Annotated in this window: 42 protein-coding genes (2 of these 42 only partly in view); 32 read left to right on the plus strand and 10 right to left on the minus strand. The window is 71.8% G+C overall.

The window, feature by feature from the left end; translation table 11 throughout:
* Window positions 1-1,139: the start of a DUF4073 domain-containing protein gene (locus EVS81_RS11425; RefSeq protein ID WP_130110500.1), read on the minus strand. Its footprint begins 1,321 nt before the window's first position; 1,139 of the gene's 2,460 nt are visible here — the first part of the coding sequence; it begins with the start codon at window positions 1,137-1,139; its stop codon lies off the left edge, out of view.
* A 327-nt stretch (window positions 1,140-1,466) separates the two neighbouring features.
* Between EVS81_RS11425 and EVS81_RS11430 the strand changes: the two genes are divergently transcribed.
* The 7 genes from EVS81_RS11430 to EVS81_RS11460 all read left to right on the plus strand — a co-directional run bounded on the left by EVS81_RS11430 (window position 1,467) and on the right by EVS81_RS11460 (window position 15,135).
* Window positions 1,467-2,603, plus strand: coding sequence for a serine/threonine-protein kinase (locus tag EVS81_RS11430; protein ID WP_130110501.1), 1,137 nt, complete (start codon window positions 1,467-1,469; stop codon window positions 2,601-2,603).
* The gene (locus EVS81_RS11435; RefSeq protein ID WP_240739825.1) at window positions 2,600-8,695 is read left to right on the plus strand and encodes an Ig-like domain-containing protein; all 6,096 of its coding nucleotides are present in this window, start codon (window positions 2,600-2,602) and stop codon (window positions 8,693-8,695) included. The genes EVS81_RS11430 and EVS81_RS11435 overlap by 4 nt, the downstream gene beginning before the upstream one ends.
* Before the next feature lie 102 nt (window positions 8,696-8,797).
* Window positions 8,798-9,790: an AAA family ATPase gene (locus EVS81_RS11440; protein WP_130110502.1), complete on the plus strand. Its 993-nt coding sequence runs from the start codon at window positions 8,798-8,800 to the stop codon at window positions 9,788-9,790.
* Window positions 9,787-11,151, plus strand: a complete 1,365-nt coding sequence (locus EVS81_RS11445; protein ID WP_130110503.1) for a DUF58 domain-containing protein — start codon at window positions 9,787-9,789, stop codon at window positions 11,149-11,151. The genes EVS81_RS11440 and EVS81_RS11445 overlap by 4 nt, the downstream gene beginning before the upstream one ends.
* Window positions 11,148-13,616 carry a transglutaminase domain-containing protein gene (locus tag EVS81_RS11450; protein ID WP_130110504.1) on the plus strand — a complete coding sequence of 823 codons (2,469 nt, stop codon included), beginning with the start codon at window positions 11,148-11,150 and terminating at the stop codon, window positions 13,614-13,616. Before EVS81_RS11445 ends, EVS81_RS11450 begins: the two co-directional genes overlap by 4 nt.
* Complete coding sequence (locus EVS81_RS11455) at window positions 13,613-14,431, plus strand: PP2C family protein-serine/threonine phosphatase (protein ID WP_240739826.1); 819 nt, start codon at window positions 13,613-13,615, stop codon at window positions 14,429-14,431. Before EVS81_RS11450 ends, EVS81_RS11455 begins: the two co-directional genes overlap by 4 nt.
* Window positions 14,428-15,135 (plus strand): hypothetical protein, encoded by a 708-nt coding sequence (locus tag EVS81_RS11460; RefSeq protein ID WP_130110505.1) that lies wholly within the window; start codon window positions 14,428-14,430, stop codon window positions 15,133-15,135. Before EVS81_RS11455 ends, EVS81_RS11460 begins: the two co-directional genes overlap by 4 nt.
* Before the next feature lie 179 nt (window positions 15,136-15,314).
* On the opposite strand, the gene EVS81_RS11465 is transcribed toward EVS81_RS11460, so the two are convergent.
* From EVS81_RS11465 to EVS81_RS11475, 3 genes are read right to left on the minus strand one after another with little or no spacing between them, the layout of a single operon-like run.
* The gene (locus EVS81_RS11465; RefSeq protein WP_130110506.1) at window positions 15,315-16,547 is read right to left on the minus strand and encodes a S8 family serine peptidase; all 1,233 of its coding nucleotides are present in this window, start codon (window positions 16,545-16,547) and stop codon (window positions 15,315-15,317) included.
* Window positions 16,544-17,866, minus strand: coding sequence for a type VII secretion protein EccB (eccB, locus tag EVS81_RS11470; RefSeq protein ID WP_165384254.1), 1,323 nt, complete (start codon window positions 17,864-17,866; stop codon window positions 16,544-16,546). The genes EVS81_RS11465 and eccB overlap by 4 nt, the downstream gene beginning before the upstream one ends.
* A gap of 2 nt (window positions 17,867-17,868) precedes the next feature.
* Entirely contained in the window at window positions 17,869-19,206 is a 1,338-nt protein-coding gene (locus EVS81_RS11475; RefSeq protein WP_130110508.1) for an EsaB/YukD family protein, read from the minus strand.
* Between the two features lie 125 nt (window positions 19,207-19,331).
* Here EVS81_RS11475 and EVS81_RS11480 point away from each other — a divergent pair, with 125 nt between their 5' ends.
* From EVS81_RS11480 to EVS81_RS11545, 15 genes are all read left to right on the plus strand, one after another.
* Window positions 19,332-20,675 (plus strand): hypothetical protein, encoded by a 1,344-nt coding sequence (locus EVS81_RS11480; protein ID WP_130110509.1) that lies wholly within the window; start codon window positions 19,332-19,334, stop codon window positions 20,673-20,675.
* Entirely contained in the window at window positions 20,672-21,856 is a 1,185-nt protein-coding gene (locus tag EVS81_RS11485) for an FHA domain-containing protein (RefSeq protein ID WP_130110510.1), read from the plus strand. Before EVS81_RS11480 ends, EVS81_RS11485 begins: the two co-directional genes overlap by 4 nt.
* 280 nt (window positions 21,857-22,136) lie before the next feature.
* Window positions 22,137-22,454 carry a WXG100 family type VII secretion target gene (locus EVS81_RS11490; protein ID WP_130110511.1) on the plus strand — a complete coding sequence of 106 codons (318 nt, stop codon included), beginning with the start codon at window positions 22,137-22,139 and terminating at the stop codon, window positions 22,452-22,454.
* Window positions 22,455-22,497: 43 nt separating this feature from the next.
* Entirely contained in the window at window positions 22,498-22,788 is a 291-nt protein-coding gene (locus tag EVS81_RS11495; protein ID WP_130110512.1) for a WXG100 family type VII secretion target, read from the plus strand.
* Between the two features lie 44 nt (window positions 22,789-22,832).
* Complete coding sequence (locus EVS81_RS11500; protein WP_130110513.1) at window positions 22,833-24,140, plus strand: hypothetical protein; 1,308 nt, start codon at window positions 22,833-22,835, stop codon at window positions 24,138-24,140.
* The gene (locus tag EVS81_RS11505; RefSeq protein WP_130110514.1) at window positions 24,137-24,646 is read left to right on the plus strand and encodes a hypothetical protein; all 510 of its coding nucleotides are present in this window, start codon (window positions 24,137-24,139) and stop codon (window positions 24,644-24,646) included. The genes EVS81_RS11500 and EVS81_RS11505 overlap by 4 nt, the downstream gene beginning before the upstream one ends.
* Window positions 24,647-24,683: 37 nt before the next feature.
* Entirely contained in the window at window positions 24,684-25,328 is a 645-nt protein-coding gene (locus tag EVS81_RS11510) for a hypothetical protein (RefSeq protein ID WP_130110515.1), read from the plus strand.
* A 28-nt stretch (window positions 25,329-25,356) separates the two neighbouring features.
* Entirely contained in the window at window positions 25,357-25,485 is a 129-nt protein-coding gene (locus EVS81_RS16185) for a hypothetical protein (RefSeq protein WP_276319063.1), read from the plus strand.
* Between the two features lie 198 nt (window positions 25,486-25,683).
* Complete coding sequence (locus EVS81_RS11515) at window positions 25,684-26,001, plus strand: WXG100 family type VII secretion target (RefSeq protein WP_130110511.1); 318 nt, start codon at window positions 25,684-25,686, stop codon at window positions 25,999-26,001.
* Window positions 26,002-26,044: 43 nt separating this feature from the next.
* Window positions 26,045-26,335, plus strand: a complete 291-nt coding sequence (locus tag EVS81_RS11520) for a WXG100 family type VII secretion target (RefSeq protein WP_130110512.1) — start codon at window positions 26,045-26,047, stop codon at window positions 26,333-26,335.
* Window positions 26,336-26,484: 149 nt separating this feature from the next.
* Window positions 26,485-26,853, plus strand: a complete 369-nt coding sequence (locus EVS81_RS11525; RefSeq protein ID WP_130110516.1) for a hypothetical protein — start codon at window positions 26,485-26,487, stop codon at window positions 26,851-26,853.
* Entirely contained in the window at window positions 26,847-28,316 is a 1,470-nt protein-coding gene (locus EVS81_RS11530) for a S8 family serine peptidase (protein WP_130110517.1), read from the plus strand. The genes EVS81_RS11525 and EVS81_RS11530 overlap by 7 nt, the downstream gene beginning before the upstream one ends.
* A gap of 14 nt (window positions 28,317-28,330) precedes the next feature.
* Window positions 28,331-29,659, plus strand: coding sequence for a hypothetical protein (locus EVS81_RS11535; RefSeq protein WP_130110518.1), 1,329 nt, complete (start codon window positions 28,331-28,333; stop codon window positions 29,657-29,659).
* On the plus strand, window positions 29,656-33,648 hold the full coding sequence (gene eccCa, locus EVS81_RS11540; RefSeq protein ID WP_130110519.1) for a type VII secretion protein EccCa: 3,993 nt from the start codon (window positions 29,656-29,658) through the stop codon (window positions 33,646-33,648). Before EVS81_RS11535 ends, eccCa begins: the two co-directional genes overlap by 4 nt.
* A 115-nt stretch (window positions 33,649-33,763) precedes the next feature.
* Window positions 33,764-35,620, plus strand: a complete 1,857-nt coding sequence (locus EVS81_RS11545; RefSeq protein ID WP_130110520.1) for a DUF5684 domain-containing protein — start codon at window positions 33,764-33,766, stop codon at window positions 35,618-35,620.
* Between the two features lie 388 nt (window positions 35,621-36,008).
* Here the strand turns inward: EVS81_RS11545 and putP are convergent, their stop codons facing one another.
* On the minus strand, window positions 36,009-37,499 hold the full coding sequence (gene putP / locus EVS81_RS11550) for a sodium/proline symporter PutP (protein WP_130110521.1): 1,491 nt from the start codon (window positions 37,497-37,499) through the stop codon (window positions 36,009-36,011).
* Window positions 37,500-37,617: 118 nt separating this feature from the next.
* Window positions 37,618-41,187 carry a proline dehydrogenase family protein gene (locus EVS81_RS11555; RefSeq protein WP_130110522.1) on the minus strand — a complete coding sequence of 1,190 codons (3,570 nt, stop codon included), beginning with the start codon at window positions 41,185-41,187 and terminating at the stop codon, window positions 37,618-37,620.
* 137 nt (window positions 41,188-41,324) lie between these two features.
* On the opposite strand from EVS81_RS11555, the gene EVS81_RS11560 reads away from it, so the two are divergent.
* The 3 genes from EVS81_RS11560 (at window position 41,325) to EVS81_RS11575 (ending at window position 44,349) form a co-directional block, all read left to right on the plus strand.
* Complete coding sequence (locus EVS81_RS11560) at window positions 41,325-42,239, plus strand: LysR family transcriptional regulator (RefSeq protein ID WP_130110523.1); 915 nt, start codon at window positions 41,325-41,327, stop codon at window positions 42,237-42,239.
* Between the two features lie 68 nt (window positions 42,240-42,307).
* The gene (locus tag EVS81_RS11565; protein WP_130110524.1) at window positions 42,308-43,003 is read left to right on the plus strand and encodes an endonuclease/exonuclease/phosphatase family protein; all 696 of its coding nucleotides are present in this window, start codon (window positions 42,308-42,310) and stop codon (window positions 43,001-43,003) included.
* A gap of 347 nt (window positions 43,004-43,350) precedes the next feature.
* Window positions 43,351-44,349 (plus strand): hypothetical protein, encoded by a 999-nt coding sequence (locus EVS81_RS11575; RefSeq protein ID WP_165384255.1) that lies wholly within the window; start codon window positions 43,351-43,353, stop codon window positions 44,347-44,349.
* A 146-nt stretch (window positions 44,350-44,495) separates the two neighbouring features.
* Here EVS81_RS11575 and EVS81_RS11580 read toward each other — a convergent pair whose 3' ends face one another.
* A complete protein-coding gene (locus tag EVS81_RS11580; protein WP_130110526.1) occupies window positions 44,496-45,209 on the minus strand; it encodes a phosphonatase-like hydrolase in 714 nt (237 codons plus the stop codon).
* Between the two features lie 58 nt (window positions 45,210-45,267).
* Window positions 45,268-46,047 carry a GntR family transcriptional regulator gene (locus EVS81_RS11585; protein WP_130110527.1) on the minus strand — a complete coding sequence of 260 codons (780 nt, stop codon included), beginning with the start codon at window positions 46,045-46,047 and terminating at the stop codon, window positions 45,268-45,270.
* 164 nt (window positions 46,048-46,211) lie between these two features.
* Here EVS81_RS11585 and EVS81_RS11590 point away from each other — a divergent pair, with 164 nt between their 5' ends.
* The 5 genes from EVS81_RS11590 (at window position 46,212) to EVS81_RS11610 (ending at window position 53,057) form a co-directional block, all read left to right on the plus strand.
* Window positions 46,212-47,345, plus strand: coding sequence for a TIGR03364 family FAD-dependent oxidoreductase (locus tag EVS81_RS11590; protein ID WP_130110528.1), 1,134 nt, complete (start codon window positions 46,212-46,214; stop codon window positions 47,343-47,345).
* Between the two features lie 89 nt (window positions 47,346-47,434).
* A complete protein-coding gene (locus tag EVS81_RS11595; RefSeq protein WP_130110529.1) occupies window positions 47,435-48,361 on the plus strand; it encodes a phosphate/phosphite/phosphonate ABC transporter substrate-binding protein in 927 nt (308 codons plus the stop codon).
* On the plus strand, window positions 48,361-49,158 hold the full coding sequence (locus tag EVS81_RS11600; RefSeq protein ID WP_240739827.1) for a phosphonate ABC transporter ATP-binding protein: 798 nt from the start codon (window positions 48,361-48,363) through the stop codon (window positions 49,156-49,158). Before EVS81_RS11595 ends, EVS81_RS11600 begins: the two co-directional genes overlap by 1 nt.
* Window positions 49,159-49,168: 10 nt before the next feature.
* Entirely contained in the window at window positions 49,169-50,017 is an 849-nt protein-coding gene (gene phnE, locus EVS81_RS11605; protein WP_130110530.1) for a phosphonate ABC transporter, permease protein PhnE, read from the plus strand.
* Between the two features lie 127 nt (window positions 50,018-50,144).
* Window positions 50,145-53,057, plus strand: coding sequence for a metallophosphoesterase (locus EVS81_RS11610; protein ID WP_130110531.1), 2,913 nt, complete (start codon window positions 50,145-50,147; stop codon window positions 53,055-53,057).
* Between the two features lie 128 nt (window positions 53,058-53,185).
* On the opposite strand, the gene EVS81_RS11615 is transcribed toward EVS81_RS11610, so the two are convergent.
* Both EVS81_RS11615 and EVS81_RS11620 read right to left on the minus strand, forming a co-directional pair.
* The gene (locus EVS81_RS11615; protein ID WP_130110532.1) at window positions 53,186-53,746 is read right to left on the minus strand and encodes a MarR family winged helix-turn-helix transcriptional regulator; all 561 of its coding nucleotides are present in this window, start codon (window positions 53,744-53,746) and stop codon (window positions 53,186-53,188) included.
* Between the two features lie 10 nt (window positions 53,747-53,756).
* Window positions 53,757-55,496 (minus strand): MDR family MFS transporter, encoded by a 1,740-nt coding sequence (locus EVS81_RS11620; RefSeq protein ID WP_130110533.1) that lies wholly within the window; start codon window positions 55,494-55,496, stop codon window positions 53,757-53,759.
* Between the two features lie 309 nt (window positions 55,497-55,805).
* Here EVS81_RS11620 and EVS81_RS11625 point away from each other — a divergent pair, with 309 nt between their 5' ends.
* Together EVS81_RS11625 and purE are read left to right on the plus strand one after the other, a co-directional pair.
* On the plus strand, window positions 55,806-56,954 hold the full coding sequence (locus tag EVS81_RS11625; protein ID WP_205879327.1) for a 5-(carboxyamino)imidazole ribonucleotide synthase: 1,149 nt from the start codon (window positions 55,806-55,808) through the stop codon (window positions 56,952-56,954).
* A gap of 354 nt (window positions 56,955-57,308) precedes the next feature.
* Window positions 57,309-57,671: the 5' portion of a 5-(carboxyamino)imidazole ribonucleotide mutase gene (gene purE, locus EVS81_RS11630; protein WP_130110534.1), read on the plus strand. The gene runs 156 nt beyond the window's last position; the window shows 363 of its 519 coding nt (coding positions 1-363); the start codon lies at window positions 57,309-57,311; its stop codon lies beyond the right edge, outside the window.

Raw genomic sequence — 57,671 nt, forward strand, 5'->3', positions numbered from 1 at the left:
GCCTGCGTCGGCTCCGCGTCGGTCGCCGCCTGCGCCTGGTGCACCGCGACGGAGTCGATGCCCCAGTACTGCGCTCCGTCGCCACCCGTGAACTCCCACGAGAACACCACGGACTTCGCTCGTGCCGGGGTGTCGATGGTGACGTCCTGGGCCGCATTCAGCTGCATGCCGTCGTAGTCGTCGGTCACGCTCGTCGAGTCGAGCCGCAGCACCTCGATCGGGGCCGCTCCGTCGAAGCTCGCCAGTACCACGCCGCTCTGGCCGGCAGCCCCGCGGTAGTGGCTGTCGAAGGTGAGGCGCACGGCATCGAGCTGCGAGACGTCGACCGGCGCGCTGGTGAGTGCGGCGGCGAACGGCGCGTCGCCGAACTGGGCGGCGTCGGCCACGAGGAATCCGCGGTCGGTGCGCCCGAAGCGGTCGCGCATCCGGTCCGTCGTCGCCGACCAGTCGGCGCGCGTCGTGGGCTGCCAGCCGGCGTAGCGGTCGGCTCCCGAGCCCGACGCCTCGAAGGTCGTGGACCAGCCCTCGGGGAGCGAGCCGTCCGCGAAGCCGGCACGCAGCAGGACACCGTCCGTGGAGAGGTCCGTCGCGACCGGGTCGATGTCGACCGGCGCATTCGGGTCGCCCGGCTCGAGCGGCTCCGGCGCATTCGGATCGGCCGTCACCGTGAGCGTCAGGCGATCGGCGAGCGGGGTGTACCCGCCCTCGGCGAGGTACCACACATCGTACGTGCCGGGTTCGAGATCGAGGGTGAACGCCGCCTCGCCGCTCGCATCCGGCGTGTACTGCCAGATCACCGAGGGGGAATCCCCCGGGGTCACGTTCTCGCGGTAGATGCCGATCCAGTTCTGAGCGTCCGGCTGATCGGTCGCGTAGGCCACCGTCAACGGCCCGCCCGCGATGGCGCTGTCGGCGGAGAGCGTGATCGCGGATCCCGCTGCGGCGGCGGAACCCGCTTCGGGCGTCGCGGCCGGCGCAGACGCGTCGGGCTCGGTCACCGCCGGGGCGGTCGCGGGCGGGTCCGTCTCCGGTGCGGTGGCTGACGCCGCCGAGACCGGAGGCAGCACGAGCGCAGCGGAGAGCAGCGCACCGGCGACGGCGCAGTGCCGGCGCGAGAACGCGGACGAGGACGTGGTCATGGGAGTTCCTTTCTGCGGGGCCCGCGGAACCGGGCCAGACAGCAGCGTTCCGGGCGCAGGCGAACGCCCGCTGGAACGCAGGTAAACGCTCGGTGTCGCGCGGCTCGGAATCGGGTCCCGCGCCCGAACAGCTGTGCAAACCTGTCCAGGCCCCGCGGCTCGCCACGCCCGAGGCGGCAGGCCCGGATCGTCACGTCCCTGGGGCGGCTGGGCTGAGGGGGGGACGTCCTGTGGAGAAGTGCCGCCTCCCGCCTCGCCGGTCTAGGATAATTGGGTGATGGCCCCAGTATCTGATCGCCGCGACGCAGGCCGCCCTGGACGGCCGGCATGAGTTCGCGCGCTGCGACCGGTGCCCCGGCGATCCCGGGATTCAGCTATGTCCGTCCGCTGGGTTCGGGTGGATTCGCGCAGGTCTTCCTCTACGAGCAGGACATGCCGCGGCGGATGGTCGCGATCAAGGTGCTCAACGGCGCGGTGATCGGCAAGGTCGACACCGACAAGCTGCGGGAGGTGTTCGAGAGCGAGGCCGACATCATGGCCCGGCTCAGCAGCCACCCGTCGGTGGTCTCGATCTACGAGGCGGGCATCTCACTCGAGGGGTACCCCTACCTGGCCATGGAGTTCTGCCCGGCATCGATGGGGTCGCTCACCAAGGGGCGGCCCGCGAAGCTGCGCGACGTGCTCGACGCCGGCGTGCGGATGGCCGGGGCGCTCGAGACGGCGCACCGGGCGGGGGTGCTGCACCGTGATATCAAACCGTCGAACGTGCTGCTCACGACGCTCGGGCGCCCCGCGCTCTCGGACTTCGGCATCGCGCAGGTGCTCGGGCGGCAGCGGGTCGAGGAAGAGCTCGCGATGTCGATCCCCTGGTCGGCGCCGGAGGTCATCGGCCTGCGCAGCAGCGGCAGCGTGGCGACCGAGGTGTGGTCGCTCGGGGCGACGCTGTACTCCTTCGCCGCAGGCCGCTCCCCGTTCGAGCTGCCCGATCGCGCGCAGAATTCCCGGACCAAGCTCGCGGAGCGCATCTCGAAGGCCGTCTATCAGGGCATCCCGGGGGCGCAGGGCTACGAGCACTTCGACGAGCTCGTCGCCCGGGCGCTGCGCAAGCAGCCGGGCGACCGCTTCGCGTCGATGCGCGAGTTCGGCGAGGCGCTGCAGGAGCTGCAGCGCGCCTACGGCTTCGACGTCACCCCGATCGAGGTGGTGGCCGAAGCCTGGCTGCCGCGTGCCGAGTCGGTGCAGACCGGATCGCGCGGGCCCGTGGTGAGCTCCGTTCCGCGGGCCACTCGCGCGCGGGCCAGAGCGGAGCTGCTCGCGCAGAAGCGCGGTACCGACGGCGACGGGCTGCTGCTCGACCGCCCGACCTCTCCGCTGCGCGCCGGCCTCATCGGCGCGGGTGCGGCGCTGGTGGGCGTGGCCGGCATCGGGGCGATCATCTGGACGCTCGCGGGGCGCGGCGGATGACGGGCCGGGCGCGCATGCTGCGTCGCGCGCAGTGGTGGGTCGCGGGCACGGTGATCTTCGCGCTGGTCGCGACGGTCGCGGTCATCTCGAACGGCTATGACGCGCGGGAGACCCCGCGCGAAGAACCGGGCGTCTGGGTGGCGCGCGAGGCGGGCCAGTACGCCCGGGTGAATACGGACACGGGCGAGCTCGACCTCGTGAGGAAGGTCTCCGACCCGAGCGAGGTGGTGCAGAGCGGCGCGCGCGGTGCGGTGCTCGCGGGTGGAAACGGGCGCGCGTGGGCGCTGGATCCCGCGGATCCCGTCGACCTCGGCGATGCCGAGCCCGCTGCTGCGGGCGCCGACGCGTCGGAGCAGGCCGCGGCGGGGAGCTCCTCGGAGACCGACGCGGTTGACTCCGCCGGCGCTGATCCTGCGGCGGACACGGCCGCGGGCGGCCCCGCAGAGGTGCGCCTGCCCGAGGGCACGCGCGAGGTGCTGAGCGCGGGCCGGTTCGTGGCGCTGCGCACCGAGGCCGGGGAGGTGTACGCCGGCGACCTCGCCCCGGAGTCGGGGTCGGGGCCGGTTCGATCCTTCGATCTCGGGGACGCGTCGACCGAGGATCTCGAGGCGCGGCTCGCGTCGCTCGTGCGCATCGACCCGAGCGGAGGCGAGGCCGAGCGCGGCGACGCTGACGAATCCGGCGCAGACGCGCAGGCGGCGGACGCGCGCGCCGCGGCCATCGCGCTCACCGAGACCGGCGTGCTCGCGGTGCTCACGGAGGGCGACGGCGTCCTGAGCCGATACGACCTCGACAGCCGCAGCGCACTCGGAGAGACCCGGGTGCCGCAGGAGGCCCGGGCGGCCGGATCGCCGCAGCTGTCCATCGTGGGCGACGACTGGGTGCTGCTCGACGGGGAGAGCGGGGAGCTCTGGCGCGAGGGGGGCGCGCGGGTGGCGCTCGACCTGCAGGGCGAGCCCCGACTGCAGGCCGGCGACTCGGGCCGCGGCGCCGGGGGCGCGCCGCGCGCGGACCGCGACGTGCTGATCGCCGATGCCGCGGGTCTCGTGCGGGTCGCGCAGGACGGCGGGCAGACCCGAGCCGTCGAGGCGAACGGTGTTCCGGCGCAGCCCGTCACGGTCGACGGCGAGCGGTACGCGGCCTGGCTCGGGCAGAACGCGGGGGTGCTCTGGAGCGACTCCGGCGGCGAGCGTGCGCTGCGCCTCGACGAGGCCGTGCAAGACGCGGGGGAGTTGCGCCCGGTATTCCGATCGAACGGCTCGCGGGCGGTGCTCAACGAGATGCGCACAGGAATGCTGTGGACGCTCCCCGACGGCGCGCTGATCCCGCTCTCGCAGTGGAGCCTCTCCGACCCTCCGCAGGAGGATCGCGGGGTCGTCGTGGTCGAAGAGGTCGCCGAGCAGGTGGCGCCCACCGCCGTCGACGATGCGTTCGGAGTGCGGCGGGGCGAGAGCGCGCCGGTGCCAGTGCTGCTCAACGACTTCGATGCCAACAAACGGGATGTGCTGACGATCGTGCCGGAATCGCTCGGCGACCATCCGCTGCCCGAGTCCTTCGGCACCCTGCAGCTCATGCCGGACGGGCAGTCGTTCACGGTGCACCCCGCGGCCGATGCGAGCGGAACGGCGACGTTCGGATACCGGGTCACCGACGGCGCGCTCCAGTCCGAGACGGCGACCGTGACGCTCACCGTGGTGGGAGACGAGACGAATACCGCCCCGGCGTGGTGCCCGGTGGAGGGGTGCCAGCGCGAGTGGCGGGTCCCGGGCATCGCACCGGGCGGCACCCTGGTCTACCCGGTGCTCGAGGGCTGGGTCGATCCCGAGGGCGACGTCATGATGCTCGCGGGCGCCGAACCGGTGCGCACCGATGATCCGGTGCGCGCGATCGTCACGGCCGACGGCCGTCTCGCGGTGCGGCACACCGATCCGAACGCCGGCGCATCCGACGTGTCCCTGCGCCTCTCGGTGCGCGACGGGCGCGGAGCCGAGGCGCAGCGCGAGCTGACGATCGCGGTCGATCCAGGTGCGACACCGGAGTTCACGCCGATGGCGACCACAGTGAAGACGGGCGCCGCCGCGACGATCGAGCCGCTGGAGCGGGTGTCTGGCGGATCCGGTTCGTACGCCCTGCTCGACGCCGTCGACCCGAGCGGTGCGCTGCGGGTCAGCACGAGGACCGCGACCGGAGCCGTCGAGATCGAGGCCGCCGAGGCGGGCTCCGCCACGGTGACGGTCACGATCCGCGACACCGTGACGTCGGCGGAGACCACGGGGCAGCTGCGCGTGACGGCGACCCCGGCCGGACCGTCGCTCGCGCTACCCGCGCTGCGGGCGTTCGTGCGGCCGCTCGCCGACTCGACCGTCGATATCCTCGACGCGATTCCCGGCGCGTCATCGCGCGCGCTGTCGGTCGAGAGCGCGGTGGTGCTCGACGGCGAGCTGCGCGCCGACGTCATCGAGCACGCGCAGGTGCGCGTCGCGGGCGGCACCCCGGATGGAACCGCCGGCCGGATCGGTGCGGTCGACGTCACGGTGGCCGAGGGAGACGCGCGTGCGCGCGGGCGGCTCACCGTATTCCAGGTCCCCGAAACCGGCTCCACCGGGGCGATCGCCGTCGCCGACACCGCCGTGGTGCGCGCGGGCTCGGTGGTCGACATCCGCGTGCTCGACAACGACGTGGCGGCCCCCGGGGAGCGCCTCGTGCTGCATCCCGACATCGTCGGCTCGGGCGCCGCGGGCGAGCTCGCCTTCGCCTCCGGGCGGGTGCTGCGGTACCTCGCGCCGGAGGAGCCCGGCACGTACCGGCTCAGCTACACCGCGTTCGGTGCCAGCGACCCGGCTGCGGGCGACCTGGGCTCGGTGATCGTGACGGTGCTCCCCGCGGGATCGAACCGCGACCCGCAGCCCGAGACGCTCACGGTGCGCGTGAGCCCGGGCCAGACCTCCTCTGCAATCGCGCCGCTCTCCGGTGTCGATCCCGACGGCGATCGCGTGCGTCTCGTGAGCGTCGACGAGGATGCGGGCGGCGGGGTCTCCGCCACCCTCGACGAGACGGGAACCGGCTTCCGGGTGAGCGCGGCGGGCGACGTCGCGACGGGAGAGACCCGTCTGTCCTACGCCGTGCGCGATTCGGAGGGCGCCACCGGCATCGGCACGCTGCGGGTGATCGTGGTGCCGGGATCCGACGCCGGCGCGATCATCGCCTCCACCGACTACGTGCGCCTGACACCGGAGAGCGAACCGGCGGTCGTGCGCCCGCTCGACAACGACATCGATCAGTCCGGGGGCAGGCTGACGATCGAGTCAGTCGTGCCGAACGTTGCCGGCGGCGCGAGCGGCGGCGAGGCGGCGCGCCTCGCTGCGCGGATCGATCTCTCCGAGATCGCGCAGGGACGCGTGACGGTGCGCCCGGGGGTGGATCTCGGCACCGTGTCGTATCGCTACACGATCCGCTCGGAGACGACCCGCAGCACGGCCGACGGGCTCATCGTGGTGCAGACGTCCGAGCGCGTCGGTGCGCAGGCGCCGTCGATCTCCGACACCGTGCTCAACGTGCGGGATCGCGCCGAGCTCGCGGCGGGCGGGGTCGACGTCGTGACCGACAAGGTGCGGTGGGCCACCGGCGACGTCTCCACGCTGCAGCTCTCGCTCTGGACGGGCTCGGGCGACGACTACCGCGTCTCGGGATCGCGGATCTCGGGCGAGTACCGACCCGCCGGAGACACGGTCGTGTTCCGGCTCACGGGGGTCGACGCCTCGGGCGATCGCGTCTCGTCGTACGGGCTGTTGATCATCCCTCCGCTCGACGAACTGCGGCTCACGCTGCGACCGGGGGCGCCGCCCATCACGGTCGACGAGAATGCGCAGGAGGAAGTCGCCGTCGGCGATCTCGTCGACGCCGGAGCTGGGGACCGGGTGGAGCTGCGGCGGGGCGACTTCGCCGTCGGACGCCCGCAGGCCGCGTGCGAGGCGATCTCGGCGGATCGACTGCGCTACACCGCCGGGCGCGAGGCGCCGTGGAGCGACACCTGCCTCATGCAGGTCCGTCTCGTCGGCCAGCGGGCCTGGACCACGCTGCCGGTGGCCGTCGTCATCGTGCCCAGAGAACCGTCCGTGCAGGCCTCCCCGCTGACCCGCACCGTCGATCCCGGGGCGCGCGCGGAGATCGCGCTCGCCGACATGGTGGCCTGGCAGGGCGGCCGGGAGGGCGAGCTGTCGCGCCTGCGGTTCGAGGTCTCGGGCGCCACGTCGCTCTTCACGGTCGTGCGCAACGGCGCGACCCTCGAGGTCGAGGCCCGAGCCGACGCGGTGCCGGGCAGCCAGGAGGCGCTCTCGGTGTCGATCACCGGTGCCGGGGAGTCCCGCGCGCCGCTCACGCTGCGCGTGGGCCAGGCGCCCAGGGACCTGCCGCGGGGCGGCACGGTCGCGCTCCAGTGCACGGTCGGCGGCGCTTGCGAGACGCAGCTCGTCGGCGTCGCGGGAGAACACGATCCGTTCGCGGGAAAGAGCGGGGGAGGGCTCCGCCTCGCCGCGGTGAACGGCGCCGGCTGCGCCTACGGCGACTTCACCCGGGTCGGGGAGTCCGGCGTGTCGGTCTCCTGGCCCGGCGGGCCGGAGGTGGGCGGCACGTGCCGGGTGGGCTTCACGGTGATCGACGCGCAGGGACGCACCGGCGACGGCACCATCGAGTTCGACGCGCAGGGCATCCCGAGCCGCCCGAGCATCCAGCAGACCGGCTACACGAGCGACAGTGCGAGCTTCACGGTGACCCTCGGCGGCCGTCAGGCGCACCCCGAGGTGTCGGGCGTCTCGCTCGCAGGCGGCGGTTCGACGAGCTGCACGGCCGCGGGCGCGGCGGTCTTCCAGTGCGTGGCCTCCGGACTCGCCAACGGCGAGAAGCACCAGTTCACCGCTCAGGCGGTCAACTCCGTGGGATCGTCGGCGGCGTCGACCGCGGTGACGGCGTGGGCGTACGAGGCACCGGAAGCGCCGACAGTGACGGTTGTGCCACTCAAAGATGAGAGCAACACGGACAAGAAGACCGGCGGTGTGAGAGTGACCGTGACCGGATCCGACGATACGAGTCAGTTCGCGATCGCCTATGGGAGCAATGATGGCGGAACGATCGACGGACCGAGTGGCTCGAGAGAGTATCGCGGGGTTCCCGTGGGCAGTGTCACATTCACCGCGACTCCAACGACGCGGTTCGAGGTGCCGGAGATCGGAGGCGGCAGTGCGACCGGTGCATCTGGCAGCGGGACCGCTACCGTGATCGGAGCTCCGAAACTCTCGAACGTCGCTCTGGTCAGCACTGGCGAGTCCTCCGCTCGAGCCATCGCGAATTCGCCGCTGGCCCACGGTACCGAGAACGTGACGGTACGATACGGGATCGGACGCCCATTCGAGTCGCTCGACTGCTCGGACGCCTCCAATTCGACGGGCGATTTCACTGGAGTGAACGGCTGGTCTCGCCGTTACAAATCGGTTGCCTGTGCGACGAGCGACTACGGCAGAAGCGGCCCCGTCGTGTCGGATCCCGTGCGAATCGGGGATCCGCCGAAGGCGCCCCTCGGTGCCCGTCAGTACACGGTGGCGACCGTTCCGACCCAGGATGCGGGATTGACGACCGCCAGCTATCTTGAGAGCCCTCCTGCGCTGACGCCGAACGGAAGCGGAACCGTGCAGTACCGGCTGGGCAGCACGACATTCACCGATCCCGGCGAGTTCGTCTTGAACGGTGCTGAGATTCCAGCGGCGGCGGTTCGGCAGTGCGTTGACACCGGAGACCCGGACACGTGCTCTGAATGGGAGGGGCTGAGCCCGGCGACAGCTCCTACCCGGGTGAGTGCGAGTGTCGTCGCGGGAGCGTGCTACGACTCGGCCTCTGCGCCCGCAGACCTCAGGACGTTCTTCACTATTTCGGGTGCCGCCGCGGCTTCGGCCTCGATCGCGCTCGTGGCGCCGCCCGCGCCCGACGCGACGACCGTCCAGATGCGGATGACGTGGGGCGGCGATTTCTCTTCCTTGCAGCCCGCAGTCTTCACGGTGTGCAACACCCCGGCTCCGCCTCCCGACGCGAGCGAGCCCTGATGCGGCCGAGATTCGTCCACCCAGTGGCGGCGCTCCCGGGGCCTTGATCCGCCGCGCCTCACACCGACCCGTCCTCCCCTCCACTCGCCGAAGGAACTGCGCATGAACGCTCCCGACCAGACCGCCACTCAGGCCATCACCCCGGAACAGGCGCAGTGGGTCGCGCAGCTCTTCGCCACCACCGCAGACGCCGTCGAGCAGGCGATCCACGGCAAGCGCCGCGTGGTCGAGCTCGTCATCGCCTGCGCTCTGGCCGGGGGCCACGTGCTGCTCGAGGACGTGCCAGGCACGGGCAAGACCGCCCTGGCCAGAGCGCTGGGCCAGGTCGTCCAGGGTACCTCGTCCCGCATCCAGTTCACCCCGGACCTGCTGCCGGGAGACATCACCGGGATCACGGTCTTCGACCAGCGCGCGGGTGCGTTCGAGTTCCATCCCGGCCCGATTTTCGCCAACATCGTGCTGGCCGACGAGATCAACCGCGCCAGTCCGAAAACGCAATCGGCGCTGCTCGAGGTGATGGAGGAGGCGCGGGTGACGGTCGACGGCACGTCGCATGACGTGGGCAGCCCGTTCCTGGTCATCGCGACGCAGAACCCCGTCGAGCAGGCGGGCACCTACCGGCTTCCCGAGGCGCAGCTCGACCGCTTCATGGTCAAGACCTCGATCGGGTATCCCGATCAGGCGGCGATGGCCCGCATCCTCCAGGGTGACCGCTCGGCGCAGCATCCGCTCGCGCCGGTCGTCACCACGGGCATGGTGACCCAGGCGCAGGATCTCATCACCCGGGTGCACGTCAGCCCGCTCGTCGCCGACTACGCGGTGCGCCTGGTCGAGGCCACCCGCCGGGCGAGCGAGGTGCGCCTCGGAGCGAGCGTGCGCGGCGCCCTCGCGCTGGTGCGCCTCGCGTCGGCCTGGGCCGCCGCCAGCGGCAGGCACTACGTCACGCCCGACGACATCCGCGATCTCGCGATGCCCGTGCTCACCCACCGGTTGGTCCTGGAGCCCGAGGCCGAGTTCGACGGCGTCACCGCTGCGCAGGTGCTCGGCCAGGTGCTGCTCGACATCTCGGCGCCGCAGGAGAACGGAACCGCGTGAGACTCGACACCTCACGCGCTCCGGTCTCGGACACCGGGACCGGCACCCGGGGGAGCACGACCACCAGATTCGGCCGGACCCAGCAGGCACCTGGCACCATCGGGGCCGGGCGGCGGCGGGTGCGCCGCTGGTGGCGCAGAAACCGGCGCAAGATGCGCCGCACCTGGCGGCGCATCCGCGAGACGGTGACGCCGACGGGGTACTTCGTGGCAGGCATCGCCGCGCTCTCCGCCGTGCTCGGCGCGGTCTTCGGCTGGGTGGAGGCCTGGTTCGTCGCGGTCGTGTTCGCGGTGATGCTCCTCATCGGGCTCCCGTTCCTGCTCGGTTCGCGGGCCTATCTGGTGCGGATCGCGGTGGATCGGACGCGCGTGACCGCCGGTGGATCCGTGCACCTCACCGTCGAGATCGAGAATGCCGGCGCGCGGCCGGCCCTGCCGGCCACCGCGGAGCTGCCGATCGGCGAAGCGTTGCGCGAGATCGCGGTTCCGTTCATCGGGCCGCGCGGATCGGCCGACGTGCCGGTCGAGATCCCGACCGCGTCGCGCGGCGTGATCGAGGTGGGACCGATGACGCTCGCGCGGCGCGATCCCCTCGGTCTCGTGCGCCGCGAGATCACCTGGCGCGACCGCCACCTGATCCACGTGCACCCGCGCACCGCGCTCCTGCCGCGCGGAACGTCTGGTCTGGTGCGGGATCTCGAGGGGGCGTCGAGCCGGCGACTCACCGATTCCGACCTGTCGTTCCACGCGGTGCGCGACTACGCGCGCGGCGACGCGCTGCGGCACGTGCACTGGAAGTCGACCGCCAAGACCGGCAGCCTGATGGTGCGGCAGTACGAGGAGTCCCAGACGGCCCGTGCGGCGGTGCTCTTCGACGCGAGCCGGGCCGAGTACGCGAGCGACGAGGAGTTCGAACTGGGCGTGAGCGTCGCTGCATCGCTCGGGCTGCAGGCGGTGCGGGAGGGCCGCGAGCGCTTCATCGCCTCGCAGTGGGCGCCGGGGCGCATCCGACCGAGCGTCGACGGGCTCGAGGAGCTGCCGTCGCAGACGCCGACGCAGCTGCTCGACTCGTGGGCCGAGCTCGAAGCGGCAGAGGAGGCGCCGCCCATCGAGCGCCTCGCGAGAAATCTCGCCGAATCGCGGCGGCCGCTGTCGGTCGTGGCCGTGGTGACCGGGTCGGTGCCGACGCCGACACGGCTGCGGCGCGCGGGCGTGTCGTTCTCGGAGGACGTGCGCGTGATCGTGCTGCGCTGCGAGCTGCTCGCCGATCCCGAGGCTCGACTGGTCGATGCGGCCACCTTCTGCACGATCGGCGCCGTGGGTGATCTCCCGCAGTTGATGATGCGCGGAGGCCTCGGGTGACGGCGGCGCGGCGCGGAACCCGCGGCGCGCCTCGCGCCGACGCGGGGAGGTCGTGGGCGACGGCGGCACTGAGCGCGTTCGCGGCGGTGCTCGGCGTGCTCTCGGCGATGCCGATCTACCGCACACCGTGGGTGTGGGTGGTCGCGGGGGCAGGATGGCTTCTGGCGTTCGCGGTGGTCTGGCTGGGCCGACGATTCCGCTGGGGGCCGCTCACCCCGGCCGTTCTGCTGATCGGGTGCGCGATCGTCATCGTTCCGCTCGCCGTGCCGACCGCACTCGGAGCCGGGCCGGAAGCGCTGGTGCGCGGGTTGGGCGACGGGCTCGCCGCGGTGGCGCTGGGGTGGAAGCAGCTGCTCACCCTCGCGCTGCCGGTGGGCACGTACCAGACGGTGCTCGTGCCGCTGCTCGTCGTCGTCACGGGGTCGACCGCGCTCATCGCTTGGCTGGGCCTGAGCAGCGGTCGGGCGGCACCGTTCGCGGCGCTGCCCGCGCTGCTCCCCGTCGCCTTCGGCGTGGTGTTCGGCGCGTCGCAGGTGAGCGCTCCGCTCGTGGTGGGGCCGGTCTCGATCCCGGCGCCGAGGGAGATCGCGCTGTGGGCCGCCGCGTGCGCAGCCGGTGCGGTGTGGGTGGCCTGGACCTCGGGCGTCGAGCGCCGGGCCGCACTGCGACTGGGCCGCGCCGCGCAGCCTGAGCCACGGGCCGGAGGGCTGCGCCCGGGCGCAGCGACGCGCGGCCTCAGCGCGCTCGCGATCGTCGTGGTCGCGCTGCTCGTCGGGGGTGCGGTCGTACCGCTCGTGGACGACGGCCGGCGAGTGCCCCGCGACCGGGTCGATCCCGAACTCGTGGTGCGCGAGCAGACGAGCCCGCTCGCAGGATACCGGTCGGCGAAGCGGGACGACCGCTTCGGGCAGCCCATGTTCGCCGTCGAGGCGCGGGGCGCGATTCCGGAGCGGTTGCGCCTCGCGGTGCTCGACGCCTACGACGGCGTCGACTTCTTCGTATCGCCGGGCGCCGCGGGCCGCTTCACGCGCTTTCCGAGCGGCGAGGCGGTCCCGGATGAGACCGAGCTGCGCGTGCGCATCGCCGAGGGATACGACGGGATCTGGCTGCCGCTCGCACCACCGCTCGCCGCGCCGCCGCAGTTCAGCGGTTCGCGCGCCGGCGAACTCGCGGACGCGTTCTACGTGAATCGGGAGAGCTGGGCCGCGATCGCCGTACCCGAGGGGGCCGGCCTGCGCGACGGAGACGCCTTCGCGGCGCGGATGAGCGCCGCCGGCGCGCCGGAACTCGCCGGCCCGCCCGCGAGCGCCGACCCACTCATCGACCCCGATGCGCTGCCGCAGCTCATGCGCTGGCTCGACGCGCAGCAGCTGCCTCCCGGCGCGGCCGGCCTGCTCGAGGCGGTCGAGCGACTGCGCGAGCGCGGATACCTCAGCCACTCGCTCACCGACGGCGCCGGCGAGCGCGAGTGGCTCGACGCGGTCGCGGAGGAGTACGGCACGACGTTCGTTCCGAGCCCGGGCGGGCACTCGATCGCGCGGATCGAGCAGCTCTTCACCGAGCTGAACGAGCAGCAGGCCGCCGCCGGCGACGGAGCCGACGAGCGCGCGCTGGTCGCCGCGATCGGAGACGACGAGCAGTTCGCCGCGGCGGCGGCGCTGCTCGCGCGAGCCATGGGCTTCGACTCCCGGGTGGTGCTCGGCGTGCGCCTCGGCGACGGCGCGCGCGGCGTGCCCGGCGTGCCCGCATGCAGTGACGTCTGCACGGGCGAACACCTCGCGGCCTGGATCGAGGTGCGCGGCGACGAGGGCGGTTGGACGCCCATCGACGTGAGCCCGCAGCTCGAGCATCGGCCGACCGCGCTCGACCGGGGCGAGCAGCTGCCTGAGTTCCCGACGGTGCCCGAGGAGGTCGATGCGAGCGAGTCGGATCCGCCGAGGGGCACGGGGGGAGAGTCCGCCGACGAGGCCGAGGAGCCGGAGCGGGACGGCTTCGCCGAGCTCTGGCCGATCCTGCGGGCCATCGGCCTCTCGCTGCTCGCGCTCCTGCTGCTCGCGCTGCCGCTGCTGTTCCTGCCTGTGGCGAAGCGCATCCGGCGGGCGAGCCGGCGGCGCGCGGCAACGCCGGAGGAACGCGCCCTGGCCGCGTGGCAGGAGCTCGTGGACGGGTACGCCGACACCGGGGTCGAGCCGGTGCGGTCGCTCGGGCGCCGCGAGATCGCCGAACAGCTCGAAGTGCCGGGCGGCGACTGGATCGCGTGGACGGTCGACCGCGCCGTGTACGCCAGGGAGAGCATCTCCGAGGCCGACGCCGAGCGCGTACAGGAGCTCGTCGACGAGGCGCTGGCGGCGCGGCGGGCGGACATCGGATTCTGGGGGAGACTGGGAGCGGCGTACTCGGTGCGATCGCTCGCCCCGAGACCGCGCAGGAACCGGCGACGGTGGAGAGAGAGGAACGGCCGATGATGCGGTTGCAGAGCGAACCCGAACTCGGCAGCGCGATGCGCACGGACCCGGGACAGCGGCGCCCCGTCAACGAGGACTGGGGGATCGCCGAGTACCCGTGCTTCCTCGTGGCCGATGGGATGGGCGGGCACGACGCCGGCGATGAGGCGAGCCGCGCGGCGATCGAGGCCTTCATCGCGACCGTGCGCCAGGGCGAGCCGTCCTCGGTGCGCGAGGTGGCCCTCGCAATCGACGCCGCGCGGCGCGCGGTCGAGGAGATTGCCGCGGTGAGCGAGCGGGGCGCCGGGTGCACGCTGACCGGTGCGATCCTCGTCACACATGAGCGGCGGCCGCACTGGCTGGTGATCAACATCGGCGATTCCCGGGTCTACCTGCATCGCGGGGCCGCGCTGCAGCAGCTGACCACGGATCACTCGCTGCGCGAGGAGATGATCGCGAGCGGCGAGCAGGACGAGACCCGTCTCCCAGGGCGCAACGTGATCACGCGGGCGCTCGGATCGATCGACAGCACGGCGGACAGCTGGCTGCTGCCGGTCGAGGAGGGCTCGCGACTCCTCATCTGCTCGGACGGGCTGACCACGGAACTCGACGATGAGCAGCTGCGCGCCACGCTCACCATGGGAGGCGGTGCGGCGGCGGTGGTCGATGAGCTCGTCGCGCGGGCGAACGAGTCGGGGGGCCGCGACAACGTGACGGTCGTGGTGGTCGACGTGCTCGTGGGCGGTGAGAGCTGGCACCTCGGCGCCCCGTGGGGAGACGACGCCACCGACGATGCGACCCTGACCGCCACGCTGCCGCGGCGGGTGCTGCAGTGAGTCGCGACGACGATCCCGCCGAGGACACCGTGGTCGCGGGATCGGTCGAGGAGGCCGAGGAGGCCGACGCGTTCGACGCGTTGGACGCGACCGTGGTGGCCGATGCCGCCGATGCCGCCGACGCGGTCGTCGTGGCCGTCGAGGGCGACGCCGCCGATGCCGCCGACGCGGTCGTCGTGGCCGTCGAGGGCGACGCGGCCGACGAGGTCGACGCGACCGTGGTGGCCCCGTTCGGCACTGCGCCGGGCACTGCGCCGGGCGCTGCGCCCCGATCGCCCGAGCGGTCACGGGGCGCCACCGGAAACCCCGCACCGCCCGTTCCGGAGCCGGAGCGCGCCGGTCTGCCGCCCGCGCTCGCGGCGCGCATGTTCAAGTCGCCGCTCGATCCGCGCTACCGCGTGCCCGCGGCGCCCACGGGCGCGCCGGAGCACGCCCTGCCGCGGCGGGGAGTCTCGCCCGGGTTGCCGGTGGTCAGCGCGACACGGACCGAGCTGCGGCCGACGACGAGCGATGCGCCGCTCGAGCAGCGTGTGGGGCCCATCCCCGATTCCACGCCGCAGCCCCCCGCGGCCCCGCGCGACGGGCTGCGGTCGATCGCCCGCGCGGATCGGCGCTTCGGCGCGGTCGCGCTCGCCGGTTTCGCGGCCGCCGTGCTGTGCTCGGCGCTCGGGCTCTGGGGCGTCGCCGTGCTCGCCTTCGGCTAGCCTGCCCGGCGGGCCGAGCGAGCGTGTCTCGGGGAGGCGAAGCGCGATCTCGCCCCGATCCGGTGCCGGCGGGCGCAGAACCCCACTGAGATCCCGATTCTTGTCGCTGCTCCTCCTGGGGTGCGACAAGAATCGGGATCTCGGCCCCGTGAGCACTCCGCGCCATCGGGGTGGAGCGGTCAGCCGCGCTTCCGACGCGACCGCAGCACGGCGCCGAGCCCGCACAGCGCCACGAGGCCCGCGGCGACGACCGCGACCGCCGTGACGGGGGCGGAGTCTCCGTCGTCCGACGGCGTCGCGGTCACCCGGGTGCTCGGTGTCGACCGCGCGGCGTCGCTCGTGTCGGCGAAGGGGCTCAGCGGGCCGCGGGTGGTCGCGTCGGGGCGCAGGTCGAGGGCCGCTGCCGGGCGGATCGCGCCCCACCCCGTGAGGTCGTTGCGGGCATCGGGATCGGGCCGGTCCCCGGTGGCCTCGAGCCGGTAGGCCCAGCCCTCGGGGCCCTCATCGGGGTAGGCCTCGGCGAGCAGCGCGGCGGCACCGGCGGCGTAGGCGGTGGCGAAGCTGGAGGAGGGGGCATCGGCCGCGTAGACGCAGTCGCCGCCGCCCGTCGACGTGGTGAGCACGTTCTGCCCGGGCGCGGCGACGTCGACGTGGGGGCCGTGGATCGAGGCATCCGTCGCGATGCCGGCGGTGTCGACTGCGGTCACCGCGAGCGCCCCGGGGTACGCGGCCGGGTAGCGCGGGCTGTCCGAGGTGTTCTCGGTCGTGCTGCGGTTGCCGGCGCTCGCGACGACGAGCGCGCCCCGGGCAGTCGCCTCGGCCGTGGCCTCGCGCAGCGCCGGGGTGTCGACGTCGTCGCTCAGCGCGACCGTGATGACGCGCGCCCCCAGGTCGGTCGCGGTGCGGATCGCGGCGGCGATGCGCCCGGCATCCGGTCCGAAGCCGCGGCGCACGCTCTCCTCGTCGTCGCCGCGGAAGACGCGGAGAGAGATGATCCGCGCATCCGGCGCGATCCCCACCGCACCGGAGCCGCCGTCGGCCCTGGCTGCGATGATCCCGGCGAGCGCGGTGCCGTGGCCTTGCGGGTCGCCGAGCCCGTCGGCGCGTTCGCCGTCGTCGATCAACGACCTGCTGCCGGGCGCGAATGCGTCGATGAGCTGCGGTCGCGTGCCGTCGACGCCCGAATCGATGATGGCGACGGTGACGCCCGCTCCGGTCGCGCGCAGTCCGGGCTCGGGAATGCCCATCGCGGCGAAGGCGGTCGGCGGGCCCGGGATCTGCGCCATCACCCCCGGGGTGCACGCGTCGGCGGCGACGGCCGGCGCCGCCGACTGCGGCAACGCCACGACGCCCAGTGAGGCGATCAGCAGCGGTGCGACGAGGACCGGGATCGCGATCCGCCGCCGCTTCACACGCCCTCCGGGGTCGCCCCGGCGGCCTCTGCGGTGAGCGCCGGCCCCGCGGGCAGCAGCTGCAGCCAGGGAGCGGGCACCACCGCGACGTCCGACCCGGTGTAGCCGAGACGAGCGGTTCCCTCGCGCACGCCGCCGGGAACCGCGTAGGCGGTCCCGCTGCCGTCGACGAGCGTCAGCGTGCCGGCGGTGCCGCCGCGTACGAGTGCGCCCCCGTTCTCCGCAACAGCGATGCGCACGGCCCCCGCCGATGCGGAGGTCGGCCGTTCGCCGCCGGTCGCGGCGAGCACCGTGCGCTGATCGCCGCGCTCGCCCTCGAGCACGGCGCACGGGACCTCGAGCCCGCTCAGCGGCGCGAGCGGTCCCCTCGGCCAGTCCGATGCGCCCGCGGGATCCGTGGTCGGCAGCTCGGCGATCTCGGCCGGGCTGAGCTCGATCTCCTCGCCGAGGGCGCCCGATCCGCCGCCCAGCAGGTACAGGCGGTGCGCGAGCCCGCTCAGGGGTGCGAGGGCGCCGTCTGGCGTGAGTAGGTAGCGCTCGGCGTCGCCGCCGCCGACCGGTCGGATTACCGAGCCCGCCGGCAGCTCCAGCTCGGAGATCTCACCGCCGCCGACCGCCTCGATCGGCGCGAGATCGGCACCGCGCGCGAACAGCGCGAGCCACTCGCCGCGCACTGCGACGGGGGCGACGGCGTCGAGCCCGACCGCGCGCAGAACGGCGGTCCGGTGCTGCTCGGGAACGGCGTGGCTCCGCCCGTCGGCGATGACGAAGGTCTCGCCGTCCCGCTCGACGACGATGCCCCCGTCGGCGGGGGCGGCGGCCCGCGCCGCGCCGCCGAGCTGCACGTCTGTGGCGGCGCCGGCGGCGCACGCACGCCATGCCGCGCCGTCGAGGTCGTCCGCCCTCGGCAGCGTGTCCGGGGCCCCGAGGATCCCGATCGTGCCGCCGATCGGAACGCCGTCGAGCGCGCTCTGATCGACGCTGACCACCTCGAACTCCTCCGCGGGGATGAGCATGCGCGCGCTGACGGTGTTGATGACGGGGTGGAGCGTGCCGTCGACGCTCACGTAGCGCGCGCCGGTGTCGCGGGCCACGATGAGCCGGTTGTTCTCCCAGCCGCCGGGCAGCGCGGGCTGCATGAGCCCGATGAAGATCCCGGCCAGCAGCACCATGCCGGTCAGCGCGATTCCGGCGAACACGGCTCGCAGCGGCTTGGCCGGCTCGAGCTCTTTGCCCCCCGGCGCTCCGCCCATGAACGCCGAGAGCAGCCGGGCCCTGCTGAAGTTCTGCGCTTCGAGCAGGTCTTTCTTCGTGGCCACGACTATGCGATCCCTGCGGCGAGTGCACCGAGCGGCAGCAGCGCGGCGAGCAGCACGACCTCGACGGTGTCGCCGAGGGTGCTCAGTCGCATGCGCGCCCGGGCGCTCAGCAGCGTGAGTCCGGTGACGAGGCCCGTGGCGATGAGCAGCGCGGCGAGCAGCACCGGCGCCTGCTCGCGGTGCGCGAGGATCGCCGTGAGGCCGCTGACGCCGAGGATCGCGGTGCCGCCCGCGAGCAGCACCAGCACCGACGCGCGGCGCACCGACTGACGCGACTGGAACATGAGCACGGTGCCGCAGGTGATGGTCAGGGCGGTGCCGATCCAGCTCGACGCCGCGACCACCGGGGTCGCCGTGAGCACCGCGATCGCGCACGCGATGCGCAGGGCGACGAGGAGACGGTGCCCGGAGTCGACGCGAGCGGCCACCGCATCGGGGTCGATCGGCGGCGGCGGGTCGAACATCTCAGCCTCGGTCGAGGGCGAGACCACGCGGATCCGCGTGCTGCTGAGCGTGAGCCAGGGGAGCGCGCCCGCCAGCAGTCCGGCGCAGGCCACCATGACCGAGAACGGACCCTCGGGCGCCACTCCGGTGATCCCGACGACGCTCGCGGGCAGCGCGATCGCCACGCCGAGCGCGATCGGCAGCGCGAGCAGCTCGACCGGGCGCGCAGCGAGCAGCATGGCGGCGGCGCCGCCGATCGCCAGCCCGGCTCCCGCAGCGGCCAGTGTGAAGCCCCAGAGCGGCTGATCCCGCACGAGCAGCGCGCCGGTGAGGCCCGCGAATCCCGCAGCGGCGATCCCGAACGCGATCCCGGCCTCCCGCTGCCGGATGCGGCCGAGCGTCGCGGTGAGTGCGAGCAGCACCAGCAGGCCGGTGCCGGCGACGACGGCCGGTATGAATGAGTCGGCCGGCTGGAGTGCGAGCAGAATCGCGCTGAGCGCGACGAGCGTGAGGCTGACCGCGGTGGCGGTGCGCGCCGCGTCCTCCGGCCGCCAGGCCGCGTGATGGGCCGACGTGGCGTCGATGACGGCCTCGACGACGTCGTCGTAGCGTCGAGGGACGGCGATCAGCTGTCCGCGCGTCAGCGTCAGGATCTCCCCGTGCCCGATGCCCTGGGCGATCGCGCCGCGCGCAGGATCGAGCTCCGTGCCGTCGGCGCGGGTCAGACGGTAGCCGCCGTGCAGCAGTGTGGCGTCGAGCACGCCCAGCCCGCGGGCGACACCGGGGAGCACCTCGAGCAGCGGCAGACGGCCGGGCACGGCGAGGTCGATGCGGCGCTCGGCATGCACGACCGAGAGCCGCACGACCGCACTCTGGTCGGCTGCTTCTGGGCTCACGCATACCTCCTGGTGCGAGTGATGGGATCTCGGCCGGCTCCAGCAAGAATCCTAGTGCGCATTCCCCGCCGGCACCGCCGAAAGTGATTTTCGGAGCCGGAAACGGGCGACGCTACACTGTCAGCGTGAGTCAACCGTCGCCGCAGCTGCGCCGAATCGCGCTCGACGCGGGCGGTCGGCGCCACGACCTCGCGGTGCCGGCGGGCGATGCGCTCGCCGCGGCGCTCGCCGCGGTCGGCGTGCATCTCGGCGACGGGCAACGGGTGCTGGGGCCGGATGGGACCGTCGTCGATACCGGCACGCCGATGACTGAGCTGCGCGAGGGCGGCCTGTACGCCGTCGCGGGCGGTGCGGCGGCGGCGCCTCGGGGCGGCGGCGCGGGCGCGGGCGGGGCGGTGGCCGTGCTGCCCTGGGCGCTCGGCGGCCTCGCGCTCGTCTCGGGAATCCTGGCGCTCGGGGCTGACGGGTGGCGTTGGCCCGCAGCCGCGGTCCTCGGGCTTGCCGCCGTGGCGGCGCTCCTGGCCGCAGGCCGTGCCCGGCCCGGCCGCGTTGTCGTCGTCGCGGCGTTCGGGCTGGGAGGTCTGGCGGCAGCCCTCGCGACGACGGCGGGCGCCGGGGCCGGGGCCGATCCCGGGGCCGATCCCGGTCTCCTGCTCGCGGTCGCGGCGGTCGCCGTGACCGTGACCGCAGGGGTGCTCATGGTGGTCGCGGAAGACGACGCGCTGCGCGCGGCAGCGACGCCGATCGTGGTGATCTCGGCCCTGTTCTCTGTGCTGGCGCTCCTGAGTCCCGCGCTGCGCTGGACGCCGCCGCAGCTGCTCATCGCCGCCTCGGCCGCTGCGGTGATCGGGATCCGCGCAGCGCCGAGCCTGCTGGTGGGGGTCGACCCCGGCTACCACCTCGACTACGGCCGCTACATGGTGCTGCGCTGGACGGTGCGGGGCCGGGTGCCCGAGTTCATCGAGCGGGTCGACGAGGATCGGGTGCGGAGCATCGTCGCCGCCTCGGAGGCTCGGCTCCGGTCGGCGATCGTGCTGCTCTCGGTGATCGCGGCAGCGGGCCTGCCGTCTGCCGCGCAGCCGCTCGGCAGTGGGGATCCGGTCGCCGCGATCGCGGCGGCGGTGTACGTCGCGACCGCGGTGCTCGCCCTGCTGCTCACCTCGCGGCGCACGTCGTCGCCGGCGCTGCGGCTCCCTCCCCGGCTGGCCGTGCTGACGGGTCTGCTCGGGCTGGCGGCCCTGCTCGCACCGCGCACGCCCGCGCTCGCCGCCACAGTCGCGGCCGCCGCGCTCCTCCTGGCGGCCCTGGTCGCGGCCGGCATGATCGCGCCGCTCGCGCGCGGAGACCGATCGCTGGGCTGGTCGCGCGCGGGAGATATCGTGGACAGCATCGCGATCGCCGTGGTGCTGCCGGCCGGGCTCCTCGCGGCGGGCACCTTGCATCTACTCCGAGGAGTGCTCTCCGCATGACCCACTCGCCTCCGCCTCCGCCGCCGCTTCCGCGCGCGGTGCCCCGTCGCGGGCACGCGCACGCGCACGCGCCCGGGCCCGCGCCCGGGCCCGCACCCGCTCCGGAGAGGCACGGATCGTCCGCGTCGATCGGCGTGCACGAGCGGGGCGCATCGGGTCGCTCGCGCTCCGGCGCCGCCGGTGCGCGTTCGGCTCGGCTCACAGCGGCCCTCGCCCGGTCGCGCGCCTGGGCCCGCCCCGCGGGCACGGGCGCGCGCCTCGCCGCGTACACCATCGATGTCGTCGCGTGCGTCCTGGTCGCGGTGGCCGCGGGGCTGCTCACCCGCAGTGCGGTGATCGGCGTCCTCGTGCTGCTCGAGGCCGCCGTCATCCTGCTGATCCTTGAGGCGCGCACCGGCGCGACGCTCGGCAATCTGCTGCTGCGGCTGCGAACGGCGCGCGATGATGCTCCGTTCTCGCCCGGTGTCGCCCGCGGCGCGGTGCGCGGTCTGGTGCAGGGGCTCGGCAGCGCCGTCGCGCTCATCGGGGGATGGGCGGTGGTGGCCACGAGCGCCGCCGACCCGAGCCGCATGGGTCGCAGCTGGGCCGATCGTGCGGGGCGCACGCTCGTGGTGCGCGTGCCCACCGCGGCCGAGCGCGAGTCGTGGGATCGGGACGCGCGGGCCTGGGCGCAAGGGGCCCCGTCCCCCGCGTCGCCGGGACCCACCGGAGCGGTGCTCGGGGCTTCGATCCCGGCCGGCCCCGCCGCGCCGCTGCCGCCGGGGGTCGTCGCCGTCGACGCGCCGATCGCCGCCGCGCCACGGCCCCGCGAGGTCGGCGAGTTCCTCCTGCTGAGCTTCGACACCGGGCAGCGCGAGCGGCTGCGAATTCCCACGACGGCGCATCTCGGGCGCCAGCCCGCTCCCAGCGCTGAGGGGGAGCAGCTCGTGGCCGTCTACGATCCCGACAGCTCGGTCTCCAAGACCCACCTCCGGCTCGAGTACCGCGGAGGCAGCGTCTGGGTCACCGATCTCGGCTCCACCAACGGCTCCGTACTGGTCGACGACACGGGCGAGTCGACGTCGCTCGAGCGGGGCGCACGGATCCGCCTCGACGACGGCGCGAGCGTGCGGATGGGAGAGCGCGGCTTCACGGTCGCCGTCGTGACGGGGGAGATCGAGCGGGACGGCGACGTCGGGTAGCGCCGGATCGGCACCGCGACCGGCGCCGGATCGGCACCGCGACCGGCGCCGGATCGGCATTCGAACGGCCACGACGGTGAGCGCGATGATCGCGAACCCCGGCGGCGATCCGCGCGAGCGCGATTGCGGCACATCTCGGCGTGGATCTGCCGGCGGGTGGCGCGGCTCTCCTGCGTGCCGGGTGTTTTGTTGTCTGGTGTTGGTGTCTGGGTTTGGTTTGGCGTAGCGTCGTGGGTGGTTGTTGTGGTTTCGGGTTGGTTGTTGTGGAGGGGGAGTTGTGATGGCTCAGACGATTTCGGCTGAAGAGGGGGCTCTGCGTCGGGGGCAGCAGGCGGTTGCCGATGCGAAGTCGGGGATTGATCAGCAGACGAAGAAGGTGCGTGGCGATATCGAGCAGTTGCGCGGGTATTGGACGGGTTCGGCTGCGGGGGCGTTCACGCAGTTGATGCAGCGTTGGGATGCGGAGACGGTGAAGCTGAACAACGTGCTGCTGGATCTGGAGAATGCGTTGCGCGGGACTGAGCAGGATCAGGCGGCGACGGAGCAGGAGCAGCAGCAGGCCATTTCGGGTCTGGGTGCGATGATGTCGGGCCGGTGAGGGTTCGGGTCGCTGTTCGAGGGGATGTCAGAGGAGTATGAATATGCAGTCGATGTCGGTGCAGACGGCGCAGGTGAGTGCGCTTGCGGCGCAGATTCGGAACGGGTCGCAGGGGATTCGTTCGGAGATCGAGCGTCTGGAGTCCGAGGTGGCGAAGTTGCGGGGTGCGTGGAGTGGTGAGGCGCAGCACTCGTATGATGCTGCGCAGCGTGAGTGGACGAAGTCGTTGGGGGAGTTGCAGGCGTTGTTGGAGCGGATTTCGGGGAGTACGGAGCAGATCGCTCAGACGTATACCGCGAGTGATGCACGCAATGCCGGCCGTTTTGCCGGCTGACGCACGGCACGAGAACAGCTCTACGCTCGCGGGGAGGCAGACGAGTGGCGGACTACGGGGAGATCTCGACCATCATCGGTGAGATGAAGCGTGCGGCGATCGATTCGTTCATGGCGAATCAGGGATGGTTCGTGGACTACGAGTACTCGGACCGCTATGCCCTCTGGGGGTTCATTCCGAGCTGGTACCGACGGCCGGAGGAGAACGGCGAGGGCGGCGGCGAGCGGATCGCGGTGGGGAGCGACTCGCTGGTGGAGGGCTTCACCAACATCAGATCCCGTATCGATGGAGCGACGAGCAAGTGGGTCGGGTTGCCGACCGGGGCCGGAGCCTCGGACGGACAGGAATCGGCGAACTCGGTGGCGACGGAGTTCGGTGCCGCCGCATCAGGGGGGAGCGCGATCGCCGACGGCGAGGTCGAGAAATCGATCGACACGATCAGCAACACCGTCGTCAGCAATGTGCGCGGTTCCTTCAAGGCGCCGTTCCTCGACAAGTACGATGCGCAGTTCGCGAAGATCGTCGGGGGGCTCGGAGCTGCGAGTGCGCTTCTGCAGACCGCCTACGCCGCGGAGGGGGCCATCTGGCCGGCGGCCCGACAGGACGCGGTCGACATCTGCGACAGCGCGCGCAACGCCTTTCGTCTCAACGCGAAGCAGAGCGCTGAAGAGGTCCGCGACTTCGCGTTCGGCGTCATCGGAGCAGTGGCCGGAGTCGTGACCACGGTGGCGAGCGCCGGAACGGCCGCGCCCATCGTGACGCTGCTGAATCTCGCGAAGAACGCTTCGGATGCCGTGGGCAAACTCGATGCGGCGGCGAATATCGCCACCGACAGCTACGACTCGATCATCGAGTCGCTCGAGTCCGCATCTCGAAGCCTCGACGAGGTCGTCACCGAGCAGGAGGGTGCGGTTCGCGACATGACCGAGAGCGCGGGCGAGGTCATCTCGACGGAGAACGAGAGCTTCAACCTCGACGCCTACGCGCTGCGAACGTTTCCGACGGACAACACGATCTCGCTCGATCGCAGCGAGGCCGATACGGTCGTCTTGAACATGGACCGCCTCATCACCGCGATGAGCTCTGCGACGACAGCGGTAAGTTCGATCCCGGGTGACGCGTTCCTGCGCCGGGACCCGGGGGTCGGCTTGGGCGCGACCGGGCCGTACGCGCAGATCAGCCGGCTGCACGAACTGGTGTCTCAGTCCCTCACCTCCACGCGCAACGAGTACGAGCGAGGCCGAGATCTGTTCCAGGCGGTCGTTGACGACTACTTCGCGACTGAGGGCGAAGCCGAAGCCATTGCGCAGGCCCTGCTGCGGGAGCTCGAAACGGAGACTCTGGGATCATGACCCCGACCAGTCGATTCTTCGGGCCCGTCTCGCCCCGAGCCACCTACCGCGTTGTGGAATCCGCGAGCATCCCGAGTGCTCTCAGCGGAGTGGACGATATCCGTCTGGTGCTCGCAGATCCGTTGCACGCGCGGCAGAGCCACCTCGACCAGGCCGATGCGGCGCTCGACTTCTTCGAGCAGTTCGATGCTCGAGCGCGCGACGCCGTCGCCCGTGCGGCCTCGGACGACCTGTCTGTGCCGGGACGCATCTTCGCGGATGCGAGTGTGCTGACTGCCGGGCGGCGGATCACTCCGCAGGAGTTCGCGAACGGCTTGCGCGTGACCTCCGTCGTCGTCTCGCCTGACGGAGGGGACGGTTCTCCTGACCGGCTCGCTGTGACGTATGCGACGTCGCGCGGATCCGTCCAGCGGGTCTTCAGGGCGATCGTTCGAGTGGGATCCGGACTGGTGTTCGCCGAGACGGAGGAGGAGCGAGCATCCGCTGGGAACATCTCGTACCGCTGATCGAGGATCGGAGCGCAGGCCGGTGGGAAGGGAACCGATGACGAGTCGCCGACATCGACGAGGAGACGCCGAACCGCCGCCGGCCGCGTCGGCGCTCGCGATCGCGGCGTGGGCGCTGATCGCCGTGTCGCTGCTCACGACGGTCGTCGGACTGTTCTGGGCTCGGCTGTGGCTCGTCGGCCTGGTGGTCGCGATCGCGGCCTTCGTCGTCAGCGTTGTCGTGGCCCGGCGGGGGCGGCGTGGCTCGGTTCTCGGTGATGCGCGGGTCCTGGTGAGCCTCGTCGCGCTGCTCCTGCCGATCGCGATCGCGATCGCGAGTCTGCTCGGCTGGGCCGGCCGGATGGGGACCGGCCCGAGCGCAGAGGAGCTGAGCATCGAGTTGCGCGCCGAAGCGGAGGGCGACTTCACGGTGACCTATTCCGAGCCGCTCGCGGCGGGTGCCGTGAAGTCGACGACGGTCGAGGCCGACGCATCCGACAGCTTCGAGATCGCGTTCTCCGGCACGAACAGCGAGATCCGGTTCCAGGCGGGAATCTCACCGAACAACATCGGCCCGCAGGCCGTCAGCTGCGAGATCCGGATCAATGGGCGTACGGTCTTGGAGCGTACCGAAGAGGATCGCTTCGTCGACTGCTCCGCGAACCTGCAGCAGCTGTATCGTGAGCAGATCGCGTCGGAGTAGGGGCGTTCGATCCGGCAGGATCGCGCCGGTGGGCAGTCTCATCGCCGTGCTCGTGCTGCCGACCACGGGCGGCAGCACGCGGTTCACGACGGTGCTGCCCGCTCTCCTCGCGACCGACTCGATCCGCGTGGTCGAGGCCGTCTCGTCGCAGGAGTGACCCCGGGCGCACCGCCGGTCGCTTCGATCGACTGTTCCCGGCTGATCGCAGGTGGTATTGCCGGGCCGTGCCGGGTGGCGCGGCCCCCCTGTGTGCGGGGTGTTTTGTTGTCTGGTGTTGGTGTCTGGGTTTGGTTTGGCGTAGCGTCGTGGGTGGTTGTTGTGGTTTCGGGTTGGTTGTTGTGGAGGGGGAGTTGTGATGGCTCAGACGATTTCGGCTGAAGAGGGGGCTCTGCGTCGGGGGCAGCAGGCGGTTGCCGATGCGAAGTCGGGGATTGATCAGCAGACGAAGAAGGTGCGTGGCGATATCGAGCAGTTGCGCGGGTATTGGACGGGTTCGGCTGCGGGGGCGTTCACGCAGTTGATGCAGCGTTGGGATGCGGAGACGGTGAAGCTGAACAACGTGCTGCTGGATCTGGAGAATGCGTTGCGCGGGACTGAGCAGGATCAGGCGGCGACGGAGCAGGAGCAGCAGCAGGCCATTTCGGGTCTGGGTGCGATGATGTCGGGCCGGTGAGGGTTCGGGTCGCTGTTCGAGGGGATGTCAGAGGAGTATGAATATGCAGTCGATGTCGGTGCAGACGGCGCAGGTGAGTGCGCTTGCGGCGCAGATTCGGAACGGGTCGCAGGGGATTCGTTCGGAGATCGAGCGTCTGGAGTCCGAGGTGGCGAAGTTGCGGGGTGCGTGGAGTGGTGAGGCGCAGCACTCGTATGATGCTGCGCAGCGTGAGTGGACGAAGTCGTTGGGGGAGTTGCAGGCGTTGTTGGAGCGGATTTCGGGGAGTACGGAGCAGATCGCTCAGACGTATACCGCGAGTGATGCACGCAATGCCGGCCGTTTCGCCGGCTGACGCACCACACCACCGATGAGGCACGTCGGGCCGCGGCACATGCGCCAGGCCCGGCGTCTTCGCCGTTGCCGCCTGTGCGCCACGAGCACGGTCAATGACTGAGGAACGACCCCGGGGGCGTTCCTGGAATCGAGAGGGGATCTGTACTGATGGCTGGAGGCAAGCGCATCGGTGCGAGCAGTGATGCGGGCGACGAGGTTCGGGCGCTGAGGTCGTACGATCCGGGGGCACCGTCCGAGTCCGAGATGCAGGTCGTGAGCGGGACCGACGCGGCAGCGGGGCGCATCTACCGCAGTCAGATGCAGACGGCGGGCCTCGCGTTCTTCGCCGACTTCTCCCGCCATCTGCGCGAGATCCAATCGGATTGCGAGGCATCCGCTGCGATGATCGAAGAGATGCACGCACTCGACGATGAGATCGCGTCTGCTCTGCGCCACATGGAGGTGCCCGTCGATGCTCCTGCCTCGAGCGAGGCGAGCGAGTCGTCGAGCACCGGTGGAGGGAAGACTTCGTGGTAGAGCGGCGTCCGCGCGCGCTTCTGGGCGCAGGAGCCGTCGCGCTCGGCCTCGTGCTGGGGACGGCGCTTCCCGCACATGCGGTTCTCGACGCTGATCAGCGCGAAACCGGTCTCTGGTACGCCGAGCGGTTGAAGTTCGACGACATCCGTGCGCAGGGTCTGACCGGTGAGGGGCTCACGATCGCGGTGGTCGACGACGCGATCAACCTCGACGCGCCAGAACTCGCGGGGGCGGATATCGAGGTGCGCGGCCAGTTCTGCAAGAACCGGGAGACCGGCGATGCGCTGCCCGCGACGACCGATGATCCGCAGCGGGCGCACGGAACCGATGTGGTCGCGATGCTCGTGGGCAACGGAACTGCCGGCGACGGGGGGCTCGGAAGCCGCGGGATCGTTCCCGGTGCGAAGATCCTGTTCTACGCAGCCGACGGAACGCCCGCGGCCGACGGCGAATGGGAGTGCGAGGCCTACAACCCGGTGACCGAGGAGTACGAGCGGGATCGGGAACCGGCGGACGGTAGCGCGGGCTACGACGAGGCCGACGCCCCGGTGTCCTACCCGCCCGCACTCGCGGTGCGGCAGGCGGTGGAGGACGGAGTCGATATCGTCAGCGTCTCCTCTGTGTCGTCGGTCTGGAACGGGATGTCGTGGTATCCGGTGGGCATCCAGGCGATGCGCGCCGGGGTGCCGCTGGTCGCCGGGACGCTGAATCCGGATGCCGGTGCCGATGACGTTCTGGAGCTGATGCCCGGAGTGATGAACGGTACGGTCGGTGTCGGCGGCGTGGACAACGACGGCAACGTGATTCGCGGCGTCGATCAGGGCTCGGGCCAGGAGCAGGAGACGCGGGGACTGCGCAATCTGGCGTTCGCCGGACCGGCGTATCAGATGCTCGTCCCCTCGGGCGAAGGGGCCTGGCAGCCGGGATACGGATCCGGCACGTCACTCGCGACCCCGCTCGTGGCGGGAACGATCGCGCTCGGCATGGAGCGGTATCCGGAGGCGACGGCCTTCCAAGTGCTGCAGTCCATGGTCCGCACCACCGGGAACGGAGAGGTCACGGATCCGCAGTGGGTGGACGAGCAGTACGGGTACGGCATCGTCAACCCGACCGCGATGCTCGCGCTCGACCCCACGCAGTTCCCCGACGAGAACCCGCTGTTCGTCATGAGCGGCGACGATCCTCGATGCGGGGCAGGAGCTACGAGCGAGGCCACGACCAGTCTCGAGAGCTGCCTCTGGTCGGCCGGCCCCTCAGCAGCGGACGTCTGGCCGCAGGGCGGAGAGACCGAGTCCGGGGCCGAAGCCCCGAGCGGACGCGAAGAGCCGGGCGCGGCACCGGGGCTCTGGATCCTCGGCGGAGCGCTGCTGCTCGGAGTGCTCGCCGCTGCGATCGCGGTCCCCGTCGTGATCGCGCGTTCGCGGCGATCTCGACCGGCCCCGCACCCAGGCGAGACGAACTGAACGGAGGGTTCGAGATGAGCGAAGCATCGAATGAACGGCTGTTGGAGGAGCTCGCGTTCGGCGAGGATTGGCGGATCGATCACCTCGGTCGCTTGATCTCCGCCGTCGACGGGGTGCAGCGGAAGCTGGACGATCTCATCGCCGTGCTTCCCGACAAGTGGTCCGGGGACGCTGCCGACCTCGCGCTCTCGCGCCTGCGGGTGCACCGCGGCAATCTGGGGAAGTTCCGGGGCGTGCTCAACGAGGCGCAGGCTCTCGTCACCGGGATGAGCGAGACGAGCTGTGCAGCATCCTGTGCGAACACCGTGCGCAGGGCCGAGGCGCAGCGGCTGCTCTCCGCGCTTCCCAGCGGTGTGGTGCCCTCCTGGGTGCACGACGCGGTGAACCAGGGCAAGACCGTCGAGGTGCCGTTCTTCGGGACGGTCGACCTGAACCGGGGGACCGAGGCCCTGGCGAACCACCTGGGCGCAGGCCGAGAGGAGGCCGCTCATGCGGCACTCGCCGAGATGACGCGGGTCATCGACACCGAGGCGGCGAAGCTGCAGGCGCTCTCGGTCGAGTACGATCCGCTTCCCACCGGCGACGGATCCACTGAGCCCGTGCCGCCGCTCGAGATCCCGCGGGGCACCGGTCCGGGTGGTCCCGGTGGTGCCGCGGGCGGGCCCGGCGGGCCGTCGGCCTGGGAGCGGCCGTCTTCCCCCGGCCCCGGCGGGTCGGGCGATGGCGGCGGATCCGGCGGCCCCGGCGGCCCCGGGGGATCCGGGGGATCTGGCGGCGGACACGACTCCGGCGCGGATCGTCCGGGCGATTATTCGGGGGTGCCGGGCGATCCGGGCGGCGACGGGCGTCCGGGCGGGAGTGACGGCTCCGGGACAGGTTCGGGTGACGGCCCGGGTCAGCGCCCCAGCATCGACAGCGGGCTCGACGGGTCGACCGTGCGCAGCGGCCTCGGCGCCGCGGGCCTCGGCGCGGTCGGCCTGGCGGCCGGTGCGAGGCTCGCGGGCCTCGGCGGAGCCGCCGGAGGCGCCGCCGGGCTCGGCGGGTCCGGCGCGGCCGGCGTCGCGGGGCTCGGTTCGGCAGGCGGGGGCCTGCGCGGCGCCGCCGTTGCGGCCGGCGCGGGCGGAGCCGGCGGTTCGGGCTCGACCGGATCGGGAACCGGTGCGCGAGGCGGAGCCCGCCCGGGCGGCATGATGATGGGCGCCGCCGGTGCCGGGGGCACCGAGAAGAAGTCGCGCAAGCCCGGCCTCGGCGGATACCTCGCGCCGAAGCTCGAGGACGAGGGCGACCAGGGGCCCGCGGCCCGCGCCTCGCGCGCCGGCAGCCGCGGGGAGCTCTCCGAGTGAGCAGCCGCCTTGCACCGCCGCGGGTGCCCTCGGGAAACGTCGTGCTGCAGGCGCCGCCCGAGATCGAGCCGTCCGACGGCGGCAGCAGCGTGCTCACCTCGATGCTGCCCATGCTCGGCAGCGTCGGGGCGATCATCATGGTCTCGGTCAGCAATGCCGGGCCGACGGGCTGGATCACCGGCGGCATGTTCCTCATCTCGGCGCTCGGCTTCGTCTTCGTCAACGGCTGGCGGCAGCGCGCGAGCCGTCAGGCCGCGATCCTCAGCTCGCGGCGCGAATACCTCGCCTACCTGACCGAACTGCGCAAGACCGTGCGCACTGCCGCCAAGGCGCAGCGCCGCGAGCGCAACTGGCGCTACCCGGCGCCCGAGACGCTGAGCTACCTCGTCGAGGACGGCACGCGGGTCTGGGAACGGGATCCCGGTGCCGACGACCACCTGAGCGTGCGCATCGGCACCAGCGAGCAGCCCCTCTGCCTCACGCTCACGGCCCCCGAGCTGCCGCCCGTGGCCGACCTCGATCCCGTGGCGACCACCGCGGCGCACCGCTTCCTCGTCACTCACGAGACCCAACCCGATCTGCCCGGCTACCTCCGCATCTCCCACTACCGCAGCGTGCAGCTCGTCGGCGAACGGCTCGACGGCATCCGGGGCCTCGCGCGCGGCATGGTCGCGCACCTCGCCGCGCTGCAGAGCCCCGATGACCTGCAGATCGTCGTGCTGGCGAGTCCCGAGGCGCTCCCACACTGGGAGTGGGCGAAGTGGCTGCCGCACACCCAGTCCGCGCGCCTGCGCGACGCGCTGGGCCCTGCGCGCATGATCGGCTCCGACCCGGCAACGCTGCTGCGCATGATGCCCGCGGATCTGCGCGAGCGCCCCCGCTTCACCCGCGACGCCGCGAGCACGGCGACGCCGCACCTGCTCGTCGTGGTCGACGGCGCCGACGTGCCTCCGGGCGACTCGGTGTTCGCCGGAGGCCTGCAGGGGGTGACCGTGCTCGATCTCCCCACCACCTGGGACGACAACGACGACCCGGGCGTCGCGCGCATCCACATCGGCGACGGCACGGCGGAGGTGGCCGAGGGGCGCACGGAGCGCCAGCAGATCACCCCCGATGACATGAGCGTGGTGGAGGCAGAGGCCGTGGCGAGGCGTCTGGCGCCGCTGCACCGTGAGGGCGGCGGAAGCGGCGGCGGTGCCGCCGCGCGCGCCGGCAAGCGGCAGCAGGAACTGCTCGATCTGCTCGATCTGCCCGACGTGCGCGATCTCGATCTGGCCCAGCAGTGGCGGTATCTACCGGAGCGCGACCGCCTGCGCGTGCCGATCGGCCAGGACGCCGACGGTGCACCGCTGATCCTCGATCTCAAGGAATCGGCGTCGCAGGGCATGGGGCCGCACGGGCTCATCATCGGCGCGACCGGTTCCGGCAAGTCGGAGGTGCTGCGCACGCTCGTGCTCTCGCTCGCCCTCACCCACTCGCCCGAGCAGCTCAACTTCGTGCTGGTCGACTTCAAAGGCGGCGCGACGTTCGCGGGCATGGCCGACATGCCGCACGTCTCGGCGATCATCACCAACCTGGGCGAGGAGATCAGCCTGGTGGATCGCATGCAGGACGCCCTGCAGGGCGAGATGGTGCGACGCCAGGAGCTGTTGCGCGCGGCCGGCAACTTCGTGAACGTGGGCGAGTACGAGAGGGCGCGCACGAACGGTCGCGACGATCTCGCTCCGCTGCCCGCCCTGCTCATCGTCGCCGACGAGTTCTCCGAGCTGCTCAGTGCGAAGCCCGAGTTCATCGAGTCGTTCGTCGCGATCGGCCGCCTGGGCCGCTCGCTGCACGTGCACCTGCTGCTCGCGTCGCAGCGCCTGGAGGAGTCGCGCCTCAAAGGACTCGACACGCACCTGTCGTACCGCATCGGCCTGCGCACCTTCTCCGCGGCCGAATCGCGCACGGTGATCGGGGTGCCCGACGCCTACCACCTCCCGCAGGAGCCCGGCGGCGGCCTGCTCAAGGTGGGCAGCGACACCGAGCTCACGCAGTTCCGGGCCGCCTACGTCTCGGGGCCGCCGCCGGCACGTCGGGCCACCGCGCCGCACGACGGCGACCGCGCGAGCGCCGGTGCCGCGCGCATCGTGCCGTTCACCGCTGCCGCGCAGCAGCTGGCGGATCCCGCAGCCGACGCCGCCGAGGCCGAGGCCGCGGCCGCGCGCCGCGCCGCCGAGCTCGTGGCGAAGGAGCCGGCGGAGACCCGAAGCACCTTCGAGCTCGCCGTCGCGAGCATGTCGGGGCTCGGGCCGGCGGCGCACCGGGTGTGGCTACCGCCGCTGGAGGAGCCGGCCACCCTCGACCAGCTGCTGGGCAAGCTCTCGGTCAGCTACGAGCTCGGGGTGCACGCGCCGCGCTGGCGCGAGGGCCGCAGGCTCACGGTGCCGATGGGCATCATCGACGTGCCGCTCTACCAGCGCCGCGATATCCTCTCCCTCGACCTGTCGGGGGCTGCGGGTCACGTCGCGATCGTCGGCGCCCCGCTCTCGGGGAAGAGCACGGCGGCCCGCACGCTCGTCGCATCGCTCGCGCTCACGCACACGCCGAGCGAGGTGCAGTGCTTCGTGATCGACTTCGGCGGCAGCTTCGCCGGGATGCGGGATCTGCCGCACCTCGCCGGGCTCGCGACGCGGGGCGAGCCCGAGGTGATCCGCCGCACGGTAGCCGAGATCTCGTCGCTGCTCAACGCGCGCGAGGCCTTCTTCCGCGAGCACGGCATCGACTCGATCGACACCTACCGGGCTCGGCGCGAGCGCGGTCTTGTCGATGACGGCTACGGAGACATCTTCCTCGTCGTGGACGGGTGGGCGACGCTGCGTGCCGACTACGAGGCGCTCGAGCCCGCGATCCAGCAGATCGCGGCGCGCGGCCTGAGCTTCGGCGTGCACGTGGTGCTGACGGCCAGCCGCTGGCTCGACATCCGCCCCAACATCAAGGACCTGATGGGCGGGAAGATCGAGCTGCGCCTGGGCGATCCGTCGGACTCCGAGATCAACCGCCGTGCGGCCGCGAACGTCACCGCGCTGCCGGGGCGCGGGCTCGACGCGGCGGGTCTGCAGATGCTCACCGCGCTGCCCCGGATCGACGGCGACACCGCCCCGAGCACGCTCGTCGACGGCGTCGAGGATCTGGTCGCGAAGATCAGCAGCGCCTGGCAGCGCGAGCCCGGTCCCAAGCTGCGGCTGCTGCCCGAGCACCTGGCGCTCGACGAACTCCGCGCGCACCCGGCGGTCGATCCGAACCACCTGCTGCTCGGCATCGACGAGGCCGAACTCGCCCCGGTGGGTTTCGATCCTGCGCGAGAGCAGCACCTGTTCCTGTACGGCGACTCGGGATCGGGCAAGTCGTCGATGCTGCGCGGTCTCACCCGGGAGATCGCGCGCCGCTATGCGCCGGGCGACGCCCGCATCTTCATGATCGACTACCGGAGGGCACACCTCGGCGAGATCCCCGACGACTATCTCGGCGCCTACCTCACCACCGCCGACCAGGCCGCGGCGGCCGTCGAGCAGCTGGTCGAGTTCTTCCGCGGGAGACTGCCCGGCCCCGAGGTGACCGCCGAGCAGCTCCGCGCGCGCAACTGGTGGACCGGAGCGGAGGGGTTCATCATGATCGACGACTACGACCTCGTCGCGACCCAGCAGGGCAACCCCGCGGCGCCGCTCGCCCAGCTGCTCGCCCAGGCGGGCGATGTGGGGCTGCACGTGATCGTCACGCGCCGCTCGGGCGGCGCCTCCCGGGCGGCCTACGATCCGATCCTGCAGGGCATGACCGACCTGGGGGTGACCGGGGTGCTGCTCAGCGGAAATCCGGAGGAGGGCCAGCTCATCGGCAAGGTGAAAGCGATCCCGAGCGCGCCCGGCAGGGCCCAGGTGATCTCGCGCGATCGCGGTCACCAGATCGTGCAGCTCGGGTACGTGCCGGCGACGCACGAATCGGGGTCGTGACCGCCGCGGCGGCGGGATTCTGGTTCGCGTGCCGCACCGGTACGCTTGCAGAGGCGAAACAGCGCTGCTCGGCGACTCCCAGATCCCGAGCGGTCGTCACGGAAGCGAGGGATTCATGGACTACGGCACATCGGCGAACGCGGTGAGCGCCGGCCTGTGGGTGGTGCTCGGGATCTGGTCGGTGATCGGTCTCGCCTACTACGTCTGGTATCTCTGGGCGCTCTCCAGGCTGTTTCCGCGGGTGGGTCTGCCCGCGGGGTGGGGCTGGATCCCCGTCTGGAACCAGTGGCAGCTGATCCAGCGCGGCGGATTGCCCGGCTGGCTGGTGCTGCTCGGAATCGTGCCGGGGCTCGGCATCGTGGTGCTGATCGTGTCGATCATCGCGATCCACCGCATCAACGTCGAGCACGGCAAGGGCGGCGGATTCACGGTGCTCGGCGCGCTGCTGCCCCCGCTCTGGGCGACGCTGCTGGCCTCCTACATCGGCGATCTGCAGACCTACGGCGCGGGATACGGCAGCGGCGGGTATCCGGCCTCTTCGCCGGCCTACGGGTGGGGTGCCGGCGGAGGCGCGGCGGCGGGGGCTTCCGGCCCCGCGGGGGGTGCTGCTCCGGGTGCTGCTCCGGGTGCTGCTCCGGCGAACGGATCCGCTGCCGCTCCGTACGCGCCGCCCGCATTCCCGGTCGCGGGTGCTCCCGCGGCGGGTGCGCTGGAGTACGGCGCCCCCGAGGCGTCGCCCCACGGAAGCGACTGGGCCGGTGCGCAGCCGGCGACCGAGACGCCGCAGGATCCGTGGTCCCAGGCGCAGCAGCCCCGGTTCGAGCCTCGGAACCCCTGGGCCCAGGATGGGGCCGCGACGCAGGGGTCCGCGGGACAGAGTCCCAATGTGCAGGGATCCGCGGGACAGGGTGCCTGGGCGCAGGATCCCTGGGCTTCGCAGTCCGGGGAGCCCGGCCGGGCTGCACCGGGTATCGGCGCGCCGGCACCCGGGTCGGCCTCCGTCGGCGAGTGGGGGTTCAGCAACACGACGGAGGGCGATTTCGCCCGGCTCGCTGCCGAGGGATCCCCGGCTCGTCCCCATCAGCCGCTCGGTGCCGGCGACCTGCAGCGACCGTTCTCCTGGCCCGCCGTCGAAGAGACTCGGGTGACGAATCCAGCGCCACCGGCCGCGGCCGGGTCTGCCGAGCCGCGTGCGGCAGCCCCTGCGGCGGCGGCCCCTGCGGCGGCGGCCTCTGCGGCAGCGGCCCCTGCCGAGGGGCCTGCTGTACCGGAGCCTGCTGCGCGCGAGGGTGCGGCGGGCGAGGGGGCTGCGCGCGAGGGTGCTGCTGGCGAGGGTGCTGCGGGCGAGCCGGCACCCGAGCCCGCTCCGCCGGCTGCAGCGCCGCCGGTGCGATCCTGGTCCGATTCGCAGGTGCCCGAATCGCAGGTGCCCGAATCGCGGGTGCCCGAATCGCGGGTGCCCGGATTGGCGCCGGAGGTCGTCCCGGCCGGCCCCGAGGCGACCCCCACCATCTTCGATGCGCCGCAGCCCGTGTCGGTTCCGCAGGCAGCGCCCGTGCCCGCGTTCGTGCCGCAGGCCGCGTCCGTGCCGCAGGCGCGCAGCGCCGATCCCGACGACCTCGAGGATCGCACCGTCGTCGTGCAGCGCCGCGCCCGGTGGGGCATCGAACTCCCCGACGGCGAGGTGCTTGAGCTTCTCGGCGACGACGTGGTGCTGGGCCGGAAGCCGCAGGCGGTCGACGGCGCCCACCCGTTGCAGATCGTCGACCCCACCCGCACGATGTCGAAGACGCACGCCCGCATGCGCCGCAACGGCGAGGACTGGACGATCGAGGATCTCCGGTCGACGAACGGAGTGGCCCTGGTCGACGAGAGCGGAGAGACCGTGCCGCTCGAGTCGGGGCGCGAGTACGAGGTCATCGAGCAGCTGGTGATCGGCACGCTCGCGGTGCGTCTGCGCCGCATCGGCTGAGCTCGGCCCACGCGCGCCCCGCGCCCGCACCCGCCGACCTTGGTGTTCGCGCGTCAGTATGTGTGGCCAAATCGCAGTTTTGGTGACAACTACTGACGCGCGAAGCTCGGTTGTGCGGGCTCAGGCTCGCCCCGCACCCGCACCCGCGCCCGCACCCGCCGACCTTGGCGTTCGCGCGTCAGTATGTGTGGCCAAATCGCAGTTTTGGTGACAACTACTGACGCGCGAAGCTCGGTTGTGCGGGCTCGGTTGTGCGGGCTCGGTTGTGCGGGCTCAGGCGGGCGGGCTCAGGCGGGCGGGCCCCGGCGGGCGGGCTCAGGCGGGCGGGCTCAGGCGGGCGGGCTCAGCCTCGGCCCCCACCCGGACGGGCGGGCCGGGTCGCGCCCGGTCAGCGCTTCCCCACGACCAGCATGGCGCCGGTGTCGGTGAACTCCTGCTCGATGTCGTCGTTGCGGCGGTAGGTGAATCGACTCACCACCACTGCGACGAGCGTCGCGATGATGAAGGCCGGCAGCAGCTCGTAGAGGCCGGTGTCGAACGCCTTCCAGATGAACACGGTGGCCGCGCCCGAGACCATTCCCGCCAGCGCACCCCAGTTGGTGAGCTTGCGCCAGTACAGGCTCAGCAGCACGATCGGGCCGAATGCCGCGCCGAATCCGGCCCAGGCGAAGCTCACGAGGCCGAGCACCGTATCGTTGGGCACCAGCGCCAGCGCTGCCGCGACGACCGCGACGACCAGCACGCACACCCGGCCGAGGATCACCAGCGACCGGTCCGAGGGCGGCGTCTTCCGCACCACCTTGTAGAGGTCCTCGACCAGCGCCGACGAGCACACGATCAGCTGGCTCGAGAAGGTGCTCATGATCGCGGCGAGCACTGCGGCCAGCACCAGCCCCGCGATGAGGGGGTGCAGGAGCGTCTGCGACATCATCAGCAGCACCGTCTCGGGATCGGCGAGATCGATGTCGTACTTGGCGACGTACGCGATTCCGACGAGGCCGGCCAGCACCGCGCCCGCGAGCGACACGACCTGCCAGGTGATGCCGATCCTGCGCCCGGTCTTGGCATCCGCGGGGCTGCGCAGCGCCATGAATCGCACGATGATGTGCGGCTGGCCGAAGTATCCGAGCCCCCACGCGAGGCCCGAGGCGATGCCGATGATGGTCGCGCTGGTCATGCCGCCCTCGCCGAACACGTTGAAGTGGTCGGGGCGCAGCGAGGTGATCAGCTCAGTGGCCTCGCCGACGCCGCCGACCGCGACGATCGCGAACACCGGCACGATGATCACGGCGATGACGAGCATGAGCCCCTGCACGACGTCGGTGAGCGATGCGCCGAGGAAGCCGCCGAACATCGTGTACGCGAGGGTCACGACCGTGACCAGCCCCATGCCGAGGAGGTAGGTGGAGCCGAACGAGCTCTCGAAGAACTTGCCGCCCGCGACCATGCCGGAGGAGATGTAGAGGGTGAAGAAGACGAGGATGATGATGCTCGATGCGACTCGCAGGATGTGGGTGCGGTCGCGCAGCCGGTTCTCGAAGAAGCTCGGAACCGTGATGGAGTTGTTCGACACCTGCGTGTACGCGCGCAGGCGCGGTGCGACGAGGCGCCAGTTGAGGTAGGCGCCGATCGTGAGGCCCACCGCGATCCACCCCTCGATCAGGCCCGCCGCGTACACCGCCCCGGGCAGGCCCATGATGAGCCAGCCGGACATGTCGGAGGCGCCGGCGCTGAGCGCCGCCACCCAGGCCGGCAGGTTGCGGCCCCCGAGCATGTAGTCCTCGTGGTCCGTGGTTCTTCGCGCGGCGAAGACTCCGATCGCGATCATCGCGGCGAAGTAGATGCCGAGAGCGATGAAGAGGTAGGTCTGTTCGGACATCGTCGTCCCTTTCTCGTGGTGGCTGGGGAAGCATGAGCGTCGGGATGGTGCCTCCACCCTGACACAGATCGACCGGCCGCGGGGTCGTGGGCCGGGCCGGTCGATCGGTCGGTCGGGGCTAGATGAGGCCCTCCGAGAGCCGATTCGGGGTGCCGAACCGGTGCGCCGTGATGGAGACCGCCTGCTCCCGCAGATGCGGCAGCATCTCCACGCGCCCGGCCGATACGACCTCTCCCGCGTAGACGGCGATGTCCGGCTTGCCGCCCGAGGCCTCGACGACCGCTGCCGCCTCGTCCTCGCGCGATGCACCGGCGACGATGCGGATGCGCCCGCCGGCCCGGGGGCCTCGGCGCTCGGCGAGCTGGTGCACGCGCGCGGCCCAGGCGGTGGCGTCCTCGAAGCGCACCTCCACGCCGGCCGCGGCGAGCGCCGCGAGGAGCGGCTGCGGCAGTGCGATCGGCGTGCTCACCGCGGGCGTCGATCCCGCCGCGAGACCCGCCGCGATCGCGCGCACGGCGCGGTGCAGCGGGGCGTCGGCGGCGATCCGGATCGTCACCGGCACTGGCAGGTAGCGCAGCAGATTGCGCTCCACGCCGAGCTGGGAGGCGTCGCGCGCGATCCCGAACTCGTCGTCCCATGCCGCGGCGTCCGAGCCGAGCGCGGCCCGGAGCCAGTCGAGCTCCGCCCCGGCCACGCCGGCTTGCTGGGCCGCGGTGAGCAGCGGCGCCGCGGCCGGCCGTGGCGCCCGGAGCTCGCCCGCGACGGGCGCGTCGGTCCAGTCGCCGAGGCCGTGCAGGTAGTTGGGGCCGCCGGCCTTGGTGCCGGCGCCGATGGCCGACTTCTTCCAGCCGCCGAACGACTGCCTGCGCACGATCGCGCCGGTGATGCCCCGGTTGACGTACAGGTTGCCCGCCTCGACGCGCCGCAGCCACAGGGCCAGCTCGTCGCGGTCGAGGGAGTGCAGGCCGCTCGTGAGGCCGTAGTCGATCTCGTTGACCATGTCGATCGCCTCGTCGAGGGTCTCCGCGGTCATGATCCCGAGGATCGGGCCGAAGTACTCGGTGAGGTGGTATTCGGATCCGCGTCGCACCCCGTCGCGCACGCCCGGGCTCCAGAGCTTGCTTCTGCCCTGCGCGTCGCGCGCCAGCGGGCTGTCGCTCTCGACAGGCGCGGGCTCGATGAGCCACTCCTCGCCCGGGCCCAGCGTCGTGAGCCCGCGCAGCAGCTTGCCGTCGGGGGCGTTGATGACCGTGCCCATCTGGGTCTCGAGGTGCTCGGGGGTGCCGACCTTGAGCGATCGGACGGCGTCGAGCAGCTGGCCGCGGAAGCGCTTCGACGTGGCGACGGAGCCGACGAGGATCACGAGAGAGGCCGCTGAGCACTTCTGTCCGGCGTGACCGAATGCCGACAGCGCCACATCCTTCGCCGCGAGGTCGAGGTCGGCGTTCGGGGTGACGATCACCGCGTTCTTGCCGCTGGTTTCGGCGAGGATCGGCAGATCGCTGCGGAATTCGCGGAACTTCACGGCAGTCTCGTACGCGCCGGTGAGGATGAGGCGGTCCACGCGCCGATCGCCGACGAGCCTCGCTCCGAGCTCGCGCTCGTCGAACTGCACGAGCTGCAGTACGTCGCGGGGCACACCGGCCTCCCACAGCGCCTCGACCATCACGGCGCCCGATCGCGCCGAGCTCGCGGCCGGCTTGATGATCACGGAGGATCCCGCAGCCAGCGCCGAGAGCACGCCCCCGGCGGGGATGGCCACGGGGAAGTTCCACGGCGGGATGACCGCGATCAGCTTCTGCCGGCGGAACTCCGCGCCGTCGACCCGGTCGAGCAGCTGGCCGAGCATCGCGTAGTAGTTGGCGAAGTCGATCGCCTCGGACACCTCGGGGTCGCCCTGATCCAGCGTCTTGCCGCACTCCGAGCCCATCACCTCGAGCAGCTCGGCGCGCCTCGCTTCGAGTCGCTCGCCGGCCCGGAAGAGAATGCGCGCGCGCTCATCGGTGCCGAGCGCCTGCCAGCCGTCGGCGGCCGCGACCCCGCGCTCCACGGCTGCGTCGAGCTGCGCCTCGTCGCCGATACGCGACGAGGCGACGAGCTCAGCGCCGAGGCGCGAGTCGACCATGCGGCTGGCGATCCCGCGCCCCCAGGCGCGATTCCCGGGCAGATCGGGATCGGTGTCGGCCGTGTTGTCGAACTCGCCCCGACGGCCGGCTTCGATGCGCGCCTCGATGCGGGCCTCGGCGCCGGCCTCGTCGTACTCGCGCCGATCCTGCACCCGGTTCGGCGGCGGGACCCTGAGCGATGCTTCGGTGCCGTCACCAGTGATGGCCGAGAGATCGTCGAGCGACGCGAGGAAGCGCTGCTTCTCGCGCTCGAACAGGGCGGGGCTGTCGTTCAGCTCGAACACGGCCGACATGAAGTTCTCCTGGCTGGCCCCCTCCTCGAGGCGGCGGATCAGGTAGGCGATCGCCACGTCGAACTCCTGGGGATGCACCACCGGCGTGTAGAGCAGCAGGGATCCGACCTCGCGCTTCACGGCCTCGGCCTGCCCGGTGGCCATGCCGAGCAGCATCTCGAACTCGATGCCGGCCTGCGCCCCGCGCGCCTTCGCGAGGAGCCAGGCGAGGGCCACGTCGAAGAGGTTGTGGCCCGCGACGCCGATGCGCACGTTGCGCACCCGCTCCGGGGTGAGCGCGTAGTCGATCACGGCCTTGTAGCTCGTGTCCGAATCCTGCTTGGTGCCCCAGGTGGCGACCGGCCAGCCGTGGATCGCGGCGTCGACGTGCTCCATCGGCAGGTTGGCGCCCTTCACGATGCGCACCTTGATGGGGGCCCCGCCGCCCGACACGCGCGCCGCGGCCCACTCCTGCAGATCGATCATCGCGCCGAGCGCGTCCGGCAGGTACGCCTGCAGCACGATGCCGGCTTCGAGCTCGGCGAACTCGGGGCGTTCGAGGATGCGCTTGAAGACCGCGATGGTGAGGTCGAGGTCCTTGTACTCCTCCATGTCGAGGTTGATGAACTTCTTCGGGGAGGCGGCGTTCGCCCGCTCGAAGAGGGGCACGAGCTGCTCCTCGATGTGCGCCACGGCCTCGTCGAACGCCCAGTGGTTGTGCGGCGCCACCGTCGACGAGACCTTGATGGACACGTAGTCGACGTCGTCGCGGGCGAGCAGCGCGTGGGTCCCGGCGAGACGGCGCTCGGCCTCGCGCTGCCCGAGGATCGCCTCGCCCAGCAGGTTGATGTTGAGGCGCACGCCGTCGCGCGTGACCTTCGCGATCGCCGGCCCGAGCCTGGCATCGCTCGCGTCGATGATGAGGTGGCTCACCATCTGCCGCAGCACCTTGCGGGCGATCGGCACCACGATTCCGGGCAGGGGCTTCGCGAGGGCGCCTCCGAGACCGATCGCGCCCCGCATGGGCGCGGGCAGGAACGCCGGGGTGAGGGGGGTGAGCTCGTTGAGCTTCTTCGCCGCCGCGCTCAGGTCTTCGGGGCGCACGACCCCGTCGACGAAGCCGACGGTGAAGTCGAGGCCGTTCGGATCGCGCAGCACGCCGGCGAGGCGTTCGGCCGAGGGGTCCGCGGGAACCTCGGCGGCTTCGCGCAGCCAGCGCTGCACGAGCCGGACGGCCTCGTCGGCGAGGTCCTGGGGGCGGGTGGCGGTGCCTGCGACGCGACTGCTCACTGGTGGCCTTTCTCGATGACGCTGGGCGTCGGTGCAACTGGACGTTGAGGCCAGTGTGCGGCTTCTGGAGTATGAAGTACAGCGATGCTTTTTGTAGAATAAAGTGAAGTAAAACTGATGCTGTCGGCGGGAGTGCGATGCTGGACGTGAAACGGCTGCGGCTGCTGTGGGAGCTGCACGCGCGCGGCACGATCGCTGCGGTGGCCGATGCGCTCAACTACAGCCCCTCCGCGGTCTCGCAGCAGCTCGCAGTGCTGGAGCGCGAAGCGGGCGTGCCGCTGGTGCGCAAGGCGGGACGCACGCTGGAGCTCACCGCCGCGGGCGAGGTGCTGGTCGGCGAGACGGAGGAGCTGCTCGCGGCCCTCGAACGCGCCGAGTCCGCACTGCATCGCGCCCGCGCCGAGGTGGCGGGAACGATGCGGGTCGCGGCGTTCCAGACGGCCGTGCTCGCCATCATGCCCGGGGCGCTGCGTCGCCTGCGCGAGCGGTATCCCGCACTGCGCGTCGAGGTGGTGCAGTACGAACCCGGCGCCGCCCTCCTCGAGACCTGGGCGCGCGGCTTCGATCTCGTGGTGGCCGAGCAGTACCCGGGGCACTCGACCCCGCACTTCCCCGGGCTCGACCGGCAGCCGCTGACGCGGGATCCGATCCGGCTCGGCCTTCCGCCGCTCGGCGCCGGAGACACCCGGTTCGACCGGGCAACGGAGCTGTCCGACCTCGCCGAACTGCCCTGGGTCATGGAACCGCACGGGGCCGCGACGCGCCACTGGGCCGAGCAGGCCTGCCGCAGTGCGGGCTTCGAGCCGGACGTGCGCTTCGAGACCGCCGACCTGCAGGCGCACCTGAGGCTGATCCAATCGGGCAACGCGGTCTCGCTGCTCCCCGGCCTCGTGCACGCGGGGGCCGCGGCCGACGTGCGGCTGCTGCCGCTGCCGGAGGATCCGCACCGCAGCATCTTCACTGCGACGCGCTCGTCCCGGGGTTCGCACCCCGCGCTCGCCGCCGTGCGCGAGGCGCTCGCCGCAGAGTCCTCGGAGCTGCGGTTCGGGTGACATTCAGAACGGCGGCGGTAAAGTGGGTGCCGTCGGGAGCCCGGCACTACCCGAGGAAGGGGCGCGATATGAAGGTCGTCAGCTACAACCTGCGGAAGAACAGAGCCGTTGCCGAGATCGGCGCCCTCGCCGACGATCACGAGGTCGACGTGCTCTGTCTGCAGGAGGCCGAAGCGATCGCGTTGCCCGCGCACCTCGGCCACCTGTCGCTGGTGCACGCGACCGAGCGCAATCGGCTGGGGCTGGCGATGTACGTGCGCGAGGAGCGGTTCCGCACCCGTTCGGCGCACACCTTCCAGCTGAAGAAGTCGCTCCACGACCGCCTGCTCGCCCCCGCCCACGAACGGCTGCTGGGCGCGCGGATCCACGACCTCGAGACCGAGCGTGACCTGGTCGTCGCCTCCTTCCACGCCGCTCCGCTGACGGCGCTCAACTCGCTGCGCCGCTACCAGATCCACACCGCGCTCGCGCAGCTGCGCCAGCTCGGGCCCGGCCTTCCAGCGCTCATGGTCGGCGACTACAACTACCCGGTGTTCAAAGGACGTCTCGATACCGAGATGCGGGATCACGGCTACGAGCTCAGCCTGAGCGACAAGCGCACCTACACCCGCTACAAGATGTTCCGCGGGCACTTCGACTTCGCCACCTCCTCAGGGCTCGACATCAACCGGGTCGAAACACTGCAGCGCGGCCTCTCCGACCACCTGCCGATCCTCGTCTCCGCCTCGCTGCGCGCGGACACGCTGGTGCCCGTCCCGGCGTGAGCCCGGGCGCCCGCCGCCCGCCGCCCGCCCGGGCGCCCGCCGCCCGCCGCCCGCCCGGGCGCCCGCCGCCCGCCGCCCGCCCGGGCGCCGTCCCGTCCCCGCCCGGGCGCCGTCCCGTCCCCGGCGAAACCGAGCTCATTGTTCGAACCCGACTCGTTCAGCGCTGATAATTCGGTCAGTCTCGCACGAACGGCTCGGATTCAGCGGCAGAGGGCGAACGAGCCGCTTGAACCACCGCAACTCGAGCTTCGCCCACAGGGAGCTGATTTTGGCGCGCCGGCGGGAATACAATCACATGGGCAGGTTCGGCGGCGCGACCCGGATCGCTTTCGCGAGACGCTTGTCCGATGGAGCATCTGGAACGTATTCGGACTGTCCGCGGGCGACTCTGGTTCAGACGGCACCTCCTCGGTGGTGAGTACGGTGATCCGGAGCTGCGCTTCGCGGTCTCGAGCGGCGTGGCCGTGCGGGTAGTGCGTGGATGCTACGTGGACGCCAAGGTCTGGAAGGCGATGCGACCCGAAGATCGATTGCTCGCCAGGACGCTCGCGGTCGCCGGGTTGGCGGGAGAGCGGCAACCGGTGTTCTCGCACCTCTCCGCTGCGGTGATCTGGGGGCTTCCGGTGTACTTCCGGCATCGTGGGCAGGCCGATCGGGTGCACCTGCTCATGGATCGTTCGGCGCCGGGCAGGAGCTCCGCGACGGTGCTGAGGCACGTCGGGGACCTTGCGGACGAAGAGCTCTGCGTGGTCGAGGGGTTGCGCGTCACCTCTCTGACGCGCACGGTGGTGGACCTCTCCCGGTCGGCGCCCGCGGAGACGGCGATCGGGTGCGCGGACGCCGGGCTTCGCGTGCTGTTCGGTTCGAGGCGCGACGGGCGCCTCGACGATGTCGAGGCCTGGAAGGAGGAGCAGTACCGTCTTCTCGGTGATATGCGAGGGATGCGGGGTGTCGCAGAGGCGCGCAGAATGTTGCGGATCGCGGATCCGCGTGCCGACTCCGTCGCCGAGAGCGTGAGCCGCTTGCAGTTGGTCCGGCTGGGGATTCCGCACGAGATCCAGGCGCATGTGGCCGGGTTGGACGGCGAGAACTACTGGATGGATTTCGATTTCATCGGGCAGCGGACGTTCGGTGAGATGGACGGCACGGTGAAGTACACGGACCAGAAGTACATGCGCGGCCGCACCCTCGAAGAGGTGCTGCTCGAGGAACGGGAGCGCGAGGCTCAGGTGAAGGGGATCACGCGGAAGGACTTCGTACGGTGGGGATGGAGCGCGATCCCGACGGCTCGGCGGTTCGGCCGTGTGCTTCGCGGGTTCGGCCTCGACGTGCCGGGCCTGGGATGAATCGGTGCGATCTGAGTGCGCCCGCTCCGCCGAAACCGAGTCCATTGTTCGAGCCTGAGCCTTCTTGCGCGGATAATTCGGTCGGTTTGGAACACTGGGCTCAGTTTCGGTGGATCGGGCGGGGGGGGCGGCACGGCCGGGCCGGGCTACGCGGTGCTGGTCGCCAGGTAGTCGGGGACCTCCGCGACCGAGTCGAGCAGCGCCGAATACGGCTGACCCGCGAAGGCATCCCGGGAGAGCTTGCCCGACAGTACGCCGATCGTGATCGCGGCACCCGAGCGCGCACCCGCCTGCACATCGACGAGCGTGTCTCCGGCCACCAGCACCTCGGAGACGTCCGGAGTGCCGGTGAGCTCCATGGCGCGGTGGATCATGTACGGCGCGGGCCGGCCCGAGGCGACTTCGTCGCCGCAGACCAGGGCATCGATGCGCACCGCCCGGTTCGGGGCAGAATCGTCGGGATCACTCAGCACCCACCCCAGACCCTCGAGGATCTGCTCGGCCACGTCGACCGAGAAACCGGTGGTGAGCGCCACCTTCGTGCCCGCTGCGCGGAGTGCGGCGATCGCCGCAGGAATTCCCGGCAACGGGGTCGGCGGGGTCTCGGCGTAGAGCTCGTCGAGGATCGCGCGGAAGCGCTCGAATGCGGCATCGACGGTTCCCGCGGGGGAGGGGTCGCCGCCGCCGAGCTCGATGAGCGCGGTGATCGCTGCGCGCTTCTCGGTGCCCATCCAGTTCTGCAGGTCGGCGGGTGAGACGGAGACGCCCGTCTCCTCGACCGCGCGTCGCAGTGCCTCGTAGACGGCACCGCCGTCGTCGATGGTGGTGCCGGCCATGTCGAAGACGGCGAGGGTGATCATGAGGTGCTCCTTGGGGCGAGGATGTGGTGGGGCGAGGGTGTGGTGGGGCGAGTGGGGATCAGGCGGTGCGCTCGAAGATGTCCGCCGTGGCGCTCGCCGCCTGGCGGGTCAGCGGAATGCGATGCTCCGCCGTGTTCTCCACCACGAACGTGGCCATCGACGGCAGGTACCGGTCGTCGGCGGTCTCGATGACCGTGCCCGTCTGGTCGTAGGCGAGGCGCCGCACGCGCAGCAGCGGCGAGCCGGGCGCGATGTGCATCTGCTCCACCTCGAGCGGATGCGCCGCGATCGCGTCGATCACGTGCCGCGCCCGCACCGGGATGACCCCGGACTGGCAGAGCGTCTGATAGATGCTCCCGTTGTCGAGGTCGGCGGTGATCAGGTGTCTGCCGACCTCGTACGGGAAGAGCGAGCGCTCGAGCATGGCCGGCTTCTCGTCGAGCAGGCGCAGCCGGATGATCTCGACCACGGCGGTGTCGGGAGCGATCTGCAGCTCGCGGGCGATCTCCTCGGTCGCGGGCCGGCGGCTGGCCTCGATCACCCGCTGGCCGGGCGTGAGGCCGAGATAGCGCGCCCACTCGGTGAACGACATGAACGTGTCGAACGACTGCGCCGGTGCCGTGCGCTGCACGCGCGGCGGCGCGCCGCGCCCGCCGACGATCATGCCCTCCGAGCGCAGCGCCGCGAGCGCCTGTCGCACGGGGCCGCGCGAGGTGCCGAACTCCGCGACGAGCGACTTCTCGCTCGGCACCCGGTCGCCGGGTTGCCAGACGCCGGTGCGGATCCGCTGCACCATCTCCTCGTACAGCTGCGCGTGCAGGGGCGAGTTCTCGTTCATACGGTCAGCATATGAGTTGTCATGACTAGTGGGAAGGCCCTCCGGTGGCCTGAAAGTGAATGATCGGTGACGATTCTGGATCCCGATCGTGCGGGTGGTGAACGATCGAGGAACAGGCTCGGCAGAAGTTGTTATGACTACTTTTGAGGCCGCACTATCGAAGCATGACTTCTCCCACACAGCGCTCGAGCGTCGCGATCGTCGGCGCCGGAATCGTCGGTCTGGCGCACGCGGTCGCCGCACTCGACGCGGGCCACCGCGTGACGGTGATCGAGCAGGACGCAGCGGCGCGACTCGCGAGCGTGCGCAACTTCGGTCACGTCTGCGCCTCGGTGCAGGCGGGCGAGCTGGGCGAGCTGGCGCGCGAGGCGCTGCCCCTCTGGCAGTCGCTTGCCGACCGCGCAGGCCTGGAAGTGCGGCGATCGGGCACCCTCGTCGTGGCCCGCACCGCCGCAGAAGAGGCCGTGCTGCACGAGCTCATCGAGGAGCGCGCGCCGGAGGGCGCGAGGCTCGTGTCCGGCGCCGAGGTCGGCAACCTGCTGCGCCTGGACCCCGCGGCGGCCGGCGGGGCGCGACCGCGGGCGGGCGCCCTGCTGCCCCGGGACCTCACCGCGAATCCCCGTACCACTGCGGCTCGCATCGCCGCCTGGATCGATGCGCACGAGCTGGGCGAGGTGCGATTCTCCACGACGGTGCGATCGGTCGGCACCGGAGTTGTCGATACCAGTCGCGGCCGAATCGAGGCCGATCACGTGATCGTGGCCGCCGGGCACCTGATCGGCCGGCTCTTCCCCGACCTCGCCGAACGCGGCGAGGTGCGCGAGTGCGCGCTGCAGATGGCGCGCGTTCGCGCACCGCACGCGATGGGTCTCGGCCCCGCAGTGCTCACCGGCACGTCGATGCTGCGCTACGGGGCCTTCGCCGGCCCGGCGGCCGAGGCCCTGCGCGCCGAGCTGCGCGCCGCGCGCCCCGAGCTGCTGGAGATCGATGCCAACGTGATGCTCACCCAGCAGGCGGACGGCACGCTCCTGGTCGGAGACTCCCACGTCACCCACGATGCGGCGCCGCCCTTCCTCGACGAGCGCTGGTTCGGGATCCTGCTCTCCGAAGCCGCAGCCGTGCTCGGCGCCCCCGGGCTCGACGTGCTCGAGCGCTGGCAGGGCGTCTACGCCACGAGTCGCACGCAGGACGTGCTGCGCGCGATGCCGACGCCCGGGGTCACCGCCGTCTCGGTGACCACCGGCACCGGCATGACCGTGGGGCTCGCGCTCGGCGCGCGCACCATCGCCGCCCTCTGATCCCGTCCCATCCCACTGCCCAGCATTCCGCGGAGATCCTGCGACTTCTCGCAGGACGACCGAGATGCACCCACCACCCAAGGAGAACCGTGAAGAAGAACACCGTCCTCGCCGTTTCGGCCGTCGCGCTCATCGGGCTCGGACTCGCCGCCTGCTCGAGCGCTCCCGAGGAGAGCTCTGCCTCGGCCGCATCGGGCGACGCCGCAGCGACCTGCCCTGACGGCAAGATCCGATTCGGGATCCTGCCCTACGAGGATCCCGAGCGTCTCGAGCCCGCCTATCAGGTGCTGGCCGAGGCCCTCTCCGAGAAGCTCGACTGCCCTGTCGAGGTGAGCATCACCGAGGACTACGCGGCCGAGGTGCTCGCGATGGAGAACGACCAGCTCGAGATCGCTCAGTTCGGTCCGCTCGGCTTCGTGTTCGCGAACGAGCGCGCCGACGCCACGGCGATGGTCTCGTTCGGCGACGCCGAGGGCAACCCCACCACCTACACCGGCGGCATCTGGGTGCCGAAGGACTCCGATGTGCAGACGCTCGACGACCTCGAGGGCCGCACCCTGGCGCTCGGCAGCCCGGGCTCGACCTCGGGCGATGCGCTTCCCATGTCGGCGCTCGTCGACGCGGGCATCGACGACGACGTGCAGTGGGACTACGCGGGCGGCCACCCGGAGGCGCTGCTCGCGCTGGTCAACGGCACCGTCGAGGCCGCGCAGATCAACTCGCAGACCCTCGCCACCGCGACCGCGGAGGGCACCTTCGACGAGTCCCAGTACCGTCAGATCTGGGAGTCGAACGAGATCCCCAACGATCCGATCACCGTGCGCGGCAACATGCCGCAGGAGTTCCAGGACGCCGTGGCGGAGGCCCTGCTGGGCCTCGACGCCGACGCCGTGGCCGAGGTCAGCGGCTTCCTCGGGGTCGATCCCGCCGGGCCCCTGATCCCCGTGACGAACGAGACCTACCAGCCGCTCTTCGACCTGGCCGCCACCATGGGCCTCACCGAGGCCGACGTCTGATGAGCGCCGTCACCGTGCGCGAGCCCCTGACCCCCGGCCCGCGAGCGCAGATCTCCGAGCGCGAGGTGCTGCTCGACGTGCAGGCCATCTCGAAGAGCTTCGGCGATCGCGTCGTGCTCCGCGACATGAGCATGCGGGTGCACACGGGCGAAGTGGTCGCCTTTCTCGGAGCGAACGGCTCCGGCAAGTCGACCACGCTGCGCGCGGTGAACGGCCTCATCGAGGCGGACTCCGGCGACATCGTGATCGCCGGAGTCCGCCTGAACGAGGCCAGTGCCCAGCGCCGCGCCGCGGCCCGGCGCACGGCGGCCACCGTGTTTCAGAAGATCCACCTGGTGCAGCGGCGGACCGCGCTGCAGAACGTGTGCGCCGGCGGCTTCTCCCGGCTGCCGGGGTGGCGTTCGCTGCCGCCGCTCTTCCCGCGTGACCTGCGGGAGGAGGCCATGGCCTGCCTCGATCGGGTGGGGCTGGCGGATCGCGCGCACGACCGCGCCGGCAGCCTGTCGGGCGGTCAGCAGCAGCGCGTGGCGATCGCGCGCGCCCTGTGCCAGCGCCCGCGCATGATCCTCGCCGATGAGCCCGTCTCGGCGCTCGACCCCAAGGCGGCGGACGACGTGATGCAGCTGCTGCACGAGCTCGCGGTCGAGGAGGGCCTCGGCGTCGCCGCGGTGCTGCACCAGCCGCACCTCGCGCGCAGCTACGCGCACCGGGTGATCGGCCTGCGCGGAGGCGGACTCGTCTTCGACGCCCCCACCGACGAGATCGACGACGCCGAACTGGCGTCCCTGTACCTGTGAGGATCCGCACGTGATCGACACGCCCACCCGCGAACGCGCCGAGGCGGCGCGCGGCGACCGCCACCTGATTCCCGTGCCCCGAGACCCGCGCGCGCCGTATCGCGCCGGCTCGTGGACGGTGATCATCGCGGTGCTGCTCGTGCTGCACCTGCTGGCGTTCCAGGCCACCGACTTCAAGCCCGAGGCGCTCGTCACCGGCGCCACGGGCATGCTCAACTTCCTCTCCGAGGCGTTTCCGCCCGACCTCAGCCCCGAGGTGCTGCAGCAGGGGATCGAGGGGGCCCTCACCACGCTCTGGATCGGTCTGCTCGGCACGACGGTCTCCGTCCCCTTCGCGCTGCTGCTCGCGGTGCTCGGAGCCCGCACCACCACGCCGAACAGCGTCGTCTACCAGATTGCGCGCGGCATCCTCTCCTTCTTCCGCGCGGTGCCCGACATCGTCTTCGCGCTCATCTTCGTGACCGCGGTGGGCCTCGGCCCGTTCGCCGGTGTGCTCGCGCTCATCTGCCACAACACGGGGGTGATGAGGAAGCTGTGGTCGGAGGCCATGGAGGACATCGATCCGGGGCCGGAGCAGGCGCTGCGCACCGCAGGCGCGAGTCGCTGGCAGATCGTGGCCAACGCGACGATCCCGACCGTGCTGCCGCAGCTCACGGGCCTGCTGCTCTACCGCTTCGACGTCAACGTGCGCTCCTCGCTCGTGCTCGGCCTGGTGGGCGCCGGCGGCATCGGCCTGCTCATCAACAAGGCGATCAAGACCTTCCAGTTCGACGAGATGCTGACCTACCTCATCATCATCCTCGCCGTGATCGTGGCGGTCGACCTCGCCTCCGCCTGGATCCGCAAGCGCCTGCAGTAGGCATGCTGCGAGATTTCGACTGAACGCGCCGCGCCCGCGCCGCGCCCGCGCCGCGCCCGCGCCACCACGTCCGCACCGCCGCGCACCTCGACCACCGTCACACCACACACAGGGAGAACACGCACTCATGCTGCACGAACCACGTCGCCGCTCCGACCGGAGGGGCACTCGCGCGATCACCGGGGGAGCGCTGCTGGCGCTCACCTGCGGCCTGCTCGTCGCGCCGGGCGTCGCCGCGCCGGCGCACGCCGCTGCCGAGCCCTACACGCAGGACTTCGAGACCGCCGCGTCACCCGACCAGGCCCCCGAGGGCTGGTCGGTCGAGAGCTCGGACACCCGCGACATGCGCGAGGGGTGGAAGGGCTGGACGTTCCACACCACGGCCGAGGTCGTCGAGACTTGGGGTTCGGGCGGCGATCGCAGCTCGTTCTCGAAGGGCGACGGACTCGTCGCGGTGCTGCACTCCGACGGCAACCGCCCGACGAGCGGCCCCTACACGCCGGTGGACTCCACACTGTGGGCGCCGGCGTACGCCGTCGATCCCGGCGCCGAGGCGGTCAGCGTCGCGTTCGACAGCCACTACAAGCAGGGGCAGGCGCCGCAGCAGGCGCGGCTCGTCGCCGAGATCGACGGCGCCGATCCCGTGCTGGTGGAGCAGTTCGACACGAACCGCCTCGACCGGACCCACGAGTACTCCGTCGACCTGCCGGCCGGGGCGCAGAGCGTGCGGTTCGGCTGGCAGTACCTGCAGACCAGCAACAACTGGTTCTGGATGGTGGACGACGTCGTGATCGCGGAGTCGGAGCCGGCCGACGTCGCGCCGACGGTGGTCTCCGGAGTGCGGCCCGTCGCGACCGCCGGATCCGCGATCACGGTGTCGCTGAGCGGGCTGCGGGCCGGACAGCAGATCGAGGCGACGCTCGGCGAGGGCGGCACGGTCGCGGGCGTGCCCCCGGCGACGGCCGAGGGCACGGTCTCCTTCCCGGTCGAGATCCCGGCCGGTCAGCAGCCCGGCACCCTGCCGCTCGTGATCAGCGGCCCCGGAGTCGCGCCGGTGACGATCGAGATCACCGTGCTCGCGCCCGCGGGCGAGGACGCCGGCACCACCGAGCCCCAGCTCTGGTGGGACGGATTCGAAGCCGCGACCCCCGAGTGGCAGAACGACGGCGACGCGGCGTGGGAGTACCTGGACCGCGCGGCCTCCGTCGACGCCTACGGCACGGATCGTCGCCACACCTTCACCCGCGCCTCGGGTACCTTCGCGGTCGCCGAGTCGAAGCTCGCCGACTTCGACGGCCGATTGACCTCGGCGCCGCTCGCCGTCGCGGCGGGCGACGAGCTCGAGTTGCGCTTCGACAGCCACTACCTCGTGCGGGGTGGCGGCGAGCAGGCAGCCGCGGTCGTCGCGGTCTTCGACGACGGCACCGAGACCGAGCTCGTGCGCTTCGGCGATGCCGATGAGGAGTCGGCTCAGCCGCGCATCCCCTTCGCGGTGCCGGCGGGGGCCGAATCCGTGCGCTTCGCGTTCACCTTCTCGGCTCTCGCGGGTGCGGGGTCGTGGCGCATCGACGACGTCGAGGTGGTGCGTCCGCTCGCGCCCCTCGCCGACGACGCGGTGCCGACGGCGGTCGTCGACGTGTTCAGCGACGTGCAGGGGGCCACCGCGCGCCTGCAGAACAACGTGCTCCCCGGCCTGCGCGGCCTGTCCCCGGCGGCGAGCACGATCGTCTCGAACGGCGACCAGACCGGCTCGGGCACCGTGTCGCAGTACGACGCCTACCTGGCGGCGCTGAACGCGGGCGCGGGCGACCACTACACCACGCGGGTCTCGACCATCGGCAACCACGAGTTCTACGGATCGAACGGGTCCGCGGCCTACATCGACCGCTTCCTCGATCGCACCGAGATGCGCGCACTGGGCGCCGAGGGCGCCGATCCCGCGCGCGGCGGCCTGTGGGGCGAGGTGCTCGTCGACGGCGAGCTGCCGCTGCTCTGGATCGGCAGCGAGTTCCACGACTACCCGTCGCAGACGGGCAGCGGGCCCTTCGTCGAGCTCAGCGATCAGCAGTTCGGCTGGCTGCGCGATCGGCTGGCGCACTGGAAGGCCGAGGGCTCGCCCGTGCTGCTCGCCACGCACCACGTGTTCAACGATTCGGTCTCGGGAACCTACGCCAACTTCTACCGCGGCGACTACGGGATGGATACGGCGCGGATCGAGGCGCTCCTGGCGCAGCACCCCAACGTCACGATCCTCACGAGCCACACGCACTGGGCGCCCGAGCTCAACGACTGGAGCGTCGAGCAGCGCTTCGATCCGACCGCCGCGCACGGCCCCACCATCGTCAACACCGCCGCGGTGACCACCCAGTACGGCCCCAGCGGCGACTGGGGCGAGACCGGCATCGGCGGCGCCGATCCGGTGGGTCTGCGCGTCGAGCTCTTCGAGGATCGCCTGCGCACCACCGCCTACTCCTTCGCGGCAGGCGGTGCCGCGACCGCCATCAAGCACATCGACGTCGCGCTCCCCGCGGAGCGGCCGGTGGATCCGGTGGACCCGGTGGACCCGGTGGACCCGGTGAATCCGGCCGAGATCTCGCTGAACGGCGACGCGGTCGACGCGGGCGGCTCTCTGACCGTGTCGGGTGCGGGCTTCGCGGCCGACGAGCGTCTCGGGATCGAGCTGCACTCGGACCCCGTGGTGCTCGGATCGGCGGCCGCCGACGCGTCGGGCGCCTTCTCGAAGTCGGTCACCATCCCGGCGGACACGACACCGGGCGCGCACCGGATCGTGGTGACGCGCGCCGACGGCACGTCGGTCGCCGCGGCGATCACGGTGCGCGCCGCAGGGGACGGCTCCGGCTCGGGAGACGGCTCGGGAACCGGGTCGTCGGCCGGCGGATCCGGTGCGGGCGGGCCCGCGGCCGGTGATTCGCTCGCCTCGACCGGTGCCGCGGGCACCGCGATCGCGTGGGGGATCGGCGCGATCCTGCTCGCGGCCGGCGCGGTGCTCGCGCTGCGCCGACGCCGCGCGGCCGAGTAGCCGGGCGCCCGGGCCGCATCCTCCGCGAGGGTGGGGATGCGACCCGGGCATTCGCTCGGTGCGGCCCGCCACTGCGGTGGAGCCGCCCTCCCGCGGTGCGGCCCGGGGCTCCGCGGGAGGAATCGGACTCAGCCCGCGGTGCCCCGCGGATCCTCGGCGCCGCCCCCGTGATCCCGAGCGCAGCGCATCGCAGGCCCCTCGGCGCGGTGCGCATCCTCGGCCGACGCGTTGAAGCGGTGCAGGCCCGCGCGCAGCTGCTCGAGGGACTCCACGCTCCACCCCTCGAAGCGCTCGTGGTAGGAGTGGGCCCACTGCTCGCGGATCCGCTCCATCAGCTCCTGCGCCCGCTCGCTCACGGTGAGCAGGATCACGCGCCGATCCTCGGGGGCCGCCTCGGCCTCGATCAGTTCCAGGTCCCGCAGCTTCGAGATGTGCCGGCTCACCATGGCCTTGTCCATGCCGAGCATCTGGCTGAGGCCGGTAGCGGTGACCGGACCCTTGCGCAGCACGGTCTGCAGCACCATGATCCCGCCGCCGTTCAGTTCCGGGTGCACCTCTTCCGCGTAGCGCACCCAGCGCGTCCGGGCCGAGGCGAAGATCTCCGAGAACTCGGAGATGATCCCCGCGATCTCGGCGCCCCGGGGCGAGTCCTCGGCCGCCGCTGCGGGCCGTGCGCTGTGATCCTGCATGCCATCGAACCTAGCGCGTCTGCGTCGTGGCCGCGGCCGCGTCGGTGTCGGTCGCCGCGGCCGAGGCCACGGCACCGTCCTCGGCCCCGTCCGTGTCGCCCGCCCCGTCCGTGTCGCCCGCCCCGTCCGTGTCGCCCGCCCCGGTCGTCGCGGCTGCGGCCTCGGCATCGCGCGCGAGCTCGGCCCGATGCTCTGCGGCGCTCTTCGTACTCAGGGGCAGGTTCGGGATCAGCATGATCGCGATGATCGCGATGATCGCGACGGGGGAGGCCGCGAGGAACACGTCGCCGATGCCGTGCCCGTAGGCCGACTCGACCACGTCACGGATCGGAGCCGAGAGCTCCGCGATCTTGGGGATGGTGCCCCCCGAGAGCTTGTCGGCGCCGGCGAGGGCCTCGGGATTCGTCTTCGCGAGGCTCTCGAATCCTTCCGTGATGAAGGCGACCACCTGGTGCGAGAGCATCGCGCCCATCGCCGACATGCCCGCCGTGCCGCCGATCGTGCGGAAGAACGTGACCGCCGAGCTCGAGACGCCGATCTCGTTCGGAGACACGGTGTTCTGCACCACGAGCACGAGATTCTGCATGCACATGCCGACGCCCGCGCCCAGCACGAACATGGCGACGCCCACGAACCAGAACGAGGTGTCGTAGCGCAGCTGACCCATCATCACGAGTCCCGCGAACATGATGAAGGATCCCGCCACCATGTAGCGCTTCCACTTGCCGGTGCGCGAGATGATCTGCCCCACGAGGGTCGAGGCGAGCAGCAGGCCCGCCATCATCGGGATCGTGAGCAGGCCCGACTCGGTGGGCGTCTTGCCGCGCGCCAGCTGCATGTACTGCCCCAGGAACACCGAGGTGCCGAACATGGCGAGGCCCACCGCGATGCTCGCGATCACCGACATGGTGAAGGTGCGATTCTTGAAGAGGTGCAGCGGCAGCAGGGGCTCCTCGACCCGCAGCTCGACGATCACCGCGATCACCAGCAGCAGCAGGCCGCCGCCGACCATCGCGAGGGTCTCCCACGACCACCAGTCGAACTGCGAGCCGCCGAGGGTCACCCAGATGAGCAGGCTCGCGAAGCCGATGGAGATGAGCGCCGCGCCCAGGTAGTCGATCCTCACCCGACGCTTCTCGGTGCGCAGGTGCAGGGTCTGCTGCAGCACGACGATCGCCACGATGGCGATGGGCGCGGCGACGTAGAAGTTCCAGCGCCAGCCGATCGCGTCGGTGATCGCGCCGCCGAGCAGCGGGCCGCCGACCGTCGATACCGCCATGATGGCGCCCATAATGCCCATGTACTTGCCGCGCTCGCGCGGGCTGATGATCTCGGCCAGCACGATCTGCCCGAGGGCGCCGAGGCCGCCGGCGCCGAGGCCCTGCAGCACGCGGAAGGCGATGAGCCAGCCCGGATCCTGAGCCATGCCCGCGAGGGCCGAGCCCACGGTGAAGATGACGAGCGAGGCCTGCAGCAGCACCTTCTTGCTCGTGAGGTCGGCGAGCTTGCCCCAGATCGGGGTGGAGATGGCGCTCGCCAGCATGGTGGCGGTGACGACCCAGGTGAAGGCGGCCTGATCGCCGCCGAGGTCGGCGATGATGATGGGCATCGAGGTGCCCACGACGGTCATCGAGAGCATGGACACCGCCATGCTGAGGAAGAGGCCGGTGAGTGCGAGGTTCTTCGCGCGCCCGCTGAGCACGCCGTCTTCCGGGGCGGTGCGCGGGGCCGAGGTGAGGGACTGTGCCATTCGGAGCGGGGATCCTTCGGGTGGGGTGGGGTTAGTTGATGAAGGTCAACTATAGGCACTTGATTGATGTATGTCAACTAACTCGCGGCGCCCGCGCCCCGCCCGCTCCCGCGCCCCGCCCGGACCATCCCGCGCGCGCCGCTCCCCGCGCCGCTCCCGCAGGAGAAAACCACTCGCACAGGACCGAAAGCGCGAAGTGCTCCTGTTTGGGTGTGCTTCTCCTGTCGGAGCGGTGAGGCAGCAGGCCGCGCGGCGGCGAGCGCGGCGGGCAGCCGCCTCAGCGCGCACTCGTAGGGCAGAATGGAGGGCATGGGCTTTGAGAGCGGCAGCATCAGGATCGGCGTGATCGGAGGCGGGCAGCTCGCCCGCATGATGGTGCCGCCGGCGATCCATCTGGGCCTGCGCATCAGCGTGCTGGCCGAGAACGAGGGATCGAGTGCCGCGCGCGCGGCCGACGCGGTGGGCGACTACCGGGATCCCGAGACGGTGTACGCCTTCGCCGAGACCGTCGACGTGATCACCTTCGATCACGAGCACGTGCCGGGCGAGATCCTGCGCGAGCTCGAGCGGCGCGGCACCGCGGTGCATCCGCGCCCCGAGGCGCTGCAGTACGCGCAGGACAAGATCCTCATGCGGGAGAAGCTGAGCGAGCTCGGCGTGCCGATCCCCGCGTGGGCGGCCGTGGAGGACGAGGCCGAGCTGCAGCGCTTCATCGAGGACCGTGGCGGCCGGGCCGTCGTGAAGACCGCGCGGGGCGGCTACGACGGCAAGGGCGTGCGCGTAGTGTCGGACGCCGTCGAGGTGCGCGACTGGTTCACCGCGCTCGCCGAGGACGGCCGCGGCGGGCACCTGCTCGCCGAGGAGCTCGTCGACTTCACCCGCGAGCTCTCGCAGCTCGTCGCCCGCCGTCCGAGCGGCGAGACCCGCACCTGGCCGGTCGTCGAGACGATCCAGCGCGACGGCGTCTGCGCCGAGGTGCTGGCCCCGGCCCCGGTGCAGGATCCCGCGACCCTCGAGGAGGCCGCGCGCATCGGCGCGGCGGTCGCGGAGGGCGTGCAGGTGACCGGGGTGCTCGCGGTCGAGATGTTCGAGGCGAGCGACGGGCGCGTGCTGGTGAATGAGCTCGCGATGCGCCCGCACAATTCCGGCCACTTCTCGATCGAGGGATCGGTGACGAGCCAGTTCGAGCAGCACCTGCGAGCGGTGTCCGATCTGCCGCTCGGCGACACGTCCATGACCGCGCCGGCCGCCGTGATGGTGAACGTGCTGGGCGGGCCCGCCGAGGGGCCGATGCCGACGCGCTACCCGGCCGTGCTCGCCGAGCATCCGCGCGCAAAGGTGCACAGCTACGACAAGCAGCCCCGCCCGGGGCGCAAGGTGGGGCACGTCACGGTGACGGGTGCGGATCTCGCCGAGGCGCTCGCCGAGGCGCGCGCCGCCGCGGCGGCGTTCGCCTGAGGGGCGGTGATCCGGTGCTGGGCGGTCATCCGGCGCGGTGAGGGAGCGGTCATCAGGCGCGAAGTCGCAGGATCCGCACCGGGCCGGTGGATCCTGCGACTCCCTGCGGTCGCGCAGGATGACGGGTGAGTGCGGTCGCGCGGGATGACGGGTGAGTGCGGTCGCGCAGGATGACGGGTGAGTGCGGTCGCGCAGGATGACGGGTGAGTGCGGTCGCGCAGGATGACGGGAGGGTCGATCCTTCGAGCCGGGGCGCTTTGCTGATTGAGCGAGCGGAGCGAGTCGAGATCCGGGGCGCTCTGCTGATTGAGCGAGCGGAGCGAGTCGAGATCCGGGGCGGCTACGATTGAACCCATGAGCGAATCCACCGCAGCACCCCTCGTCGGCGTGATCATGGGTAGCGACAGCGACTTCTCGGTGATGAGCGATGCGGTGCAGGCGCTGCGCGAGTTCGGGATCCCGCACGAGGTCGAGGTGGTCAGCGCGCACCGCACTCCCGACAAGATGGTGAGCTACGCCCGCGAGGCCGCCGCGCGCGGATTGCGGGTGATCATCGCGGGGGCGGGCGGCGCCGCGCACCTGCCCGGCATGGTGGCCTCGATGACCACCCTGCCCGTGATCGGCGTGCCGGTGCCGCTCGCGCGACTCGACGGTCTCGATTCGCTGCTGTCGATCGTGCAGATGCCCGGCGGCATCCCTGTGGCGACGGTCTCGATC

The organism is Leucobacter triazinivorans (assembly GCF_004208635.1).
Classification (GTDB): domain Bacteria; phylum Actinomycetota; class Actinomycetes; order Actinomycetales; family Microbacteriaceae; genus Leucobacter; species Leucobacter triazinivorans.

Excerpts from the sequence above, each read along its gene's own strand:
- EVS81_RS11430 (WP_130110501.1), top strand. The coding sequence starts at position 1,467 with ATGAGTTCGCGCGCTGCGACCGGTGCCCCGGCGATCCCGGGATTCAGC.
- EVS81_RS11435 (WP_240739825.1), top strand. The coding sequence starts at position 2,600 with ATGACGGGCCGGGCGCGCATGCTGCGTCGCGCGCAGTGGTGGGTCGCG.
- EVS81_RS11440 (WP_130110502.1), top strand. The coding sequence starts at position 8,798 with ATGAACGCTCCCGACCAGACCGCCACTCAGGCCATCACCCCGGAACAG.
- EVS81_RS11455 (WP_240739826.1), top strand. The coding sequence starts at position 13,613 with ATGATGCGGTTGCAGAGCGAACCCGAACTCGGCAGCGCGATGCGCACG.
- EVS81_RS11485 (WP_130110510.1), top strand. The coding sequence starts at position 20,672 with ATGACCCACTCGCCTCCGCCTCCGCCGCCGCTTCCGCGCGCGGTGCCC.
- EVS81_RS11490 (WP_130110511.1), top strand. The coding sequence starts at position 22,137 with ATGGCTCAGACGATTTCGGCTGAAGAGGGGGCTCTGCGTCGGGGGCAG.
- EVS81_RS11495 (WP_130110512.1), top strand. The coding sequence starts at position 22,498 with ATGCAGTCGATGTCGGTGCAGACGGCGCAGGTGAGTGCGCTTGCGGCG.
- EVS81_RS11505 (WP_130110514.1), top strand. The coding sequence starts at position 24,137 with ATGACCCCGACCAGTCGATTCTTCGGGCCCGTCTCGCCCCGAGCCACC.
- EVS81_RS11510 (WP_130110515.1), top strand. The coding sequence starts at position 24,684 with ATGACGAGTCGCCGACATCGACGAGGAGACGCCGAACCGCCGCCGGCC.
- EVS81_RS11515 (WP_130110511.1), top strand. The coding sequence starts at position 25,684 with ATGGCTCAGACGATTTCGGCTGAAGAGGGGGCTCTGCGTCGGGGGCAG.
- EVS81_RS11520 (WP_130110512.1), top strand. The coding sequence starts at position 26,045 with ATGCAGTCGATGTCGGTGCAGACGGCGCAGGTGAGTGCGCTTGCGGCG.
- EVS81_RS11525 (WP_130110516.1), top strand. The coding sequence starts at position 26,485 with ATGGCTGGAGGCAAGCGCATCGGTGCGAGCAGTGATGCGGGCGACGAG.
- EVS81_RS11535 (WP_130110518.1), top strand. The coding sequence starts at position 28,331 with ATGAGCGAAGCATCGAATGAACGGCTGTTGGAGGAGCTCGCGTTCGGC.
- EVS81_RS11545 (WP_130110520.1), top strand. The coding sequence starts at position 33,764 with ATGGACTACGGCACATCGGCGAACGCGGTGAGCGCCGGCCTGTGGGTG.
- putP (WP_130110521.1), bottom strand. The coding sequence starts at position 37,499 with ATGTCCGAACAGACCTACCTCTTCATCGCTCTCGGCATCTACTTCGCC.
- EVS81_RS11560 (WP_130110523.1), top strand. The coding sequence starts at position 41,325 with ATGCTGGACGTGAAACGGCTGCGGCTGCTGTGGGAGCTGCACGCGCGC.
- EVS81_RS11565 (WP_130110524.1), top strand. The coding sequence starts at position 42,308 with ATGAAGGTCGTCAGCTACAACCTGCGGAAGAACAGAGCCGTTGCCGAG.
- EVS81_RS11575 (WP_165384255.1), top strand. The coding sequence starts at position 43,351 with ATGGAGCATCTGGAACGTATTCGGACTGTCCGCGGGCGACTCTGGTTC.
- EVS81_RS11580 (WP_130110526.1), bottom strand. The coding sequence starts at position 45,209 with ATGATCACCCTCGCCGTCTTCGACATGGCCGGCACCACCATCGACGAC.
- EVS81_RS11585 (WP_130110527.1), bottom strand. The coding sequence starts at position 46,047 with ATGAACGAGAACTCGCCCCTGCACGCGCAGCTGTACGAGGAGATGGTG.
- EVS81_RS11590 (WP_130110528.1), top strand. The coding sequence starts at position 46,212 with ATGACTTCTCCCACACAGCGCTCGAGCGTCGCGATCGTCGGCGCCGGA.
- EVS81_RS11600 (WP_240739827.1), top strand. The coding sequence starts at position 48,361 with ATGAGCGCCGTCACCGTGCGCGAGCCCCTGACCCCCGGCCCGCGAGCG.
- EVS81_RS11610 (WP_130110531.1), top strand. The coding sequence starts at position 50,145 with ATGCTGCACGAACCACGTCGCCGCTCCGACCGGAGGGGCACTCGCGCG.
- EVS81_RS11615 (WP_130110532.1), bottom strand. The coding sequence starts at position 53,746 with ATGCAGGATCACAGCGCACGGCCCGCAGCGGCGGCCGAGGACTCGCCC.
- EVS81_RS11620 (WP_130110533.1), bottom strand. The coding sequence starts at position 55,496 with ATGGCACAGTCCCTCACCTCGGCCCCGCGCACCGCCCCGGAAGACGGC.
- EVS81_RS11625 (WP_205879327.1), top strand. The coding sequence starts at position 55,806 with ATGGGCTTTGAGAGCGGCAGCATCAGGATCGGCGTGATCGGAGGCGGG.